Origin of the sequence: Methylobacterium oxalidis (genome assembly GCF_007992195.1) — a bacterium.
GTDB lineage: Bacteria > Pseudomonadota > Alphaproteobacteria > Rhizobiales > Beijerinckiaceae > Methylobacterium > Methylobacterium oxalidis.
In genome coordinates this window covers 1-55,962 of the sequence record NZ_BJZU01000029.1, presented here as the reverse complement: position 1 = coordinate 55,962, position 55,962 = coordinate 1, and the positions used below count along the sequence as shown (strand labels likewise).

At 67.3% G+C, this 55,962-nt stretch carries 53 protein-coding genes and 1 tRNA gene (1 of these 54 only partly in view); 35 read left to right on the top strand and 19 right to left on the bottom strand.

All coding sequences use genetic code 11. The annotated features are described in order from the left end of the window. From MOX02_RS09470 to MOX02_RS09460, 3 genes are all read left to right on the top strand, one after another. On the top strand, positions 1-2,304 hold the 3' portion of the coding sequence (locus MOX02_RS09470; RefSeq protein ID WP_147025544.1) for a putative bifunctional diguanylate cyclase/phosphodiesterase. 111 nt of this gene lie to the left of the window's left edge; the window shows 2,304 of its 2,415 coding nt (coding positions 112-2,415); its start codon lies off the left edge, out of view; it ends in the stop codon at positions 2,302-2,304. 198 nt (positions 2,305-2,502) lie between these two features. Beyond that, positions 2,503-4,338 carry an acyl-CoA thioesterase gene (locus MOX02_RS09465; RefSeq protein ID WP_147025543.1) on the top strand — a complete coding sequence of 612 codons (1,836 nt, stop codon included), beginning with the start codon at positions 2,503-2,505 and terminating at the stop codon, positions 4,336-4,338. 57 nt (positions 4,339-4,395) lie between these two features. Next, a complete protein-coding gene (locus tag MOX02_RS09460; RefSeq protein ID WP_147025542.1) occupies positions 4,396-4,584 on the top strand; it encodes a DUF1192 domain-containing protein in 189 nt (62 codons plus the stop codon). Here MOX02_RS09460 and rocD read toward each other — a convergent pair. Beyond that, entirely contained in the window at positions 4,574-5,797 is a 1,224-nt protein-coding gene (gene rocD / locus MOX02_RS09455; protein WP_147025541.1) for an ornithine--oxo-acid transaminase, read from the bottom strand. The genes MOX02_RS09460 and rocD overlap by 11 nt on opposite strands. A 77-nt stretch (positions 5,798-5,874) precedes the next feature. Beyond that, positions 5,875-6,174 (bottom strand): DUF6894 family protein, encoded by a 300-nt coding sequence (locus MOX02_RS09450; protein ID WP_147025540.1) that lies wholly within the window; start codon positions 6,172-6,174, stop codon positions 5,875-5,877. Between the two features lie 246 nt (positions 6,175-6,420). Between MOX02_RS09450 and MOX02_RS09445 the strand changes: the two genes are divergently transcribed. After that, positions 6,421-7,251, top strand: coding sequence for a 3-oxoadipate:acetyl-CoA acetyltransferase (locus MOX02_RS09445; RefSeq protein ID WP_147025539.1), 831 nt, complete (start codon positions 6,421-6,423; stop codon positions 7,249-7,251). 26 nt (positions 7,252-7,277) lie between these two features. Here MOX02_RS09445 and MOX02_RS09440 read toward each other — a convergent pair whose 3' ends face one another. Both MOX02_RS09440 and MOX02_RS09435 read right to left on the bottom strand, forming a co-directional pair. Then, positions 7,278-7,850: a PAS domain-containing protein gene (locus MOX02_RS09440; RefSeq protein ID WP_170267765.1), complete on the bottom strand. Its 573-nt coding sequence runs from the start codon at positions 7,848-7,850 to the stop codon at positions 7,278-7,280. A gap of 160 nt (positions 7,851-8,010) precedes the next feature. After that, on the bottom strand, positions 8,011-8,997 hold the full coding sequence (locus MOX02_RS09435) for an SDR family oxidoreductase (protein WP_147025537.1): 987 nt from the start codon (positions 8,995-8,997) through the stop codon (positions 8,011-8,013). Positions 8,998-9,347: 350 nt separating this feature from the next. Here MOX02_RS09435 and MOX02_RS09430 point away from each other — a divergent pair, with 350 nt between their 5' ends. Both MOX02_RS09430 and MOX02_RS32120 read left to right on the top strand, forming a co-directional pair. Beyond that, the gene (locus MOX02_RS09430) at positions 9,348-9,689 is read left to right on the top strand and encodes a DUF2171 domain-containing protein (protein WP_147025536.1); all 342 of its coding nucleotides are present in this window, start codon (positions 9,348-9,350) and stop codon (positions 9,687-9,689) included. Positions 9,690-9,735: 46 nt separating this feature from the next. After that, complete coding sequence (locus MOX02_RS32120) at positions 9,736-10,065, top strand: hypothetical protein (protein WP_238178980.1); 330 nt, start codon at positions 9,736-9,738, stop codon at positions 10,063-10,065. Here MOX02_RS32120 and MOX02_RS09420 read toward each other — a convergent pair. Then, positions 9,987-10,772 (bottom strand): SGNH/GDSL hydrolase family protein, encoded by a 786-nt coding sequence (locus tag MOX02_RS09420; RefSeq protein ID WP_147025535.1) that lies wholly within the window; start codon positions 10,770-10,772, stop codon positions 9,987-9,989. The two genes, MOX02_RS32120 and MOX02_RS09420, sit on opposite strands and share 79 nt — an antisense overlap. A 386-nt stretch (positions 10,773-11,158) precedes the next feature. On the opposite strand from MOX02_RS09420, the gene MOX02_RS09415 reads away from it, so the two are divergent. Beyond that, a complete protein-coding gene (locus MOX02_RS09415) occupies positions 11,159-12,205 on the top strand; it encodes an L-histidine N(alpha)-methyltransferase (RefSeq protein ID WP_147025534.1) in 1,047 nt (348 codons plus the stop codon). A 114-nt stretch (positions 12,206-12,319) separates the two neighbouring features. Further along, a complete protein-coding gene (locus tag MOX02_RS09410; protein ID WP_147025533.1) occupies positions 12,320-12,586 on the top strand; it encodes a hypothetical protein in 267 nt (88 codons plus the stop codon). A 34-nt stretch (positions 12,587-12,620) separates the two neighbouring features. On the opposite strand, the gene MOX02_RS09405 is transcribed toward MOX02_RS09410, so the two are convergent. Continuing rightward, on the bottom strand, positions 12,621-13,094 hold the full coding sequence (locus MOX02_RS09405) for a cupredoxin domain-containing protein (RefSeq protein ID WP_147025547.1): 474 nt from the start codon (positions 13,092-13,094) through the stop codon (positions 12,621-12,623). A 190-nt stretch (positions 13,095-13,284) separates the two neighbouring features. Here MOX02_RS09405 and MOX02_RS09400 point away from each other — a divergent pair, with 190 nt between their 5' ends. The 3 genes from MOX02_RS09400 to MOX02_RS09390 all read left to right on the top strand — a co-directional run bounded on the left by MOX02_RS09400 (position 13,285) and on the right by MOX02_RS09390 (position 18,368). After that, the gene (locus tag MOX02_RS09400; protein ID WP_147025532.1) at positions 13,285-15,207 is read left to right on the top strand and encodes a cytochrome C oxidase Cbb3; all 1,923 of its coding nucleotides are present in this window, start codon (positions 13,285-13,287) and stop codon (positions 15,205-15,207) included. Positions 15,208-15,446: 239 nt separating this feature from the next. Next, positions 15,447-16,628 carry an MSMEG_0565 family glycosyltransferase gene (locus MOX02_RS09395; RefSeq protein WP_147025531.1) on the top strand — a complete coding sequence of 394 codons (1,182 nt, stop codon included), beginning with the start codon at positions 15,447-15,449 and terminating at the stop codon, positions 16,626-16,628. 189 nt (positions 16,629-16,817) lie between these two features. After that, a complete protein-coding gene (locus MOX02_RS09390) occupies positions 16,818-18,368 on the top strand; it encodes a CYTH and CHAD domain-containing protein (RefSeq protein WP_147025530.1) in 1,551 nt (516 codons plus the stop codon). Positions 18,369-18,381: 13 nt separating this feature from the next. Here the strand turns inward: MOX02_RS09390 and rlmB are convergent, their stop codons facing one another. Further along, positions 18,382-19,230: a 23S rRNA (guanosine(2251)-2'-O)-methyltransferase RlmB gene (gene rlmB / locus MOX02_RS09385; protein ID WP_147025529.1), complete on the bottom strand. Its 849-nt coding sequence runs from the start codon at positions 19,228-19,230 to the stop codon at positions 18,382-18,384. Positions 19,231-19,392: 162 nt separating this feature from the next. Between rlmB and MOX02_RS09380 the strand changes: the two genes are divergently transcribed. The 11 genes from MOX02_RS09380 (at position 19,393) to MOX02_RS09330 (ending at position 26,919) form a co-directional block, all read left to right on the top strand. After that, a tRNA-Glu gene (locus MOX02_RS09380) sits at positions 19,393-19,468 on the top strand. A gap of 524 nt (positions 19,469-19,992) precedes the next feature. Next, a complete protein-coding gene (locus MOX02_RS31765) occupies positions 19,993-20,232 on the top strand; it encodes a hypothetical protein (RefSeq protein WP_174804896.1) in 240 nt (79 codons plus the stop codon). A gap of 41 nt (positions 20,233-20,273) precedes the next feature. Further along, positions 20,274-21,407 (top strand): hypothetical protein, encoded by a 1,134-nt coding sequence (locus MOX02_RS09370; RefSeq protein WP_147025528.1) that lies wholly within the window; start codon positions 20,274-20,276, stop codon positions 21,405-21,407. 113 nt (positions 21,408-21,520) lie between these two features. Beyond that, complete coding sequence (locus MOX02_RS09365; RefSeq protein WP_147025527.1) at positions 21,521-21,757, top strand: helix-turn-helix transcriptional regulator; 237 nt, start codon at positions 21,521-21,523, stop codon at positions 21,755-21,757. Between the two features lie 98 nt (positions 21,758-21,855). Then, the gene (locus MOX02_RS09360) at positions 21,856-22,632 is read left to right on the top strand and encodes a hypothetical protein (RefSeq protein ID WP_147025526.1); all 777 of its coding nucleotides are present in this window, start codon (positions 21,856-21,858) and stop codon (positions 22,630-22,632) included. 442 nt (positions 22,633-23,074) lie between these two features. After that, complete coding sequence (locus MOX02_RS09355; RefSeq protein WP_147025525.1) at positions 23,075-23,713, top strand: hypothetical protein; 639 nt, start codon at positions 23,075-23,077, stop codon at positions 23,711-23,713. A gap of 84 nt (positions 23,714-23,797) precedes the next feature. Next, the gene (locus MOX02_RS09350; protein ID WP_147025524.1) at positions 23,798-24,019 is read left to right on the top strand and encodes a hypothetical protein; all 222 of its coding nucleotides are present in this window, start codon (positions 23,798-23,800) and stop codon (positions 24,017-24,019) included. 284 nt (positions 24,020-24,303) lie between these two features. Next, on the top strand, positions 24,304-24,897 hold the full coding sequence (locus tag MOX02_RS09345; RefSeq protein WP_147025523.1) for a hypothetical protein: 594 nt from the start codon (positions 24,304-24,306) through the stop codon (positions 24,895-24,897). Positions 24,898-25,119: 222 nt separating this feature from the next. After that, positions 25,120-25,548 (top strand): hypothetical protein, encoded by a 429-nt coding sequence (locus tag MOX02_RS09340; RefSeq protein WP_147025522.1) that lies wholly within the window; start codon positions 25,120-25,122, stop codon positions 25,546-25,548. 133 nt (positions 25,549-25,681) lie between these two features. After that, positions 25,682-26,302 (top strand): hypothetical protein, encoded by a 621-nt coding sequence (locus MOX02_RS09335; RefSeq protein WP_147025521.1) that lies wholly within the window; start codon positions 25,682-25,684, stop codon positions 26,300-26,302. Between the two features lie 257 nt (positions 26,303-26,559). Continuing rightward, positions 26,560-26,919, top strand: a complete 360-nt coding sequence (locus MOX02_RS09330) for a hypothetical protein (protein ID WP_147025520.1) — start codon at positions 26,560-26,562, stop codon at positions 26,917-26,919. A 6-nt stretch (positions 26,920-26,925) separates the two neighbouring features. On the opposite strand, the gene MOX02_RS09325 is transcribed toward MOX02_RS09330, so the two are convergent. Continuing rightward, a complete protein-coding gene (locus tag MOX02_RS09325; RefSeq protein WP_147025519.1) occupies positions 26,926-27,402 on the bottom strand; it encodes a Ros/MucR family transcriptional regulator in 477 nt (158 codons plus the stop codon). 137 nt (positions 27,403-27,539) lie between these two features. Then, positions 27,540-28,184 (bottom strand): SOS response-associated peptidase, encoded by a 645-nt coding sequence (locus tag MOX02_RS09320; protein WP_147025518.1) that lies wholly within the window; start codon positions 28,182-28,184, stop codon positions 27,540-27,542. A gap of 138 nt (positions 28,185-28,322) precedes the next feature. On the opposite strand from MOX02_RS09320, the gene MOX02_RS31125 reads away from it, so the two are divergent. The 3 genes from MOX02_RS31125 to MOX02_RS09300 all read left to right on the top strand — a co-directional run bounded on the left by MOX02_RS31125 (position 28,323) and on the right by MOX02_RS09300 (position 31,993). Then, entirely contained in the window at positions 28,323-28,511 is a 189-nt protein-coding gene (locus MOX02_RS31125) for a hypothetical protein (RefSeq protein ID WP_170267763.1), read from the top strand. An 852-nt stretch (positions 28,512-29,363) separates the two neighbouring features. Continuing rightward, positions 29,364-31,631: a PAS domain S-box protein gene (locus tag MOX02_RS32115; protein ID WP_147025515.1), complete on the top strand. Its 2,268-nt coding sequence runs from the start codon at positions 29,364-29,366 to the stop codon at positions 31,629-31,631. Further along, complete coding sequence (locus MOX02_RS09300) at positions 31,628-31,993, top strand: response regulator (RefSeq protein WP_147025514.1); 366 nt, start codon at positions 31,628-31,630, stop codon at positions 31,991-31,993. Before MOX02_RS32115 ends, MOX02_RS09300 begins: the two co-directional genes overlap by 4 nt. A 20-nt stretch (positions 31,994-32,013) precedes the next feature. On the opposite strand, the gene MOX02_RS09295 is transcribed toward MOX02_RS09300, so the two are convergent. After that, a complete protein-coding gene (locus MOX02_RS09295) occupies positions 32,014-32,604 on the bottom strand; it encodes an HWE histidine kinase domain-containing protein (RefSeq protein ID WP_373866728.1) in 591 nt (196 codons plus the stop codon). 283 nt (positions 32,605-32,887) lie between these two features. Between MOX02_RS09295 and MOX02_RS09290 the strand changes: the two genes are divergently transcribed. The 4 genes from MOX02_RS09290 (at position 32,888) to MOX02_RS09275 (ending at position 38,823) form a co-directional block, all read left to right on the top strand. Next, positions 32,888-33,595, top strand: a complete 708-nt coding sequence (locus MOX02_RS09290) for a Crp/Fnr family transcriptional regulator (protein WP_306424503.1) — start codon at positions 32,888-32,890, stop codon at positions 33,593-33,595. A gap of 143 nt (positions 33,596-33,738) precedes the next feature. Then, a complete protein-coding gene (locus MOX02_RS09285) occupies positions 33,739-34,761 on the top strand; it encodes a chemotaxis protein CheB (protein WP_147025511.1) in 1,023 nt (340 codons plus the stop codon). 112 nt (positions 34,762-34,873) lie between these two features. Next, positions 34,874-38,380, top strand: a complete 3,507-nt coding sequence (locus MOX02_RS09280) for a CheR family methyltransferase (RefSeq protein WP_147025510.1) — start codon at positions 34,874-34,876, stop codon at positions 38,378-38,380. A gap of 68 nt (positions 38,381-38,448) precedes the next feature. Then, positions 38,449-38,823 carry a response regulator gene (locus MOX02_RS09275; protein WP_147025509.1) on the top strand — a complete coding sequence of 125 codons (375 nt, stop codon included), beginning with the start codon at positions 38,449-38,451 and terminating at the stop codon, positions 38,821-38,823. A gap of 248 nt (positions 38,824-39,071) precedes the next feature. On the opposite strand, the gene MOX02_RS09270 is transcribed toward MOX02_RS09275, so the two are convergent. Further along, a complete protein-coding gene (locus MOX02_RS09270) occupies positions 39,072-40,106 on the bottom strand; it encodes a chemotaxis protein CheB (RefSeq protein ID WP_147025508.1) in 1,035 nt (344 codons plus the stop codon). Positions 40,107-40,553: 447 nt separating this feature from the next. Between MOX02_RS09270 and MOX02_RS09265 the strand changes: the two genes are divergently transcribed. Continuing rightward, positions 40,554-40,910: a hypothetical protein gene (locus MOX02_RS09265; RefSeq protein ID WP_147025507.1), complete on the top strand. Its 357-nt coding sequence runs from the start codon at positions 40,554-40,556 to the stop codon at positions 40,908-40,910. Between the two features lie 155 nt (positions 40,911-41,065). On the opposite strand, the gene MOX02_RS09260 is transcribed toward MOX02_RS09265, so the two are convergent. The 4 genes from MOX02_RS09260 to MOX02_RS09245 form a co-directional block, all read right to left on the bottom strand. Further along, positions 41,066-42,781 (bottom strand): sensor histidine kinase, encoded by a 1,716-nt coding sequence (locus MOX02_RS09260; RefSeq protein WP_238178984.1) that lies wholly within the window; start codon positions 42,779-42,781, stop codon positions 41,066-41,068. Positions 42,782-42,983: 202 nt separating this feature from the next. Further along, positions 42,984-45,128, bottom strand: a complete 2,145-nt coding sequence (locus tag MOX02_RS09255) for a helicase-related protein (protein WP_147025505.1) — start codon at positions 45,126-45,128, stop codon at positions 42,984-42,986. Between the two features lie 466 nt (positions 45,129-45,594). Continuing rightward, positions 45,595-46,218, bottom strand: coding sequence for an NUDIX domain-containing protein (locus MOX02_RS09250; protein WP_147025504.1), 624 nt, complete (start codon positions 46,216-46,218; stop codon positions 45,595-45,597). Positions 46,219-46,347: 129 nt separating this feature from the next. Then, positions 46,348-47,313, bottom strand: coding sequence for a TIGR03885 family FMN-dependent LLM class oxidoreductase (locus tag MOX02_RS09245; RefSeq protein ID WP_147025503.1), 966 nt, complete (start codon positions 47,311-47,313; stop codon positions 46,348-46,350). A gap of 101 nt (positions 47,314-47,414) precedes the next feature. Here MOX02_RS09245 and MOX02_RS09240 point away from each other — a divergent pair, with 101 nt between their 5' ends. From MOX02_RS09240 to MOX02_RS09230, 3 genes are all read left to right on the top strand, one after another. After that, the gene (locus tag MOX02_RS09240) at positions 47,415-49,007 is read left to right on the top strand and encodes an alpha-amylase family glycosyl hydrolase (protein ID WP_147025502.1); all 1,593 of its coding nucleotides are present in this window, start codon (positions 47,415-47,417) and stop codon (positions 49,005-49,007) included. A gap of 26 nt (positions 49,008-49,033) precedes the next feature. After that, complete coding sequence (locus MOX02_RS09235; RefSeq protein ID WP_238178986.1) at positions 49,034-49,390, top strand: hypothetical protein; 357 nt, start codon at positions 49,034-49,036, stop codon at positions 49,388-49,390. 87 nt (positions 49,391-49,477) lie between these two features. Next, on the top strand, positions 49,478-50,404 hold the full coding sequence (locus tag MOX02_RS09230; protein ID WP_147025501.1) for an SMP-30/gluconolactonase/LRE family protein: 927 nt from the start codon (positions 49,478-49,480) through the stop codon (positions 50,402-50,404). Here MOX02_RS09230 and MOX02_RS09225 read toward each other — a convergent pair. After that, positions 50,366-50,617, bottom strand: coding sequence for a DUF2934 domain-containing protein (locus MOX02_RS09225; protein ID WP_147025500.1), 252 nt, complete (start codon positions 50,615-50,617; stop codon positions 50,366-50,368). The two genes, MOX02_RS09230 and MOX02_RS09225, sit on opposite strands and share 39 nt — an antisense overlap. A gap of 453 nt (positions 50,618-51,070) precedes the next feature. Here MOX02_RS09225 and MOX02_RS09220 point away from each other — a divergent pair, with 453 nt between their 5' ends. Together MOX02_RS09220 and MOX02_RS09215 are read left to right on the top strand one after the other, a co-directional pair. Next, on the top strand, positions 51,071-51,835 hold the full coding sequence (locus MOX02_RS09220; RefSeq protein ID WP_147025499.1) for a histidine phosphatase family protein: 765 nt from the start codon (positions 51,071-51,073) through the stop codon (positions 51,833-51,835). Beyond that, positions 51,832-52,728, top strand: a complete 897-nt coding sequence (locus tag MOX02_RS09215; RefSeq protein WP_147025498.1) for an NAD(P)H-hydrate dehydratase — start codon at positions 51,832-51,834, stop codon at positions 52,726-52,728. The genes MOX02_RS09220 and MOX02_RS09215 overlap by 4 nt, the downstream gene beginning before the upstream one ends. A gap of 862 nt (positions 52,729-53,590) precedes the next feature. Here the strand turns inward: MOX02_RS09215 and MOX02_RS09210 are convergent. From MOX02_RS09210 to MOX02_RS09200, 3 genes are all read right to left on the bottom strand, one after another. Further along, entirely contained in the window at positions 53,591-53,902 is a 312-nt protein-coding gene (locus MOX02_RS09210; RefSeq protein ID WP_147025497.1) for a hypothetical protein, read from the bottom strand. 51 nt (positions 53,903-53,953) lie between these two features. Continuing rightward, complete coding sequence (locus MOX02_RS09205; RefSeq protein ID WP_147025496.1) at positions 53,954-54,586, bottom strand: SGNH/GDSL hydrolase family protein; 633 nt, start codon at positions 54,584-54,586, stop codon at positions 53,954-53,956. A 141-nt stretch (positions 54,587-54,727) separates the two neighbouring features. After that, entirely contained in the window at positions 54,728-55,339 is a 612-nt protein-coding gene (locus MOX02_RS09200; RefSeq protein WP_147025495.1) for a cysteine hydrolase family protein, read from the bottom strand. Between the last annotated feature and the right edge of the window lie 623 nt (positions 55,340-55,962).

Here is a 55,962-nt window from a genome sequence, read left to right as displayed (position 1 = left end):
CTGCTCGTCGAGACTCTGAAGCTCGCCAAGTACTCGGCGCTCACCCACGCCGCCGTCGCGCTGACGGTGGTCGGCCTGTTCTGGGGCACGGCCCCGCGCGCCTACCTGATCGGCCTCCTCGTGGTGATCGGGATCGCGAGCTCCGCCGCCATCGCACTCGCCTGGCGGTTCCGCGGCCACTTCGCCGGCACGCCGAGCGAGGCCGAGATCGGGCGCGGCTACCGCGTCTCGGGGGCGATCGCGCTCACCATCGGCATGAGCTGGAGCACCATGCCGATGGTGCTCTTCCCGCCAGCCGACGCCGACCATCGGATGATCGTCGTGGCGATCGCGGCGGGGCTGATCTCGGACGCCTACACGCTGGGCCCGATCCTGTCGGTGTCGCTGCTCTTCGCGGTGCCCGTGGTGCTCGGCAGCTTCATCGCCCTGGCGACGAGCGGCGACACCGTGGCGGCGAGCATCGCCGTGCTCCTCGCGATCTACGCGGCCTTCGTGCTGTTCAGCGTCCGGCACATGAGCCTGCTGTCCTTCCAGCGCATCCTCGACCGCGTGCGCGTGAGTGACCAGAACCAGACCATCGGCCTGCTGCTGCGCGAGTTCGAGGCGAGCACCAGCGACTGGCTGTGGGAGACCGACCGCGACGGGCGCTTCGACCACGTCTCCGAGCGGGTCGCGCAGGTGGCTGGGCGCTCCGCGGCGGCCCTGCAGGGGCTGCCCTTCCGGGATCTCCTCGCCTGCGGGGAGGGGGGGCGCCAGGGCAGCGGTGCGGCGGAGGTCGTCGCGCACCTGCACGAGGGCACGCCCTTCCAGGACCTCGTCGTCGAGTTGCCCTTCCGCGAGGGCACGCGCTGGTGGAAGCTCAGCGGCAAGCCGGTCCTCGACAGGACCGGCCGCCTCGCCGGCTTCCGCGGCGTCGGCTCGGACGTCACCGCGAGCCGCATCTCGGAGGCGCGCATCGCCTTCCTGGCGAGCTACGACCCGCTCACGGGGCTCGCCAACCGCACGCTCTTCCACGATCTGGCGAGCGCCGAGTGCGACCGGGCGGCGGGAACCGGTGCGCCCTGCGCGCTGCTCTACCTCGACCTCGACGGGTTCAAGACCGTCAACGACTCCTTCGGGCACGGGGCGGGCGACCAGCTGCTGCGCAGCGTCGCCCAGCGCCTGCAGCCCTTCGCCGCCGAGGACACCTGGATCTTCCGGCTCGGCGGCGACGAGTTCGCCGTGCTGCACCGCTGCGCCGGAGCGTTCGAGGCCAGCGTCCTCGCCCGCTCGATCATCGCGGCGGTGAGCGCGCCCTACCGGATCGACGCGCTCGCGGCCGAGATCGGTGTCAGCGTCGGCATCGCGATGACCCCGCACGACGCCCTCGACCCCGAGAGCCTGCTGCGCAAGGCCGATCTCGCCCTCTACCGGGCCAAGGCGCGGGGCAAGGGCACCTTCCACCTGTTCGAGCGCGACCTCGAGATCACCCAGCGCACCCGCCGGGAGCTGGAGGCCGACCTCAAGCTCGCCCTTCAGCGCGACGAGTTCGAGCTGCACTACCAGCCGCTGACCTCCCTGCGGGACGGGCGCGTGGTCGGCTTCGAGGCGCTCCTGCGCTGGCGCAGCCCGACCCGGGGCTTCGTGACGCCAGCCGAGTTCATCCCCGTGGCCGAGGCGACCGGGATGATCGTGGCGATCGGCCGCTTCGCCCTCATGGCCGCCTGCCGCGAGGCGGCGCGCTGGCCGGGCCAGATCCGGGTCGCGGTCAACATCTCGCCGATCCAGTTCCGCACGAGCGAGTTCCTGCGCGACATCGCGGCGGCGCTGCAGGCGACGGGGCTGGAGCCGGGACGGCTTGAGATCGAGATCACCGAGTCGGTGTTCCTCGACAAGACCGCGATTACCATGGCGAACCTGCACGAGCTGCGCTCGCGCGGGATCCGCATCGCCCTCGACGATTTCGGGACGGGCTACTCGTCCCTGAGCTATCTCGCCAAGTTCCCCGTCGACAAGATCAAGATCGACCGCTCCTTCGTGCGCGACATCGACGGCGAGGACGGCAACCTCGCGGTGATCGAGGCGATCCTCGCCATCGCCCAGAAGCTCTCGATCGCCGTCACGGCGGAGGGCGTCGAGACGGCCGAGCAGGCGCAGGTTCTGCGGGTGCGCAATTGCAGTGACATACAGGGCTTCCTGATCAGCCCGGCGCGGCCGGCGGCCGAGATCCCAGGCCTGATCGAGCGGGTGCCGGAAGATTTCCACAGGCTCTTCCCGGCCCCGCCCCGCAGCGAGACCCAACCCCGGCTGGTCGCGGGGCGCTGAGCCGGAGGGATTAATCCTTTCGGGCACTTGTGCGGATTCCCCCGCTCCTCCGCGGGGCGACTCCCCGGGGCCCGATCCGTCCGGCGCGCACCGCGGCAAATCGCCCGGGCGATGCGCGCCCCGATCGGTGTGGCGGTACGGAAATGGACCTCGCCGCGGCGAGGGGCCATGATGGCGCCTGCACGGTCAGGTTGCCCCATGAGCTCAGCCGAGAGATCTCGTCTCCTCCGATCCCTCGCCTGGGCGCCGACGATCGGCCTGTCCTGGCTCTGGGGCCTCGGCTTCTTCTACGCGATCCACGTCACCGTGACGTACGGCTGGCTGGGCCTGGCCGCCTTCGCGCTGCCGAACGCGGCGGGGCTGTACCTGTTCGGGCACGTGCTCGGCGCGCCCGGTCGCAACCCGGCCGAGATCCTCAGGGCGGTCGAGGGCCGCTACACCGGGCTCCTGCTCGCCTGCCAGCTCGCCGCCCTCGCGCTCACGATCTACGGGCTGTGCGCCCACCTGCTCCTGCCCCTGTTCGGCAGCGGCGCGCTGCTCGGCGCCGTGCTGCTCATCCTCCTCGCGGCGGCCTCGGGCCACGCCGCCTCGATCGGGGCGCTGCGCCGGCTGCACGGCGCCTACCTCGTGGTCGGGGTCGGGGCGGCCCTCCTCGCGGCGCACGGCCTCGCCCGGGGCGCTCCCTCGGCGGCCGTCCCCCTCGCCGACTTCGACGAGCGCTTCTACGGGCTGATGCTGCCCTGCCTCATGGGTTTTCTGCTCGGTCCCTGGAGCGACGTGCAGCACTGGCAGCGGGTGGTGGCGATCCACCGGGAGGGCGGCTCGGTCCGCGCGGCCTACGGGGTCGGCGGCCTTCTGTTCCTCGGCCTCCTCGTCCTCAACGGAGCTCTCGCCGCGCTCGCGGGGCAGGGCATCCCGGTCCCGTCCGCGGACGGCATCCCGGAAGCGCAGCAGGCGGTGGCGCAGGGGCTGTCCCGCCTCGGCGACCCGACGATCACCGCGGCTTTCCTCGTCTGGGCCGCCATCGCGGCGGCCTCGACGATCGACAGCTTCTACTGCGCGACCCGCTGGCTTCTGATCTCGGTGACCCGGCGCAGCGAGAGCCCGCTCCTCGCCTTCCTGCCGGCGGGCCTCGTCGCCTCGCCGCTCTGGACCCTGATCGCCGCCGGCGCGATCGCCGCCGGGATGATCGCGGCGAATCTCTCGATGATGTACCTGATGCTGCCCTTCGCGACGCTGTTCGTGGGTGCGACGCTGTGCCTGGCCTGCGAGGCGCTGGGCGCGCGTCCGGCCTATGACGGGGTCCTGTGCGCGATGATCGGCGCCGCCTCGGCGCTCATCTTCCTCATCGGCTACGTCTCCCCCGCCGGGGGGCTGCTGGCGATCGCCCCCCTCGTCGGCGCGGTGGCGGCCCTGCCCGCGCTCGGCAACCTGTTCGCCGGCCGCAGGGCCGGGGAGGCGGCGCCGGCTTCCGCACCGGAGGCGGCCGGGATCCCGACCCTCGTCGTGCCCCGCGAGGACACGGTGGCCTCGCACGGGTTCGACGGCCCCTGGTTCGTGCTCCAGCTCCTGCCGACCTACGACGACACCAACTCGGTCGGGAACGTCTACTTCGCCAATTACTTCCGCTGGGTCGGCAAGGCGCGGGAGCTGTTCTTCCACGCCTGCATGCCGGATTTCGACCTCGCGACGACGAACTTCTACATCCTGACCCGCTCCTTCAACCACGACTTCCGGCGGGAGGCGCGGGAGTTCGAGCCGATCTACGTCCGCATCCGGATCGCGAGCTACAATCGCAAATTCGTGACGCTCGCCCACGAGATCCACAGCCGGACGCAGGGCCTCCTGGGCCGCGGCGAGCAGTCCCTGATGTTCGTGGACACGGTGCGCTACCGGCCCCTCGACATCCCGGCCGCCGTCATGACGAGCTTCCTCCCGCATTTCGTGAAGGATCTCCCCCAGGACATCGCCAGGGACGTCTCTCGCCCGCGGGGCGGGGCGCTCGGCGGACTCGCGGAGGCGCGGCCGGTTTGACCGGAGCCGGCGCGGCCCCAGATAGGGACGCTGATCGGTTCGGACGGGGGTCGGACGATGGACGACGAGATGTTTCCGGTGCGCCGCGCGGCGGCCCACGAGATCGGGCAGAAGCTCGACGACTTCTCGGTCGAGGAGCTCGGCGAGCGCATCGCGCTCCTGCGGCGGGAGATCGAGCGCCTGGAGGCGGCCCGCGACGCGAAGCAGGCCGCGAAGTCGGCCGCCGGCTCGGTCTTCAAGTTCTGAGCGCGGGACCGGAGTCCCGCAGGGTCGCCTCGATCCGCTCCATGGCCCAGTCGATCTCCTCGCGGGTGATCACGAGGGGCGGCGTCAGGCGCACCGTGTGCTCGTGCGTGTCCTTGGCGAGCACGCCGCGGGCCTTCAGCCCCTCGACGACGGGTCGGGCGCCGCCCGCGTCGGAATGGAACTCCAGCGCCAGCATCAGGCCCCGTCCGCGCGCCTCGCGGATGCGGTCGCTGCGCAGGGCCGCGAGCCGCTCGAGGAAATAGGCGCCGTTCACCGCCGCGTTCTCGATCATGCCTTCCTCGACCAGGACCCGCAGCGCCGCCCGTGCCACCGCGCAGGCGAGGGGGTTGCCGCCGAAGGTGCTGCCGTGCTGCCCCGGCTTCAGGACGCCCAGCACCTCGGTGGTCGAGAGCACCGCCGAGATCGGGTAGAAGCCGCCGCCGAGCGCCTTGCCCACCAGGGTCACGTCGGCCACGATCCCCTCGTGCTCCTCCGCCAGGAGCCGCCCCGTGCGGCCGAGCCCGGTCTGGATCTCGTCGAGGATCAGGATGACCCGGTTGCGGGTGCAGATCTCGCGCACCGCCGCGAGGTAGCCGGCGGGCGGGATGATGACGCCGGCCTCACCCTGGATCGGCTCCACGAGGAAGGCCACGGTGTTCGGGCTGATCGCGGCCTCGAGCGCCCGCGCGTCGCCGAAAGGCACCACCGTGAAACCGGGCAGGAACGGGCCGAAGCCGCCGCGGGCATCGGGATCCGTCGAGAAGGAGACGACACCGAGGGTGCGGCCGTGAAAGTTGCCCGCGCAGACCACGATCTCGGCCGCGCCCTCGGGCACGCCCTTCACCTCGTAGCCCCACTTGCGCACCGCCTTGATGGCGGTCTCGACGGCCTCGGCGCCGCTGTTCATCGGCAGCACCTTGTGGGAGCCGGTCAGCGCGGCGAGCTCCTCATAGAACGGGCCGAGCTGGTCGTTGCGGAAGGCCCGCGAGGTGATGGCGAGGCGCCCGGCCTGCGCGGTCAGCGCCGCGAGGATGGCCGGATGGCAGTGACCCTGGTTCACCGCCGAGTAGGCCGAGAGGCAGTCGAGGTAGCGCCGGCCGTCGGTATCGGTGACCCAGACGCCCCGGCCCTCGGTCAGCACCACGTCGAGGGGCTTGTAGTTGTGCGCGCCGAGCCGGGTCTCGATCTCGATGAAGTCCGGACGATAGGACACGCCGATCTCCCCGTGGCTCTCGCGACGCCTCGGGGCGCTCCCGCGCCGGCCCGGCGGGAGGCTCCCCGCGCGACGCGTCAGGACAAGTGCCGCGCCCGCTTGCTCTGCGTCCTGCCGGCAGACGGCGCGGGCGCCGCTGCGCCGTCGGGCTCCAGCTCCGTGAAGGGCACGGTGAACAGGAAGCGGTGCGCCTCGTCGGCCACCGTGAAGCGATACCCGCTGAAGAGGGGGTTGCCCGCACCCTCCTCCGGCGTCACGAAGCGGGCGCCGTGGCGGGCCTCCATGAGGGCGGCCGAGGCGTCGGCGCAGTCGAGGCCCTCGTGGTCGAGGCACACGACCCCCGACGGGGTCCGGACGTCGAAATAGAATCTCGGCATGGCACCATCCGCTGCCCGCCCCCGGCGGCGCGGGCCGTTCTTGTGCCGCGCGCCCATGCCGGAGTGTGGCGCGAAACCGCGCCCCTGTCACGGGGCCGCCGCCTCGCCGCGCCGCCCGCGCGGCGATTTCCGGTGACGAACCGGCCCGGTCCTCATGCCGGAGCGCGAGCCCGAGGGTTGGCGTTGTCCGCCTGCCGCGGCTAGTGCGGCCCGGGGGCAGGCGTGACCAGCGAGGACCGTGAGATCATGATGAAGCCCGTCGTCGTCGCCGTCGCCATCACCGGCTCGGTGCCCCGCAAGTCGGACAATCCGGCCCTGCCCGTCACGGTCGCCGAGCAGATCGCGTCGACCCATGAGGCCTTCGAGGCCGGCGCGACGCTGGCCCACATCCACGTGCGCGACGACGACGAGAGCCCGTCCTCCGATCCCGACAGGTTCGCCGCCGTGCAGGAGGGCCTGCGCCGGCATTGCCCCGGCATGATCGTGCAGTTCTCCACCGGCGGGCGCGGGCGCGACCCGGCCGCCCGCGGCCTGCCGCTGATGCACCGGCCGGACATGGCCTCCCTCTCGACGGGCTCGGTGAACTTCCCCACCATCGTCTACGAGAACCACGCGAGCCTCGTCACCGACCTCGCCGGCCGGATGCGGGCATTCGGCGTGCGCCCGGAGATCGAGATCTTCGACCTGTCGCACCTGCACGGCGCGAAGCGCCTCGCGGAGGCGGGGCTCGTCGACGAGCGGCCGCACGTGCAGTTCGTGATGGGCGTGCAGAACGCGATGCCCGCCGAGGAGCACCTCCTCGACATCCTGCTCGCCGAGCTGCGGCGGGTGCTGCCGCGGGCGACCTGGACGGCCGCCGGGATCGGCCGCAACCAGGCGGCGGTGATGGACTGGGCGCTCGCCCGCGGGGCGGATGCCGTGCGCACGGGGCTGGAGGACAACATCCGGATCACCAAGACGCGGCTCGCGGCGAGCAACGCCGAGCTCGTGCGGCTCGCGGTCGAGGCGATCGAGCGCCACGGTCGCCGCCCGGCCACACCCGCCGAGGCCCGCGCCGCCCTCTCGCTGCCCGCCTGAGGCGCGGCAGCGGCCCTGGTTCCGTCTCAGTGCAGGAAGCTGCGCTCGCGGCGGACCATTTCCTGGGCGATGCGCAGGAGGAGGCGGTCGATCACCGGCCGCAGCGCCGTGGCGCCGAGCCGATCGATCGAGCGGCGGCAGGCTATGGCCTGGGCGGCCGCCTGCTCCAGCGGCCCGGCGGCACCGGCCTCCTCGCGGTCGCTCTCGCCGGGATCGAGGAGGAGACCGTGCCCGTGCCCGGGCGCGCCGCCATCGCCGCGGAAGATCCGGCCGCGGTCCAGGAGCGCGCGCACACCCCCGTCCGGCAGGAGGATGCGGTACGGCACGACGAACGGGCCGCCGCTCCGGCAAGCCTCGGTGAAGCGGGCGAGCACCCTCTCCCGATCGTCGGGGTGCAGACGTGCGCGCGCCCGGTGCGGGCTCAGCGATCGTCCGGCCAGGTCGGGGGCGCCCCCGAGGAGGCTGGCAGCGCCCGCGTCGAGCACGCAGCGATCCCCGTTCTCGAACCACGACCACGTGCCGACGACCCCCGAAGCGGCGAGCACCCGGCACAGGTGCTGGTAGGAGCCGAAGGGGACGGGCGGGGCGTCGGCGGTCACGGTCGGCTCCCGAAGTGGGCGGCCGCGCCAAGACAAGCAGCGCAACCCGCGATGCGGATCCGCTGCCTCGCCTCAACTTCAGAATGATGTATTCGGCCGGCCGAGACCTGTTACGGACAAGCTGTCGGGTTGGTTTCGCATCGACCGCAACTTTTCTGCTTCAGCGCCCGGCGCGAGCCGCCGCGCTCCCGAGTGCGACGAGCGTCGCACCGCCGAGGATAGCGAGGCCCGTCAGGCTGAGCGTGCGGGCGGAGGGAACGCCGTGCCGCGCCCGCCAGCCGCCGGCGATGCGGGGCGCGTCGTCGAGGGGGCGGCGGATGGCGCCGTAGCTGTGGCGGGCGGGCTTGGCCCGGTCGAGCATCCGGTGGATCGCCGCGCCGGTGAGGTGCTCGGTCGGACCGGGGGCGAGGGCGTAGGCAACCTGCGCCGCCCGGGCCGGCCAGCCGACCGCGACCTCGTCGCGGGGATGGCGGACGAGGCGCACGAAGGTCTCGGCGACCTCTTCCGGGGCGTAGACGAGGGGCCCGGTGTCGATCTGGCGCCCGGACACGTTGGCGCCGTGCTCCAGGCCCGGCGTGTCCACCATGGCCGGGAAGACCGAGCAGACATGGATGCCGGGGTGGCGTCGGACTTCCTGGCGCAGGCTCGCCGTGAAGGCACGCAGCCCGAACTTGCTCGCCGAATAGGCCGCCGCGAAGGGCGCCGGCGCCCAGCCGCCGAGCGAGATGTTGGTGATGAGCGTGCCGTGTCCCTGGCGCAGGAAGCGGGGCAGGGCGGCGTAGGCGCCGTACATGCCGCCGAGCAGGTTGATCTCGACGGTGCGGCGATGAAGGTCGAGGGGCGCGTCCTGGTAGGGCCCGAACACGCCGGTGCCGGCATTGTTGATCCAGACGTCGATCCGCCCGAACGCCTCCTCGGCGCGCCGCGCGAGCCGTTCGACGGCCTGCGGGTCGGTGACGTCGGTGGAGACCGCGACGGCGTCCGCCCCGCGCGCCCGGCAGGCTGCGGCGATCGAGTCCAGGGCCTCCGGCCTGCGCGCGGCGAGTGCGAGGCGAGCGCCCCGGTCCGCGAAGGCGAGCGCCGCCGCCCGCCCGATGCCGCTCGACGCTCCGGTGATGACGACGATTTGGTCGTGCAAGTCTCTCATGCGCACGGTCCCGTGGCGATGCGCCAACAGATCGACCTCATGAGATGGCCCCTTCCTGAAGATCTTCCACGCATTTCCGGAGGAGCAACCGTGGTCGATCTCAGCCTGTTCCGGAGCTTCGGAAGGTCGAAAGCCCAGGATACTGCCATGCCGTACCGAGCTTGACTGTCGGTCCGCTCCGTCGACGACGGATCGACTCGTCGAGCAGCCAAGCTGAAACCGCCACTAGCCTGCGACGTTGGTCAGACGCACGGCACCACCCCGCCGGACGGCCTCGTCGCGAGGTCGGCCGCGCAGGTCCGACCCTCCGCCGACAGGCTCGGCAACCCCGCTCCCCAGGAGTCCCATCGATGACGCGCGTGCCGCGCCACGTCCCCGCTGACTTCGCCGCCGCCCGGACGCTCTGCGCGGCGGCGATCCTGCCGGCGGCAGCCCGGACCCTACCGGAGGCCGGGGCGGCGCGTATCCGGGAACGGATGGACGTGGTCGGTGTCGACGGGCGCCATGTCGGCACGGTCGAGCGGGTCGCTGGCGGCCGGATCGGGGACGACCCGGACGCGCAGGGACACGCCCCCGCGCTCCCTGTCACCTGGGCCGGCGCCGTCGGCGGCGGCGTGCACCTTACCGAGACGGCCGAGCAGGCGTTCGCGCAGTGTGAGGCGCGGGAGCCACCGGCCGCGCGGTCGCGCTGAGCCGGTGCGGGCCGCTTTATCCGATCACCAACCGAGGAGAGACGAGATGGCGAAGGCCGACAGGCACAACATGGGTCCGGGCGCGCAGGGCAAGGGCACGGGCACCGGGGCGATGACGGAACTGCCGGAGGGAATCCTTCCGGAGAACAGCGTGCTCAGCAACCGCGACAAGTCCCGCCACAGCGACGAGCGTGGCCTCGACGGGCGCTACGTCCAGACCGAGCAGTACCACGACCACGCGGGCGCCCGGCGCAATTTCGACAGGACCGCAACGGCTGAGGCCCAAGCGCGAAACGATTACTCCGCGGCGGCGACCTTCACGGGACCGGCGTCGCGGATGATCTCGTCGGCCGCCGCCCGCGCGAGGAGGGCGTAGCCCCGGTCGGCCATGTGGAGGCCGTCGGCGGCGAACAGCTCCTTGCGGGTCAGGCGCGCCTCGTCGATCCAGCTGCGCATCAGCTCCGAGCGCCGGATCACGGGCACGTCCATCTCGGCACCGATCTCGCGCACCGCGTCGCGGAAGCGGTAGGAGCCCGGTGTCGCGTCGAACTTCGGGCACCACTGGGGCTCCATCAGCACCACGTCGATGCCGGCCTCCCGCATGGCACGCAGGCCCGTCACGGTCGCCTCGCGGAAATGGTCGAGGTCCACCCCGCGAAGCGGGTCGTTGCTGCCCGTCTGCCAGATCACGAGATGCGGCTTGGCGGCGATCACGTCGCGGTCGAGCCGGCGCATCATGTCGTCCACGTGCTCGCCGCCGACGCCGCGGTTCACCACCGTCACCCCGCCGGCGAGATGCGGCAGGACGCGGTTGAGATCGGCCTGGAGGCGGGCCGGGTAGGAGGCCGCCGGGCTGCTCGCGCCGATGCCCTCCGTCGAGGAGGAGCCGAAGGCCACGATCCGCAGGGGGCCACCGGAGGTGAGCTGCTCCCGGACGTGGGGCAGATCGACGGACGGCGAGACCTCGAAGCCGAGGATCGCGAGGTCGAAGCCCTCTGGCAGGAGGTCGGCGTAGGCGAGCACGGCGGTCGGCAGGGCGCTCAGGCCGATCAGAACGGCGGCGCCCCGCAGGAGAGCGCGCATCGGACGCACACGGGACCGGAGGGAGGAGGCGATTCGGGAGATCATCGGGGCAGCGGGCTTCGGCGTCTTCACATTAGAGGTCGTACAGGCCAAACTGGAAGAACCCGCTCGTCTCATCACTTGAATGCGGCGGAAGTCCGTAACACAAAATTCATCATTCGTCTGCCCCCTGGCTTGGGGCGGCGAGAGCCCGCCTGCCGCTCATCTCTGTGCTTCCGCCTCATGTCAGCAAGCGTACGGGGCGAAAAATCCGAATTCTCCAGAGGAAAACACCTCGTTTCGCATCAAGACTTTAACGAGTGTTAGATACCCCTCGTCTCGGGTTGATACAGTCCCGCGCCTTCGGATCCCTGCCGGAGACCTGAATTCCAGCGCGGAACCACCCCATGCGTCACGAGTTCGAATCGCCCGTCCCCGCCGAGCCGGTCTGGTTGAACCGCTGGGCTCCCCGCTCCGGCGAGGCCGTCGAGGCCCCGCACTGCATCGTCGAGTCCCAGGCCGGCGGCGACGACACCGCGGATCCGGCAGACACCGATTCGGCGGAGGCGGATGCATCCTTCCTGAAGACCATCTCGCAGGGTCTGTCGCGACCCGAGAAGAGCCTGCCTCCGGCATGCCTCCAGGACGAGGCCGGCGCCGACCTGATGGCGCGGGCCGATGCGGGCCCCGACCGCTACGCCGCCGGCCGCGAGGCCGCGCTCCTCGCGCGGGTCTCGGAGGAGGTCGCGACCCTGGTCGGGCCGGAGGCCAGGATCCTCCTGTTCGGGAGCGCCCCGGCACAGGTCCTCGACGCGTTGCTCGAAGCCCTCGAACGCCCGCACCCGCCGGAGATCCTCTCCCTCGACAGCGAGGCGCCGCCGGCCGTGGGCGGCCCTCTGGCGGAGAACCGGCTCGGCACCTGCCTCGGTGCCACCGTCGGCAACCTCGCCCCGGCCGAACTCGCCGACTTCCTGGAACGGGCCCGCGCGATCCTCGGCCGCGGCTGGCTCCTCGTCGGTACGGATCCGAACGGCGACACCGAGAGCCTGCTGCGAGCGCACGCGGACGACGGCGGGCTGATGGCCGCCTTCCACCTCAACGTCCTCCATCGCCTCGTCCGCGCCAACGGGGAAGCGGCCTCCGGCCAGGCCGCACCGGACGGGGAAGAGGCCAACGCTCCCCTCACGCCGGAGGACTTCCGGCACGAGGCTCGGGTGCTGCTCGACCCGTTCCGGGTGGAGACCCACCTCGTGGCCGAGCGGGCGGGCTCGCTCCGGGTCGGAACCGAGACGGTGGATTTCGCCCAGGGCGAGAGCGTCCGCACGGGCTGCGCCTACCGCTACGCGCCGGGCATCTTCCAGGAGATGGCCGCGGATGCGGGTTGGGAGCCCGTGCGCTGCTGGCTCGATCCGGACGGCCTGTTCAGCCTGCATCTTCTGCGCGGCGAAGCGTAGCGGCTGGCCGGATCCTTGCTACGAGGCTGACGCGCCGTCCCTCCCGGACGGCGGACGCGCCGCGCGCCAGCGCGCGGGTCTGGCGTGACGATTCCAGCAGCGAAGGACCCCGGGATGCCCGACGAGGAGGGATCGTTCCTGTCCTACAGCCTCTTCGCCAAGGAGCCGGATTGCGGTCTCTGCTGCGCCGTCCGCCAGGACCAACCCCTGCCCGGCTTCGTGGAGGGATGGTCCTACGCGGGCACGATCGCGGACATGCGCGAGGCGCCGCCGGATTTCCGGCCACGCGCCGCGCAGGCCGCGACGAGCCTGACGGGCTATTACCTGTTCCTCAGCCTGCGGCCCCGGCGCGGTGCGGGCGGGACCCCGGCTGAGGCATGAGGCCCCGCGCCGCCTCCGCCGGGCGCGAGGACGCTCAGCCGGCCGAGGGGGCGAGGATGAGCTTGCCCCGGAAGGGCGCATCCTGGTTCTGCACGCTCGTGCAGGCGTAGGGGTACTCGCCGGCCGCGAGCGTCCTGAGCTTGAGGGTGCCCTTGCCGCCCTGCTTCACGAGGTAACCCTCGTTGCTCATCACGTGGACGAGGTCGCCGTCGGCGTGGAGCACGTTGCGGTTCTCGAACTGGCCGGGTGCCGTCAGCGTCACCGGCCGGTCGGCCCGGTTGACCACCTTCAGCTCGACATTCGTCTGCGCCGGCAGGCGCAGCTCGGCCGGGCTGCAGCGCGGCTTGTCGCCGTCGAGATCGACCGTGAGCTCGACGGGCGGCATCGCGTCGCCGGTCTTCGAGGGCGGCGAGGGCTTCTCCTCGGCGAGCGCCAGCGTCGCGGCGAGGAGGACCGGGGCGGCGAGGGCGGCCGGAAACAGGCCGGCCCGGCGGCTGAAGCGTGGCATCATGGGTGGATCGCGCCTCCATGGGATGGCGTCCCGGCTGCGGGACGCGCCTGACCGGACCTACCGGCGTCGCGGCCGCGAGTTCCGGGCGCGGCAGGTCGTCGCTGGCGCCCCGCGCGGCGCCCTGAACCTTCTCCGGTCAGGAGCGGTTGTGCCGGGCGATCCCTCAAACCCGGAGTATCCCGCATTCATGGGCTGGCCCCGCCGAACCCTTGCCGCCGTCGGAATCCTGATCTGCGCCGGGGGGCTCGCCGCGGCCCTCGGCCGCTTCAGCCACGCCCCGATGCCGAGCGAGGCCGACCTCGCCAACCCGGGACGGAACGCGCCGGAAGGGGCCTACGACGTGCTCGGCCGCGCCGCCGCCTCGCCGGAGCCCGGCGCGGTGCGGATCGACGCCGCGCTGGTCCGGCGCGGACGCGAGGCCTTCTACCGCGAGACCTTCGGCAACGAGGTCTTCCTCACCGACGTGATGGGCATGCTCGACGGGGCGCTGAGCCTCTACGAGGTCTCGCGCGCGCTCACCCTGCTCGCGGGCCGCGGCACCGCGAATCTCGAGGTGCGCGTCGCCAGGCCCGTGACGGTCGGCGACCGGACCTACCGGGTGGGCGAGCTGATCCCGACCGGGCTCGACGTGGAGAAGGGCAGCCTGTTCCCGCTCGGCATCCGAACCTTCTACGACCGCGGCCACGTGCGCATGGGCATCACCTGCGCGCTCTGCCATTCGGCGGTCGACCCGGCGAGCGGCCGGGTGGTGGAGGGCGCGCCGAACCGCGACCTCAACGTCGGTCTGATGATGGCGCTCGCGGCCAACACCACCGCCTACTACATGCACGGCTCGACACCCTCCCTCGACCCGTTCCGGACCGACCCCGGCCGCACCGTCGCGACGCGGTCGGGCACGCGCGAGCGCCTGCCCGATCCGGAGGCGCTGGAGGCCGCCGCCAAGGTGCAGGCGGCGAGCTGGCCACCCGGCAGCTTCGATTCCTCGCCAGACCTCGTGACGAACCCGACCTCGATCCCGTCGAGCTTCACCGCGCACGGGCATCCCTACGGCTGGAGCGGGCATGCCGGCATCGGCCCGTTCCGGGGCCTCTCGGCGCTCAACAACAACGTCCACGCGCTGAACTCCGACACCACCGCCCAGGCCGACGCCGCCCCCTTCCTGTTCGGCCTCGACCCGGAGGTCTATCTCGGCACACTCCTGCAACGGGCCCCGTCCCCGAGCTTCCGCTTCGACCCGCAGGGCGGCCGCACGCCCTCGCAGGTGCTGAGGGCGGCCGACCCGACACCGGACGCGCCCGGCCTCAACAGCTACGCCGTGCTCCCGAGCGCTCCGAACGCCAACTCCGTGACCACGAACGGCCTCGTCGCGACGAGCCCCGGCGAGCCCGTCGGCTACGCCAACGACGCCATGTCGGCCTTCCAGAACGCCCTGCGGGCGCCGCCGAGGCCCGCTGCGGCGGACACGCTCGCCAGGGGCCGGCAGGTCTTCGAGCGGGCGGGCTGCGCGGGTTGCCACGACGGACCGGCCTACACGAACAACCGGGTGGTTCCCGCTCCCGAGATCGGTACCGAGCCGAGCCGGGCCCGCGCCTTCGCCCGGACGGAGGCGACGCTGCGACCGCCGGATCTCTACGCCGCCGGCACTCCCTTCCCGGTGCCACCGGGCACGGCGACGCTGCCCGTTCCGCTGGCGGGCGAGGCCCTTGCCCAGATGCAGCTCGCCTGGGCGCACGCCGGCACGCCGGGCGGCTACAAGGTTCCGAACCTGATCGGGCTCGCCGAATCCGCTCCCTATCTCCACGACGGCGGCGTCGCCGTCGGCCCGGGACCGGCGCACGAGCCCGGCATCGGCCCGCTTCTCGATCCGGCCGTCCAGGCCGACCCGGCCGAGAGCCTGCGCGCCCTCGTCGACCGGGACCTGCGGGCGCGCGTGGTGGCGGCCAACCGCGGCAGCCCGCGCGCGGTGACGGCCCGCGTCACCGGCGAGGGCCACGCCTACTGGGCCGACGCCGAGGCCGGCGTGTCGCCGCCCGAGCAGGCCGCCCTCGTGCAGTATTTGCTCTCGCTCGATGCGCCGCGGGAGGCGCGGGAGGACGCCGCGCGGCGGTGAGAGGCGGGCCCGGCCTCGCGGACCGGTCCGCGTCGATCTCGAACCGAGCCGGCCGGACCACGGCGGCCCTCGTCTGCCGTCGGCCGAGACTGCGTCCGAGCGTCCGGCCACGCGGTGCCCGAGATCGAACCGGCACGAACGATGCGTCGTCGCCCGAACGACCCGCGCGGCCCCTCTCGCCGCCTCGGGTCCGGGCTCTCCGGCCAGCTCCTCCGGCCGGGAAGGGAATCGACGCAGCCATGCCGGGCGGACCTGCGCGCATCGCGATCCTGGCGACCTCGACGAGCCCTCGCGGCAGCGTCGCCCACGCTCTCGCGGTCGGCGAGGCCCTGTGCGACCTCGGGCACGAGGCGGTGGTCCACGCCCCCGACCCGACCGGCCGCGGCTTCTACCGGAACGCCCGCTGCCCCGTCGTCTCCGTGGCGGCCCGCAGGGTCGGCGGTTCGACGGCCGATCTCGTGCGCGCCCGCATCGAGGATTACCTGCGCCACTTCGCGACGCCGGCCGCCTGCGATTTCGACGTGTTCCACGCCCAGTGCGGCATCGGCGGCAACGCGCTCGCGACCCTGGGCCGGCGCCGTCTCGTGCACGCCTTCGTGCGCACCGTCCATCACCTCGAGAGCTTCGCCGACCCGCAGCTCGCCTACTGGCAGGACCGGGCGATCTACGACGCGAGCCGCCTGCTCTGCGCCGGCCGGTCGGCGGCGGACGCTCTGGCCCGCGACCACGGCGTCGCCGCGCTGGTGGTCGGCAACGGCGTCGACCAGACCCTGTTCCGTCCGCAGGCGGAGCCGGGGGACGAGACCCTGCGCCTGCGCTGGGGCCTCAGTCCCGGACCGGTCGTGCTCTGCGTCGGCGGCTTCGAGGAGCGGCGCAATTCCCTCGCGGTGATCGAGGCCTTCCTGCGCCTGCGGGCGGAGCGTCCGCGGGCGCAACTCCTCGTGGTGGGCGGCGGCTCGATCCTCGATCATGCCGGCTACCAGGCCCGCTGCCGCGCCGCCCTCGACCAGGCGGGGCTGGAGGTCGGGATCGGCCGTGCGGTGATCCAGCCGGGCCTCGTGCCGCAGGACGAGATGCCGGGCTTCTACCGGCTCGCCGACATCCTCGCCGCGCCGGCCCTGCGAGGCGGGTTCGGCCCGAGCGTCCTCGAGGCCATGGCCTGCGGCACGCCCGTGGTCGGCGCGGCGCGCGCACCCTTCACCGAGGTTCTGGCCGGGAGCGACGCCTGCCTCGTCGACCCGGAGGATGCGGGCAAGATCGCCGACGCCTTCCGCGCCGCCCTCGAACCCGGGGAGCGCGCGCGCCTCGCCGCGGCCGGCCGCAAGGTCGCTGCCCTGCACGGCTGGGCGGCCTGCGCCAGCCGGCACCTCTCCGCCTACGCCGCCTGCTCGCGCCGCAACCGCGCCACCGCCGACGCCTGAGCCGCCCCGGCCTCTGCGGCGGGCACGGTCATCCGGCCGTCTGGTCCTCGGAGCGCGAGGTGTGCAGCGCGCACCGCGTGCGCGGCGTGCCCAAGCATGACAGAATGCCCCGACGACCGGCACCGCTCGCGTTGCCCGGTCCTCGCCGACGAGGGGTCGGACAGGGCAGACCGAGGAGAGTGACCGGGCATGAGCACACCGCGCGAGACCGAGCTGAAGCTGGAATGCGACCGGCTTGACCTCGCCGCTCTCGGGTCTCACCCGCTCCTCCAGGGAGACGGCGAGCCTGCGGCCCTCCGCTCCACCTACTTCGACACGCCGGACGAGGATCTCCGCGCGGCCGGCCTGACGCTCCGCGTGCGCCGCAAGGCCGAGGCGCGGATCCAGACCGTGAAGGCCGACGCGGGAACGGGCGCCGCCGGCCTGTTCGACCGGCCGGAATGGGAGACCACGATCTCGGGCGACGAGCCCGATCCGGCGGCCTTTGCCGACACGCCGGTGTGGGAGGTCCTCGGGAGCGCGAAGGACGCGACCCTCGCGCCGTGCTTCAGCACGGTGGTGATGCGCACCGAGCGGCTCGTCTCCCACGGCGACGCGCGGATCCGCGCGACCCTCGACGAGGGCCGCGTCGAGACGCCCGCGGGCGACGCACCCCTGTGCGAGCTGGAGCTGGAACTCGAATCCGGCACGCCCGGCGACCTGTTCGCCCTCGCCCAGGCGCTGTCCGAGACGGTGCCCTTGCGGCTCGGTGCCCTCTCGAAGAGCGAGCGCGGCTTCGCCCTGCGCGACGGCCGTCTTTCGACCCCCAGCAAGGCCGGGCCCGTGGTGCTGCCCGCGCATGCGAGCGCGGCCGATGCCTTCCGCCGGATCGTGATGGCCTGCTTGCGCCACCTGCGCCTCAACGAGGCGGTGTTCCTGGCAAGCCGCGACCCGGAGGCGCTCCACCAGATCCGCGTGTCCCTGCGGCGGCTGCGCTCGGCCTTCAGCCTGTTCAAGCCGGTCCTCGCGCACGATCCCCGCGCCGAGAGCCTCAGCCAGGCGATCAAGAGCGCGGCTGAGCCCTTCGGCCGGGCGCGCAACCTCGACGTCTTCCTGGAGACGACCCTCCCCGACGAGATGGCACGCCGCCCCGGCGAGCCCGGCCTGCCGGAACTCGCCGAGCGGCTCGCGGCCGATCGCGACCGGGCCCACGCGGAGGTCGCCGAGGTTCTGACCTCGACCGCGTGGCGGGGCCTCCTCCTCGACCTGCTGAGCTGGCTCGAGACCGGACCCTGGCGGACGGGCACGGGGGCCGACGCCGCCCGCGACGCGCCGGCCCGGGACTTCGCCGCCGACGTGCTGGAGCGCTTCCGCAAGCGGATCCGCAAGCGCGGGCGCCACCTCGCCAAGCTCGACCCGGAGGCGCGCCACCGGGTGCGCATCGCGGGCAAGAAGCTGCGCTACGGGGCCGATTTCTTCGCCTCGCTGTTCCCCGACAAGACGGCGCGCAAGCGCCACAAGGCCTTCACGGCCGCCCTCTCGGACCTGCAGGACCATCTCGGCGCGCTGAACGACCTCGCGACGGCGCACACCGTGATGGCGGGCCTCGCCGAGGGGCCGCCCGGCACGGCGGCGAGCGGGCCGGCCCTGTTCGCCGCGGGGCTCACCGCGGCCGACAACGAGGCGCAGACCGGGACCCTGCTCGCCGCCGCCGAGGAGACGCACGCGGATCTCCTCGACGTGAAGCCGTTCTGGCGCTGAGATCCTTCGCCCGTCAGCTCTGCGCGGGACGGCTGAGGGCGTAGAGCGTGATCGCGGCGGCGTTCGAGACGTTGAGGCTGCGGATCTCCCCCGTGAAGGCGATGCGGGCGAGCACGTCGCAGCACTCGCGGGTGCGCTGGCGCAGCCCCTTGCCCTCGGCTCCCAGCACGACGACGGCGGGGCGCCGGGGCCCGACCGCGTCGAGCTCGGTCTCCGCCTCGGAATCGAGCCCGATCCGGGTGAAGCCGCGCTCGCCGAGCTCGATCAGAGCCTCCGCGAGGTTGCGCACGGTGATCAACGGCACGTGCTCCAGGCCGCCGGAGGCCGATTTCGCCAGCACGCCGGTGGCGCTCGGCGAGTGGCGCAGGGTGGTCACGATCCCGGCCACCCCGAAGGCCGCGGCGGTACGCACGATGGCACCGACATTGTGAGGATCGGTGATCTGGTCGAGGGCGAGCAGGAGCGCGTCCTCGGGCAAGGCGTCGAGACCGGGCGCGGGCAGAGGATCCACCTCGAGGTAGAGACCCTGGTGCACGGCGTCCGGACCCAGCAGCGCGTTGATGGCGTTCGGGCGCACGATCTCCGGGACGATCGGCAGCGTTCCCAGCGCCTCGGCGAGGCGCGCCGCGCCGTTCTCGGTGGCGAGCAGCCGGTGAAGCCGTCGCCCCGAATTGCCGAGCGCCTGCACGACGGGGTGCCACCCGTACAGCACGACGGGATCGTCCGGACCGCCCCGAGGCCCCCCGGGGCCGCCGCGCCGGTCGCCGGACCGATCGCTCGGCCGGAAGCCGCCGGGGCGGCCCCGTCCGGCGCCGGGCGGCGCGGAGCGCGGGCCGCTGGGTCGATCGTGTCGGGTCGTCATGCTGCACAGATCCTCTCGCGGAAGCGGTCGCGCGCGGCCCGCCCCGCGCCGATGTGGGACCCGCGACAAACCGGTCGCGCGCCCGCCCGTCAAGCCGCGCGACCGCGCGCGGCCCGTTGCCCTCCCAGGCCAAGCCGATTATAGAACGCCTCGCTCGCGCAAGCGCCCTTCGTCTAGCGGTCCAGGACGTCGCCCTTTCACGGCGAAAACACGGGTTCGATTCCCGTAGGGCGCGCCAATCATTTCAAGTACTTAGCTTGGAATGTCTGGCGCAGTGTCCAGTTTGTGTCCCGTGGACGGGACCGGATCGTGTCACATTCCTTTGGACCGTGTCGGCCAGATCGCAGCGGTAGGCTGTTAGGCAAGGCTGCTTCATTTTTCCGAAGCTCTGAGCAATCCTACAGCCGCTGCATCACTCATATCGCCGTGAGCCTTTGTCCCCAATGAGCACCACGCTCCTTACCGAGCGCGGAAGTGACTGGCTTCCTGCTCGGGTTTCAGTCTGCCCGACTCAGAGGAGGGGAGCCGCCTAGCCCTGTATCTGATCCCGACGGCCTCGCGCACGAGTGAGGTGCTGGGTGCGCGCTGGGACGAGATCAACCTCGCTGAGAAGCTCTGGACAGCGCCAGCGGCACGCATCAAGGCCAAGCGTGATCACCGCGTGCCGCCGAGCAAGCGCAGCCTTGAAATCTTTGCTCGGGCTCGAGAACTCGCCGCCAGTAGGCAGCTCATCTTTCCTGATCGTTCAGGCGATAGGCCTCTGTGGAACATCCTGTTCCTGATGATGCACGCCGCGTCGGTCTGGCAGCCACAGCCCACGGTTTTCGCTCGTCATTCCGCGACTGGGCGGCCGAGCGCACAAGCTTACCGCGCGAGGTTGCTGAAATGGCGCTCGCGCACGCCGTCGAGAACCGGGTCGAGGCTGCCTACGCCCGCAGCGATCTCCTGGAACGGCGGCGCGAATTGATGGAGCGTTGGGCCAACTACCTGGACGATGTCTGAATTCGTACCATGTGAGCGTTTTGGCAATGCCGGAGCAGCAAATGACGCAATCCAGCCCGGGACGGGATATCGCGGCTCGTCAACAAAGCGCAGACGGCCTGACGGTCACGACTTACCCCTGGAGGAAAGGCCACTACGAGGTCGTCTCCTCGGAAGACAGCTTCGTCAAAATTGCTCACCACCGTTTCGATCTCACGCAGGTCTGTCGCATCCTCCTCCATGAAAATCGATCATTCAGGGGACATAAGGACGCGCTGGCCGCGGCCTTATGCGGTTGGATGCTTGATCCCAAGGGATGGGCCCCCCGTAGACGACTGGTTGCGCTGTCCATCGGAACGACGCTGGCCCGGGCGGAGCAGGCGGCCAAAAGACAGTCAGGCAGCCAAAACAGTACGGAGCGCCCGTACCCAAGATTGACCCGGTTGTCGCCAGCATTCTTCGATGAGCTGTACGACCCAATCGGCGGGCTTAGAACTATTTTACGGACTCTAGCATGGGATTTGGTTTACCAAGAGTTCGGAATCCAGCGAGACAAGCTGTATGATACAACGATGATCGCCGCCATTGACCACTGTCATTACCGCTTAACCGCATCTAATTCAATACTCGACCGTCTTAGCGTCAAGAGATCTTGTGAGGTTTACGTACTCGTAGAAATGGCAATAAGCGGCTGTCAGGGCCCAAACGTCGCCAACCTGAAAGACCATTATCTCGGCAGATTCGAGAAAAGCATTCCCTTCCTGTATGCAGCGAGCACCATCAAACTGACAGAAAAGCAAACTCTGCTGAATGCCATTGCAGGTGCCAATTCGGCAGCCATCCTTCGGCCAGGCATACTGCGCGAACTCTTCGGCAGAACACTATTCTATACGCAGAACGTTTATGCCAAAAATGACAAGACAAAGAACCGAGTGGCCTTTGCTCGTGAAATTTCAACCGCGCTTCGCGGCGTGGAGCCACGCACGTTCGATCCTCCGGATCGCGTGTGTGCGTGTACCAAGATCATCGAGCACGGCTACACAAGGGCGGGCTACGATGCCTGCCACGATGATGCGGGCAAGCTACGCTGGAACAGCCCGGCGTTCTGGTCGGCCTTGGATCTCCCGGTCCCGGCATACAAGAGACGCTCGCGCAAAGGCAGCAATCGAGAGCAGAAATCCTTGCCTTCTGAGTGATTTACCGGGAATTCCGAGGAGAAAAACTATTTCCATTTAGAATCCTGACCCACCTTCCATAAGCGGTCATTTCTTCGGACGGCCACGCAGCCCGTGGTCGTCAGGAGACAGTCATGAACGCTAACGACAATACCCCCTCGGGCCAGACGCCGCCCACCACGCCCCCGACGTTGCCGGCGACCGGTCTCATGCGCCTCTCGCGCGTGCTCGAGCTCATCCCGATCAGCCGCTCCTCGTTCTACGCGGGCCAAGCCAAGGGTATCTACCCGCCCTCTGTGGCCATCGGCCCGCGCGCCCGCGCTTACCGCGTCGAGGACATCCGCGCCCTCATCGAGAAGGGCGTGGCCTAGAGCGCGACGGCAGCGCGGGCTTGTTCGAGTCGCATCCTGCGCTGCCCCCATCGACGGCTGTGTGTGTAACACACAACACAAACTCATGGAGAGCTACATTGGCAAAGATTTTCGGTGACATCGAGACTGCCTACAAAGAGATGCGCGACAATCCCGTCGCCTTCACCGACGACATGAACAGCGAAATCGGCAAAAATGAGCGTGGAGCACACCGCGTCAAGCAGCAGGCCATCGCTTTGGGGGTCGGCATCATCCGCGAAGTCTGTGCCGACTTCGAGCAGTTCGAGGAATTGCGCAGCGCAGAGTGCCTGCAGAAGAACAAGCGTGTTCAAGAGGCGACTGCGGCCAATTTTCAGAAAGTCGCCAGCATCGCTGCCGCCACCCGCATCTTCCACAACACCGACGCTACCAAAAACCGGGTTCGCGTGTACGGCTATGTTATGAACTACTTTGTGCGCAAGAACATCCCGGTCCCGCGCATTCCTGCCAAGATCAAGGGGATGAACGGGATCGAGGGCGTCTACAAGCGCGTCAAGGCGAAGAAGGACGAGAAGGCTTCGCTGCGGAACAGCTCCAAGCCCGCCGAGGTAGGCAGCAGCAACGACCGGTCATCGAAGTCGGCCAAGTTGCCGACGGTTGAAGCGATTCTGAAGTCCTACCTGCTGATCAAGATGTCGCCGGAGGAGTTGGACGAGTACCGGGAAGATCCGATCAACGATGGCGAGCGGCGCGGCCTGGAAATTGTGAACCGTGGACTTGAGCCGAATGGCCTCCAGGCCTGGGAGTACGTCTCCGACCTTGAGGTGGAGGCTCCGTTCGCGTCCGACGAGGACAACGACAACGACGCCGAAGGCGAAGATGAGGACGCGGCCTGATCGGGTCTGAAGGGTAACAATGCTGGGCGACCACATGTCGCCCAGCCTATTTTGTGATCAAAAACCTTCAAAGGGCCGATTGACGGCAGAATCTCGCGATCAGATCTGCGCTCTCGAATGCACGGCCAAAACACTTGTACATACGAGCAATACGGCTTGTGTACATGTAAGTGTACATACGAGTAATATGACTGCAATGAGCAATGTTTGGTACTTGGTAAAGCACTGCCATCTCCACATTGATATGGTGATAGCCGTGATACCAAGTTCAGCATTCGCTCGCTTTTCCATGCGTGAGCACGCTCAAGCCGCTCGCCTCATGGAGGGATTGAGGGGTTACCATCAGCGGGAGTACACGAAGCCCGAGCGGGAGGTACGCCGCCTGCGGCGCAGCCGAGCCGGCGAACTCGGCGCCCACAACCCCTATGCCCGAGAGTTTTGGATGCGGTCGATGGGGGCGGGGCTGTGCCGCTGTGTGGGCGCCTGCGCCCCGAACTGGGAACCGCGTGTCCCCGTCTTCTTCATCACGCTCATCGACGAAGGACAGATCGTCTACCCGACCGATGCCAACACCGAGGGCTTCCGGCGGTCCACCCCCCACTTCCCGGACATTCATCGCACCTACCGGCGCGCGCTGCGAGGCTTCGATTACATCGGGATGCTCGACCCTGCCCTCTACGTCTCCACCCAGAAGGTCGAGTGCGTTTCGCGCTTCATCCTCTGGCACGCCCACGCCCTCGTCTGGAACACGTCGGCGGCTGCGCTCGATCAATGGGCGTCTGAAGCCCGGTGGTCGATGCGGGCCTATCTGCCTTATGCCAGCGGCATCGACTGGCGACCGATCCGGCCGCCGGATCTCCGGCAACTCATCTGGTACACGGGCAAGACGCCCCGGCAGCAATATCAGCTGTGGCGACGCGAGAAAGGCTCGTTGCAGCAATATGCGCGGCCGATCAATGGCGTGAATGCAGTTCGGCTCTACGCGACGATGCGTAATCTCACGCTGCCGGAGTTGACTTTCGCGGGAGGAGCCGGACGCCAGATCATCCGACGCACTCTCCGCCGGGCATCGGCGTGGTAAGCGAAATTTCGCAACGAAAAACGAGCCCGAATCTCATCTCGGTAAATACCTCTCGCTGGCAAGTGGCTGTCCAGCGGAGTCACGATGATGAAGATGAAGTTCCACGGTTCATATCCGCACCTGCAGAAGTGCGTGTATGCTTGTAATACGTTCGGTGATTGGTACTGGCTCAGCGTGGGCCGGCTCTTCCAGTTTCGCTCAATCGATGGCGAGATTTTGAACTGGTGGCCGAGCACCGGCACGGTGTCTTTCCAGGGCCGCCCTGGTCCTCTCAAAGCTCGCTTCTGCGCGATGTTTGCGAACTGAGCGGAGCTTGTGATCGGCAGCTGCTTTGATGGTAGCTGCCGATGATCTCTCGGCGGTGCAAGCCGCCGCCGACAACATCCTCACCGGCACTTCTGCAGACGCGCCCGACGATGTGGCAAATCTTCCCGCTGCAGATCGCCTCAACCACATAGGTCTCCATTGGTGAAACTGCGCGCCGATGGTCCACATCGAAGAATTGACCACAAAAAGTGACAAGATCTTTCTCAGCAACCGCGCGAATCAGTAAAGCAGTATCGCCACATCAACATAGGATGATTGCTCAAATGGAAATCAAACTCTACAATCGCCCAGCAGCTTCTCGCGATCCTGAGTGGCCCAAGGCAGCTGGGGGTAGGATCCTCTACTCACGTCTGTCGGCAGAGCAGGCAGCAGTACTGCTCGAACACTCTTACGAGCTGTTCGTCAAGTTCGTCGACAGCGTCGGCATGAAAATGCTGACTGTGCCGAACACTGACCAGGAACGGCAGGAGGCCTTGAACTCGATTCAAGCCTACGCGTACGGCTGTGGTCTCTGCGAGGCCATGCGTCCGCGCACAGACGCGCTACGAGCCCAGCTGGCGCTTGCCGTGCCCGAGCTCGTGTTCGCGCGGTTCGACCGCATTCAACCAAATGAGTTCCTGGCTTCGCTCGAGCCAAGCGCGTTGGAACGGTGGCACGACATCTGCCGTCGGCGGGCTACGGGGTCCGGCACCGAAATCGTTCGCTCGTTCGAGGTCGCGCTCGATATGGTCAAGGAGCGGATGAAGGCCGAAGCGCCGATCCACGTCTCGCTCGACGCGTTCTTCGAGGGCGAACCCCTCATTCCGCCGAGCACCTCATCGTCGCGCCCGGCCGGTCGCTCTTCACAGCGGAAATGAGTCCTTGAACCCGGCACGGACAGGTCGGCGCAATTCCTCTTAGCACTCAGGTGAGCAGTCTCGGCGGCGAGGCCCCGCAACAGCGCCTCTGGATCCGTTGGAGCGCCCATGCGGCGAGTTACACGCGCCGAGGCTGCACACCACCGCCCGCAGGTAGAGAAGTGGGCATCCGGTAAATACGACGCCGCATCGATCAAGATGCGCTGACACGAGGAGCATGCGATGATTTTCATACCACCACTGCCTGATGATCAGCGGCTGCAACGCCTGATCGCCCGCGTGAACGCGAGCGGCAACGCGCTTGCCCCCAGGTCGCCAGAGGAGCGCTATGTCCGCTCCTTCGATCAGGACGTCATTCGCGACTTGCGCGAACTGCAATTCGAACGAGAGGTCAATCAGGCCTTCGCCCGCGCCACGTCAACCCAGATCTTGGCGAGCAGGCGCGATGATACGTGCGTACCGGAGAAAGACGCCATGGGCATTCTAGTCCATGTCGCCGTCACCAGCTTGGTGGAGCGGGTCGGGCACGACCGGGCGGCAGACGCGCTCGCTCTACTCGCGAAGGATCTGCGCTGCTTCAAGCAGGGCGTTCTGCGCGACGCGGTACTGAACATCATCGACGAAGCCGTACACAACGCCATCAAGTGCTAGAGCAGTACATGTGTGATGCTCTCAGGTCTAACACGGCACATTGCCGAGAACATCCCCGCAGAACCTCCTCGCTCGGCTTCGCATTGTGGCGAATAATCCGAAGCCAACATTAATCTAAAACGGAGAAATGTCGATGGCACTGAAATATGTATTCGACGTAGATGCTCATACGATGCAGTGTCTATTCACATTCGGTTATGCCCCGGGACGGTTTCTGGAGACCTTCTGCTACTCGCGGCCTCTGAACGAGGGGGGCGGTTGGCGCTATCTCGGCAATAGCGTTGGAGTGGTGATCGCTCTCGTCGACCCCGCTCTTAGCCGCACGGAAGCCGCGCAACGGTTGCGCATTCTGCACGACGAAGTCCGCGACAACGGCATACGCGAGCATGAGTTCAAGCGCGAGGATCGGTATAACTGGATTGAATCCAAATCGAGCGATCAAATCAGCAACCAAAAACTGATATATACGCAGGATTGGCTTGCCCGTCCCGCCGCTATGTTTGTGAAGAGCTGGGGCAACCGGATAATGGTCGAGCACAACCCGCTTTACTGGTGTGCGTTCTGGCCTAACCAGATCGAACTAAGATCGGTGTTAACGGCATACGAGGTCGCGCTGGCAATCGGCCGAGGTACGCCGGCCACCACAGTGATGCGTCGCCTACGCCGCTTCATCCGCCACGTCGAACGGTTCGGCTTGGAGGAGTGCAACACCCCTCCGTTCGGCCCTCGCGATCTCGGTTACAGTGATCATTGACGTCTTCAACGGTGTGCGGGGCACTTGCTGCGGTCTCATACACGAGCTGCGTCAGGTGCCCCGCTCCAGACCTCCGAAGGTCCGCTTATGAGCGCCACGGCCGCAACCTTGAGCGGCAATGAAAATCACCTGCCGAATCGCAGTGCTCGACGGCCCAATCCTAGAGCCGAAATAGCCCCTGTCGGTTGGAACGTTCTCAGCCGAGCGTTGCCATTCCGTTCTAGCCAAGCTTGGCCGTTTTGGACGATAAGGCGGGCATGCGGCTGATGCTCTGCCTCCCCATCGTGCTTCTGGCTTGTTCGCCTTCGGCGGCGGACACGAAGGCAGCGGCTGTTCTGAGCAGCCTTGAGGCGCGCTGGCACGGCTGCGTGCGCGACGTCTACGCCCGCGAGCGATCCGTTCAGCGCAAAGCGGCGTCCCAGCTCAGCGCACTCGATGAGTGCAAAGAGCACGAGGACGCCTACGTGGCTGCGATCCTGGAAGTGCGGGCAGCCGAGGGGAAGGCAGCGCGACGCGAGGGCCGAACCCTCACGGCGAGAGCAAAGGCGTGGGCCACCTCCGTCCTCGGCTACGTCGTCGATCCGGTGTCGTCATGGCTCGGCGCCGTGACGCACTGAGACGCGTCAGGCAGCCTTGCGGCGTCCGCGGCCCTTTGGAGCTTCCGCGGCCTCTTCCTCGGTAGCGCGAGCGCCTGGGCGACCGAGGCCAATCGCCTTGGCGAGTTCGGAACGCTGCGCGGCGTAGCTGGCCGCGACCATTGGATAGTCGTTGGGCAGGCCATAACGCTGGCGGTAGCTGTGCGGATCAAGCCCGTGCCCGGCCAGATGCCGCTTGAGCGTCTTGTACGGCCGGCCATCGATGAACGAGATCAGCGCGTCCGGCGTGACCGACTTGCGGATCTGCGAAGGCGTGGCCTTCTCGACCTCTTCGGCAGCGGCCTGAGACGTGCCGCTCGCGAGGCCGTTCAGCGCCGCGTGCACGCTGGCGAGAAGGGCCGGTAGCTCAGCGACCGGCAGGGAGTTCTTGGACACATACGCCGAGACGATGTCGGCTGCGAGTTCAACGAAGTCGGGGCTCTGCCCCTCAGTATTTTCTGTCACGCTGTAAGTCCATGGTTTGCGCACCCTCACGCGGCGTAGATCACCATATGTGTGAGCAAATCAAGGGCTGGCGTACAGAAACAATCAGAAAGGCTTGTTTCCGGGGCGGACTGATCGTGCAGTCCTACGTTCGCCGCTCAACCTTCATCCTTGCGGGCACCACGCGCGACGACCTTCATCATCTCATCAGGCAGCGGTCGCTGCAGCTTCAACGCCTCTTCGGCCGGCGCTTCGAGCCAAACGCGCCACTCCTCCCCGGTGGTCAGCAGCACCGGCATCGCCTTCGGGTGCACAGGGCCGACCACGCCATTCGCTTCGGTCGTCAGGAAGCTGTAGAGCCGGTGCTCCTCCTCGACCGGCTCGTCGCGCTTCGGGCCGCGTACGCCGGTCCATGGCCGCCAGATGCCGGCGAACGCAAGCAGCGGCCGCTCGTCGGAGAGAGCAAACCACACAGGCGTCTTCCTCGGCTTGGTGTCGGCGTACTCGCTGAACGCGCTCACCGGCACGAGGCAGCGGTACTCCGGCTTCAGCCACGGCCGCCAGTAGGGCGAGGCGACGTTGCGCACGTTCGTCACCGGCTGCGTGCCGACCTTGGGTGGGGGTGGGAAGCCCCAGCGCATCATGCTGAGCTCGCGACCCTCGCCGCGCTGGCGCACGACCGGCGCCATTTGGTCGGGAAAGATCCCGGGCAGCGGCGGCAGGTTGCCCGTCTGATCGTGCGTGATGCCGAAGGCGCGGCGGATGGCGTCCTGGCCCTTGTTGAGGCTGTAGAGATTGCACATGCCCGATCGTCCCAGGGGGATCGGGCCTGTTCAAGTGCGGGAGCGCGGAGAGCCCGATCTGTCCCCACCCTCCACATCGAGTTGGGCGCGGCAGGCGCGGCCGTACTGGTTCGGCCGCCGAGCCCCGATGGCGTGCTGATGGCGGCAGGACTGGGTGAGTTGCAGCCAGACCTCGTAGAGGTCGGCATGCTCGCCGAAACGCTGGCGCAGGCGTTCGACCGCGTAGACGCCGCGTCGCCGGCACGGCACGCATTCCACGATGAGACGCCGACCAGCGACGTCGCAGAGGCGCTCTGTCATTATGAGCTGAGCTGCCCACGCACGTAGCCATGGGAGATGTGGCCCTCCTGCCGCCGCAGGAGGCGCTCGGCCAATTCAAGATCCGCCAGAGCATCCTCAACGGCCCACACGAGGGCAGCCCACGTATCGGCTTGCGCTGCCAACCAGTAGGCGAAGGCGGCGCGCTCCGCTTCAGAGGGCCGGACCTCTTCGGGTTCTGAATTCGCCATCGCGCCGCCCACTCAAGAACAAAGATCGAACAAACAGGATGCGTGATGGTGCTTCAACCGCTACGAGAGAGCCCATCCATCTGAGATGTGCACTGCTGTGGATGGGCCCCGAAAAGCGCAGTGACGGTCAGGGCTTAGGCATGCCGCTGAAGGCCGCTGCTCCTAAGGCAAAAGCAAATTCGGGTACGTTGCTGCGGCTGACAGCAGCCCGAGGACGAGAGTCCTCTAGGAGAATTCGTGCGTGGCGCAGCTTTCCTAAAGAAGAAACAGACTCGTTCCATCCGTTGAGAGCGTCCGCCTTATGGCGGCTCGACACCGCAGATCCGGTTTGAGCGACCGAAGTTGGCCGATAGCGGTTCGTCCGCTTTGGAGCTCAAGCAGTGGGTAGGCAGACGTTCCGCTTCGGCCTGTGCCGTCCTGGGGCAGGCCTTCGCGAGAGACGCTCCAACCGGATCTGAACGTCACCGCTTGCTCCGTTCCACAATGCAGAGCCACGTGGGCAGGAGGCAAGTTGCGTGGTGGAAGGCTCCATCTCGGGCAAGGCTTGTAGGAACGGACATGGACCCCGGACAAGCTCGTGCGTTCACATGGGTACTTGAGGGGCGGTGCAGGCTCTGAGTCGTTGTTCCTCGTTAAGGAGCCTGTGATCGCTCACTGCCGGGGAATTGCGATGCCGGATCGCGAGCAGATGATGAAGCGCCAGCAGGTGCTGGCCGACTTCGGCGAGTTCTCCCTGTGCAGCGAGGATCTCGACGAGGTGCTCACCGAAGCCTGCAGACTGGTTGGCGAGGCACTCGGCACCCGTCGCGCCAAGATCCTGGAAATCCAGCAGGACGGGCAATGCCTGCTCGTGCGCGCTGGCGTCGGCTGGGATCCAGACATCGTCGGGCAGCTGCGCCTACCGATGAGCGAGCGATCCTCGGAGACATTCGCAATCAAGGAAGGCAAGCCCGTCATCACGCAGGACATCCGCCAGGAAGAGCGCTTCGAGGTCCCCAAGTTCATGAAGAAGGCTGGCGTGATGGCACTCGCCAACGTGCCAATCTTTGTGCCCGGCCGGAAGGCTTACGGTCTGCTGCAGGTGGACGCGACCGAGCCGCGCGAGTTCGGCAACGAGGACGTCGAGTTCCTGCGCACCTACACCACCATTCTGGGTCCTGTGATTGACCGTCTGCGGAAGGTGGGCACCCTACGCTCCAGCGAGGAGCGCTTCCGCCTCGTGGTGGAGAACGCCCGCGACTACGCGATCTTCACGACCGATCCCGAGGACCGGATCACCGATTGGTACCCTGGTGCAGAGTTCGTTTTCGGCTGGAAGGCCCGAGAGGTCATTGGCCAGCCCGCTGCCATCACGTTCACGCCCGAGGACCGAGAGGCGGGGGAGGACTCCGAGGAGACCGCGAATGCAGCCCGCGAGGGCTCGGCGCCAAACGTGCGCTGGCACCTGCGCAAGGACGGCACGCGCGTGTTCATCGAGGGGATGACCACGGCACTGCATCATCCCGACGGCTCGCTACGCGGCTTCCTCAAGATCGGCCAGGACGTCACGAAGCGCAGAGCGGCTGACAGGGCACTGCGTGAGAGCGAGGAGCGCTTCCGGGCCTTCGTCACGGCAAGTTCGGACGTGGTCTACCGGATGAGTTCGGACTGGTCCGAGATGCAGGAACTCGAAGGCCGCGGCTTCCTGTATAACACGCCCGAGCCGAACCGTGCCTGGATGGACCACTACATCCATCCCGACGATCAGCCGGTGGTACAGGCGGCCATCAATCAGGCGATCCGCACCAAGACCATGTTCGAGCTGGAGCACCGGGTGCGCCGAGCCGACGGCAGCCTTGGCTGGACCGATTCTCGCGCAGTGCCGCTCTTGGACGAGCAGGGTGAGATCACGGCTTGGTTCGGCGCCGCCAGCGACGTGACTGACCGCAAGCTGGTCGAGGAGGCGCTGCGCGAGAGCGAGGCGCGCTTCCGCGCTATAGCCGACGTCGTTCCGGAGTGCCTCTGGCGCAGCGACCCGGAAGGACGCGTGACCTGGTTCAACGAGCGCTGGTTTGCCTACACCGGCCAGTCGCCTGAGGAGGCGCAGGAACACGGCTGGCTCGACACGCTGCACCCGGACGATCGCGAGCGCTGCATGACCCGCTTCCGCGCCGCGATGAGCGAGGGCAAGACCTACAGTGGCGAGTACCGCATCCGGGCAGCCGACGGGCAGTACCGCTGGTTCCTGGCTCGTGCGGAGCCCCTCCGCGATGGTGCGGGACGCACGATCCAGATCTTTGGAGCGGCCACAGACATCCACGACCTGCGCGAGCTTCAGGAGCAGCAGAGCGTCATCGTCGCCGAGTTGCAGCACCGCACCCGCAACCTGATCACGGTCGTGCGCGCCATCGCGCAGCAGACCCTGGCGGCGAGTTCCTCACTGCAGGTGTTCCGCAGCCAGTTCAACGACCGACTGTCTGCCCTCTCGCGGGTGCAGGGCCTGCTCTCGCGCGCCGACCAGGAGCCGATTACCATCCGGGCACTGATCCAGACAGAACTCGACGCCCTCGGAGCTGACCATCGGGAGCGCATCGTGCTGGAGGGACCGGCTGTCACCCTGCGCAAGGGCAGCGTGCAGACCCTCGCATTGGCGGTGCATGAACTCGCCACCAACGCTCAGAAGTACGGCGCGCTCAGCACCGAGCCGGGGCAGCTCACAGTGAGGTGGCGCGTTCATGTGCCGGAAGGTGAAGGCCGGCGCTTGGCTCTGGACTGGTATGAGCAGGGCATCAGGCTGCCGGAGGAGGAGCCAGCCCGGCGCGGCTACGGGCGCGAACTGATCGAGCGAGCGTTGCCTTACGTGCTGCAGGCCAGGACCCGCTACGAACTCGGCGAGACGGAGCTGCGTTGCTCCATCGACCTGCCGCTCACCGCACGAACCAAGAAGGCCAGCCCGTGATCTCCGCCACGAACCCACTGGCTGGCTGCCGCGTGCTGCTGGTCGAGGACGAGTACTTCATCGCCGACGATCTGCGCCGCCAGTTCGAGGAGAGCGGGGCCGAGGTGCTGGGTCCGGTGCCCCGCGTCGAGGAAGCGCTCGAGCTGATCGCGGCCACGCCTCAGATCGATGCCGCGGTGCTCGATGTGAACCTGCAGGACGAGATGGTCTACCCTGTGGCCGATGCTTTGCGGGCGCGCGGTGTGCCCTTCATCTTCTCGACCGGCTACGAGAAGACGACGATCCCGGAGCGGTACGCCGGCGTGAAGCATTGCGAGAAGCCCCTTGAGGCCGCTCAGGTCGCCAAGGCGCTGTTCGCCTGACCCCCACTCGTCGGGCAGCCTCAGGCGGTTCCCTCGTCGACGATGACCCGGTCCGACAGCGGCACCTCGATCGTGCAGCGCAGACCTTCCGGCTCGAAGCTCAGCTTGGCGTGTGCCTTCAGCTCGTAGGGCAGCATGCGCTCGAATAGCGCCATGCCGAAGCCCTTGCGCTTCGGTGGAGTGACGGATGGACCGTGCTGCTCGCGCCAGGTGATCACCAGATGCGGCTCGGGCTCGTCCGCATGCTTCCAGGACACGCTGATGCGGCCCTCGTCGCGCGTCAGCGCGCCGAACTTGATGGCGTTCGTGGCCAGCTCGTGAAAGGCCAGGCCCAGCGTGGCCGCCGCTCCGGGTTGCAGCAGGATGCGCGGGCCCGAGAGGCTGACCTGCTCGCCTTCCTTGGCATGGTAGGACAACAGCTCGTCGGAAATCAGCGAGTGCAGATCGAGCCTGGCGCGCGGATCGCTCGACAGGGCGCCCTGCGCCCGTGCCAGCGCGGTGAGCCGCCCGTCGAGGTGCATCGCGTACTCCTCGACGCTCTCGCTCGTCTCGGCCGAGCGGCGCGCGACCGAGCGGATCACCGCCAGCAGGTTGCGCGTCTGGTGCTGCAGCTCGGTGCAGCGCGCCTCCGCCTCGTCGGCTCTGGCGGCTTCTGCCTGCAGGCGCTGCCGCAGATCGGTGTCTTCGGTGCTCAGCGTCGCCTCCGAAAAGGGAGCATCTGACGGATACCCGGGGTGGGGCGGCTTGTTCCCTCGCTCAATGGCTCACAGGCACGCAAGCACCGGTGGGCAAAACAAACTATTTGCCGTCTCGCGAGTTGCCCGACCGAGGCGTGCAATCCGACGCGGGCAGGGGAGCAGCATGTCGTCCTCCGATCACTCGCTGAGGGTGCTCGTGCGCAAGCTGGAGAGCATCGGCCCGCTCTCGGCCGAGGAGCGGCAGGCTGTCGAGAGCCTGCCCGTGAAGACGCGAGTGCTGGAGCCGGGGCACGACATCGTGAACGATGGAGACCAGCCGTCACACAGCTGCCTCGTTCTCTCGGGCTGGGTCTGCCGCTACAAGATGCTCAGCTTGGGCCGGCGGCAGGTCCTGTCGTTCCATGTGGCCGGTGACATCCCGGACCTGCAGAGCCTGCACCTGCCGCTGATGGACTACAGCCTCGCGCCGCTGACCCGCTCGGCCGTGGCCTTCATCGCGCACGAGAGCTTACGTGAGCTGACCGCAACCTTCCCGGGCCTTGCAGCGGTTCTCACGCGCGATCTGCTCATCGACGCCGCTGCCTACCGGGCGTGGCTGACGGGCCTTGGCCGCCGCTCGGCCTACGAGCGTCTGGCTCACCTGTTCTGCGAGCTGTACCTGCGGCAGCAGGCGGTCGGGTTGGCTGAGGCTCATCGCTGCCCGCTGCCGATCACGCAGATGGACCTTGGCGACGCGCTGGGCCTGTCGAACGTGCACGTCAACCGGGTGCTGAAGGAGATGCGCGGCAGCGGGCTGGTCACACTGCGCGCCGGCACGCTGGTGATCGAGAAGTGGCCCGAACTCGCCCAGGCCGCGGAGTTCGATCCAAGTTATTTGCATCTTCGCAGCGGACATGCCGTGTGATGCGAGTGCCTATCGGACGCAGTGCTTCGCGCCTGCAACAGCGTCCAAGCAGAGCAAGCCTCTCAGGACCACCGATCAGCCTCTGCACCACCTGAGCAGTCTGGCGCGTTGGCTTGCTGTAGGACGCGTCAGGACGGCACAGCATGAGCAATCGCGACATCATCGTCATCGGCGGCTCGTCCGGTGCGACAGCTCCTCTGAAGACGATCCTGGGCGCGTTGCCGCCCGACCTGCCCGCGGCCGTGTTCATCGTGCTCCACATCCCGGCCCGCAGCCTCGGCCTGCTCGCAACCGTGACGTCCGCGGCGGCTCACCTGCCGGTCCAGGCGGCCGCGGAAGGCATGACGATCCGCCCCGGCAACATCTACCTCGGCGTGCCAGACCACCACCTGATCCTGACGGAAGGCCGGATCAGGCTCGGGCGCGGGCCGCGCGAGAACATGGCTCGTCCCTCGATTGACCCACTCTTTCGCTCGGCGGCTGCCGCCTATGGCTCGCGCGTCATCGGCGTGCTTCTGAGTGGCCTCCTGAACGACGGGACGTCCGGCCTAGAGGCGATCAAGCGCTGCGGCGGTCTCACACTGGTGCAGGATCCGGCCGACGCCATCGCCGATGAGATGCCCCGCAGTGCTCTTGCAGCCTTGGAGGTTGACCTCTCCCTTCCAGCTGCCCGCCTCGGCGACATCCTCTCGGAGCTGGTGCGCGATCCCCCCGGCCCGCGCTTGCCGGTCCCACCCGAGATCCGGCTCGAGGTGGACATCGCGGCTGGTGAGCGGGTCGACAGTGACGTGACGCGCCGCCTCGCCGATCCCGCCGCGCTCTCCTGCCCGCAATGCGGCGGTGTTCTCTCCACGATGCGGAACGCCAAGCCGCTGCGCTTCCGCTGCCAGGTCGGCCATGCCTACACCGCCGAGGTGGTCGCCAAGGAGCAGGAGAATGCGGTCGACGAGGCCTTGCGAGTGGCGCTGCGCATCGTCGAGGAGCGCGCGGAACTCGTCAGGCGCATGGCCGAGGACGGCCGCAATGCCGGGCGGCGGGCGATCGGTGAGATGTATGAGGAGCGCGCGGCCGAGTACCGCCGCTATGCGGACACGATCCGGAAGGCGGTCCTGCTCTCGCTGCCCTCACCTGAACCAGCGGGCAACGAGGGCGCGCAGGAAGAGTGACGGTTGCGCTCATCTGGCTTACCTGCGGAAAGAACTGGCCAGGTTCTCGCCGTCGGTTCAGGACGTGCGTTGGAAGGGGCGCAGCAGCCAGCCCTAGCAGGATGAGGTCACGGTGAAGTCACCGAAGCGGGCGGCATCGCAGGGTGACAAACCCGTCATCGTCGCTCTCTGCGCGTCCGCCGCGAGCACGCGATCGCTCGTGCAGGTCCTGAAGCACGTCTCGCCACAACCTGACGCAGCCCTCGTTATCGTCCTGCAGCACCGCGAGGCTCTCGACCTCAACACCTTCAGCCGTGCTCTGGCGGAGGCCGGACACGAACTGGGACGGATCGAGAATGGTGCCCCGCTCAAGGCGGGACGCACATACCTGCTCGATCCGGATCTGATCGTGAGCGTGGAGGGCGGTCGCTTCCAAGTCCGGCCCGCAGAGCAGAGGGCTGGTGAGCGAGGCACGATCGACAGCCTCCTGATCTCGCTTGCCGGCAGTGAGGACGGGCACAGCATCGCCGTGGCTTTTGCCGGCACAGGAGCTGACGGCACGCTCGGCTTCAAGGCGGTCAAAGAGGCAGGCGGGCTCACGCTTGCTGAGGAAACCGAGGAGGCCAGATCCGGCGCGCTTGCGGCCAGCAACAGTCCTGTCGCGCTCGCAGATGCCGTGCTGTCCCCCGATCAGCTCGCCGAGCGGATCATAGCCGGCATCCAGCAACTCTCCTCCAGCGGGGCCACCGCTCACGACCTGGATGCCGCTGAAGTGTCAACGGCGCTCTCCAGCATTGCCGCGGTGCTGCGCAAGAGGACCGGTCACGACTTCCACGGCTACAAGCCCGGAACCTTCCTGCGCCGGGTACAGCGCCGGATGCAGGTTGCCCAGAAGAGCGACCTCGGGGCGTACCTGGAGTACCTGCGCGCACAGCCCGAGGAGGCTCAGGAGCTCTTCAACGACCTTCTGATCGGCGTCACTCAGTTCTTCCGCGATGCCAAGGAGTTCGAGCTCTTGGAGCGCGATGTCGTTCCGCAGCTCTTCGCTGGCAGGGGCCGGGATGACCACCTTCGTGTCTGGGTGATCGGCTGCTCGACGGGCGAGGAAGCCTTCTCCCTCGGCATCCTGCTGCGCGAGCACATGGCCACGCTCGAGGAGGTGCCGCACGTTCAGATCTTCGCCACCGACCTCGATGGCCGTGCACTCGCTGCAGCGCGGGCCGGGCGCTACGCCGAGACCATCGCTCGCGACGTGAGCCCGGAACGGCTGGCGCGCTGGTTCGTGCGGGAGGGCAACACCTACTGCATCGTCAAGGAACTGCGCGAGATGTGCATCTTCTCGCAGCACAGCATCGTCAAGGACCCGCCCTTCTCACGCCTCGACCTCGTCTCCTGCCGCAACCTGCTGATCTATCTCGACGCCGAGTTGCAGGGGCAGGTCATTCCCGTCTTCCACTTCGCGCTCCGGCCGGGCGGCATGCTGTTCCTCGGCAATTCCGAGAACATCTCGCGTCACCCCGATCTGTTCGCGCCGATCGAGAGCCGCTCGCGCATCTTCCGCCGCCTGGAGACCAGCACGCGGGTCCTGCCCGACATTTCGTTCAACGTCAGGTCGCTGCACCCCGAGATCCAACCGGTCCGACACGGACGGCCTCAAGCCGTCGGGGCCTCTCTGACCCAGCGTGCCGAGCGCTTCGTGGAGCGCTACGCGCCGGCCTACGTGATCGTGGATGAAGGGTACGACGTGCTGCACTTCTCAGCCCGGACCGGGCGCTACCTCGATCCGGTCGGCGGAGCGGCATCGCTGAACCTTCTGCAGCTCGTCCATCCCGACCTGCGCTTCGACCTGCGCACCGCACTCGTTCGGGCCGCAGAGGAGGAGCGCACCGTCCAGGTCGCAAACCGGCGCGTGGGCCAGAACGGGCACAGCCTGACAATCGACCTTGTGATTGAACCCGTGACAGATGGGCCGGGCCGCGCGCGGAGTTTCGTCGTGCTGTTCAAGGATGCGGGCGCGGTGCCGGCGCCGGGTGAGAGCGCCGTCGCAGCCTCGTCTCCCGATCAAGAGGACCGCATTCAGCAGCTCGAGGCGGAGTTGCGCGAGACCAAGGATCGCCTACAGGCCGTCACCGAGGAGGCCGAGAGCACGAACGAGGAGTTGAAGGCCTCGAACGAGGAGTACCAGTCGCTGAACGAGGAGCTGCAATCGGCCAACGAGGAGCTGCAGACCTCGAAGGAGGAGGTGCAATCCGTCAACGAGGAGCTGACCACCGTCAACGGTGAGCTCAGCCTGAGAGTGCATGAGCTCGGCCGGACGAACAGCGACCTCAAGAACTTCCTCGAGAGCACCCAGATCGCCACCGTCTTCCTCGACAACGACTTGCGGGTGATGCGCTACACACCGGCCGCGACCGAGCTGTTCCACTTGGTCGAGGCGGACGTCGGCCGCCCCATCACCCACATCAAGTCGAGGATCGCCTACGACGAGTTGCAGGACGACGCGCGGCGGGTCGCGCGCACCCTCAACAGCATCGAGCGCGAGATCGAGGGCTCTGCAAGGGGCGCGCGCTACATGGTCCGGGTGCTGCCCTACCGCAGCATCGACAACTTCATCGCAGGCGTCGTCATCACCTTCGTCGATGTCACCGCACGCAAACAGGCCGAGGCGGCACTCCGCGAGAGCGAGGAGCGCTTCCGGAAGTTCGCTGATGCCTCCTCGGACGTGCTCTGGATCCGGAACGTGCAGACGCTGCAGTTCGAGTATGCCGGCTCGGCGTTCGAGGCGCTCTTCGGCACGCCCTTCCAGTCCATCGGCGGGCAGAGCCTGCGCGCCTGGCTCAGGCTGATCTTGCCACGGGACAGGAAGCCCGTGATCAGAGCCTTCCGCCGGGTCCGCTCCGGTGAGAGCACGTCGCACGCCTTCCGCATCCGGCGCCCGCGCGACGGTCAGGTGCGCTGGATCGCCAGCACGGACTTCCCGCTGTTTGACGACCAGCATCGCGTGCAGCGGGTCGGCGGCATCTTCTCCGACGTGACGGAAGCCAAGCTCGGGGCGGAGCGCCAGGAGGTGCTCGTCAAGGAACTGCAGCATCGCTCGCGCAACCTGCTCGGCGTGGTCACTTCCCTGGCGAGCCGCACCATCGGCCGGGGTGGGCCTGTGGAGAGCTTCACCACACGGCTGAAGGCGCTGAGCCGGGCACAAGCCCTGCTCAGCCAGTCCGGCAGCGACAGCGTCGAGGTTGGCGCTCTCGTGCGCGCGGAGCTGGCCGCGCACATCGACAGCGCGCCTGCTCGCATCACCTACGCAGGTCCGAAGGTTCTTCTCACCTCGCAGCAGGTGCAGAACTTCGCGCTCGCCCTGCATGAGCTGACCACGAACGCGGTCAAGTACGGCGCGCTGAAGGACGGATCCGGCCAGCTCGCCGTCACCTGGGAGCGGATCCGGCCGAATGGGAGTGAGGAGCACTTGGCCTTGAGCTGGAATGAGAGCGGGGTGCCCGTGCCTTCGGAGAGCCTCACGCGGCGCGGCTACGGGCGCGAGCTGATTGAGCAGGCTCTTTCCTATGCACTCGGGGGCCGAACCGAGTTTGTACTGGGCAGCGACGGCGTACGCTGCCGGATCGAGCTGCCGCTTGCCTAACCTGCGGCAACGCACGTGTTCGGAGGTGCAGGTAAGTTGGGGATGTACATCCACGATCCTCAGCCTACATGCCCAATCTCGCTACCAATCTTGCCGGCCGCCGCGTGCTCGTGGTCGAGGACGAGTACTTCATCGCGATGGACATGGAGCACAGCCTCCGAGAGGCAGGCGCTGACGTAGTCGGACCAGTGCCGGACGCCGAGCAGGCGCTCGCGCTGATCGAGGCGGCTCCGCTCGATGCGGCGGTGCTCGACGTGAACCTCAGGGGCCAGGCCGTCTACGCGGTCGCTGACCGCCTGCGTGATCGCGGCGTGCCTTACCTGTTTGCCACGGGCGAGGTGCAGATCGCAGACCACTCGGACTATCGCTCGCGTCCGAAGCTGGAGAAGCCGATCCTCGATACCGAGCTGGTGCGGGCCGTCGGCAAGCTCATGCCAAGCTGACTGGTCCAGCGCTTCTCATGACGTCCTCAGCGAGCTGCAGGTGGGCAAGCGGATGAAGAGGAATATGGGCTGTTTGTGACAGATAGCCTTCTGGTTGAGCGGGTTGGCGGGACGGCTGCTTGCGCCAGGCCTACGCTGCAGAAGTAGCGCAGTATGGATCTCATCCACTGGCACGCCGGGCTCCGCACGCAGAAGCGGCCGCGGCTGGAGCACCTCGTGAGTTTTGATCCGACCTGCTTGAGGGCTTCTTACAACTCTTCGGATTGATCCTGCAGCGTGTCTGCGCCCACAATTTTCTGCGTAACCTGCTCCTGCAGAGCCGACGCTCGCTGCTCCATCTCGCGAGCTGACCGCGAGAGCTGCGCTGCCTCGTCCACCTTGCCCGCCACTTCAAGCTGCGCGGCCATGTCGTCGAGAAGCATCACACCTTCCTCCAGCGCGCGCTGCGCGTTCCAGAGCGCCTCTTCCGCCGTCTCGGTGATGCCAGACAGGAGGGCATCGGCCGTGAAGCCGTGACCCGTATGACAGCGGAACCGGGTGTGCGGTCCCTCCGTGATCTTCACCAGCGCACCGTGACACTCGGGACAGGTGAGCGCCGTCAGCTCCCCGTAGCGCATGATGCCTCTCTGGAACGCGTTCTCTGAGGCAGCCACAGCAACCTCCGCTTCCATCCGCTCGACAAGGTCCTCGGACGGCTCCCTTGCCTTCCCAGGGCTCTGCTTGACCAACCGCCCCACCAGCGGACCGATCTCGCGAACCGGCAGTATGTGGTCGATCTCGACCTGCTCCAAGGCATTGCGCGGCATGTCGTCGAAGGTCGCCTCGCGCGGATCCTGCACGATGGTGGTGCCGCCGAGCTGCTTGATGCTCCACAGGCCCGATGTGCCGTCGTTCAGCAGCCCGGACAGCACGATGCCGATCACCCGCTCTCTGTGCGTGTAGGCGGCCGAGCGGAAGAGGGCATCAATCGAGGGACGGAAGCGGTTCTCCTTCGGCCCATGCTTCACGCCGACACGCTCACGCTCGACCAGCAGGTGGAGATCGGGCGAGGACACGTAGATCTGCCCGGCGCGAATCTTCTGGCCGTCCCGGGACTGTCCAACCGGGAGCGGGCTGCAGCGGTTGAGGATCCTGTCGAGGTGGCTGCGGGCATAGGGATCGAGGTGCAGGACGATGAACACGGCGGCGTCCAGACCGGCCGGCAACCCAGCAACGAACTCCTGCAAGGCAGGCACGCCGCCGGCGGAGGCGCCGACCACAACGATCCTGAGCTCCGCTGTCATGGCCGCAGCACCTCCCTCACGTCCGAGCTGGGCGCTGCCCTAGACGCTCGGATTAACGTGTGTGAAGGCGAACAGTGCCGCTCCTGTGGGTTGCGAAGCGCAGCTCGCTCCATAACGCCCGGCCACCGAGACGCGCCGCAGATGTGGACGCTGGCTCGGTTTCGCTAGGCAAGTCCTACTGGAACGTGAAGGATCAGGCTCGAGGCGGTGCAGCGGCGTTGACGCATCGCAGGTCAGCTGAAAGGCTTGCATGAGGCAGGCAACGGCGGCTCGCCGTCGTGCGGCATCCCGTCGGGCGCTCCAATCCCGCCATGCCCCTGAGCGCGTTCCGCTATGCTGGAGCCGATCACATGCCGCTGCTTCCAGCCATGCCGGAGCTGATCTCTGAGCTCGCAAGAAGCGTTGTTCTCCGACAGGAAGCGTCGCCCCGAACCAAGGGAGAGGAGCATGGGTGGCGGATACAAGCTCGACCGTCCTTTCACCTTTTCTTGTCCGGAATGCATGGGGGCGATGCAACGCACCGCGACTGGCGGGCTGGTGCAGTACCGCTGCCATATCGGTCACGTTCTCACGGGAGAGGCGATGCGGGAGGCGCAGGAAGTGGTTTTGGAAATGCGGCTCGGGTCAGTGCTCTCGCTCCTGAACGAACGTGCGGAGCTGTGCCGGCAACTGGCGGAGGATGCTCTGGCCGAGGAGCAAGATCCGACCATCCTTGAAGCGGCCCGCAACGAGGCCCTGCAGCGAGCCGAGACGATCCGGTCTCTGTTGGAGAGCGAGTGGGTGCAGCTGGGTCGTGACGCGTAGCGGCTCCATAACGACCAGCCGGCGAATGACCGCTTCGGAGAGGCCACCGACGGTCGTTGAACGACGACAATGGGCGCGCAGCCGACCGCCCGCTCTCAGTGTTGGTCCGTTGGCTGGATGCGGTGCTTGATGCGGTGCTTACTGCACCTGCTGCTTCATCCGGTTCGGTCGAGCGACTGAACTGCTACCACTCCGGGCGCAGCCTGCTCGATGGGCACGTCGAGGTGCAAGCGCACTCCACTCGCACAGAACTCGATGTCGATCTCACCGTCCAATTCGCGCTTGATGGCTCCCGTAATCAAGCGGGTGCCAAATCCCTGCCGCCGTGGCGGTGAAACGTGCGGACCTGCGCGCTCCTGCCACGTCAGATACAGGCGCTTCCCGCTGTCTGAACGCATCGCAACGCTCCAAACGATGCTGACCTGCCCCGAAGGTACGGATAGGGCACCATACTTGGCTGCGTTGGTCGTCATTTCATGTGCCAACATGCCGATCGCCAGGACATAACGGGGCGCGAGAATGACAGGCGGCCCTACTAGGACCACTTGGTCTACGCTGCTGCGGTACGGACCGAGCTCGCTCTCGAGAACCTCGCGCAACGACGCACCGCTCCAGTCATCACGCGTCAGAAGGTCGTGTGTCTTCGACAAGGCGAGCAGGCGAGCCTCGAACTGCGCGACGTCCTCCTCACCGCCTCGTGACTGCCGGGCCAGGGCCTGAACAGTCGCCAGCGTGTTCTTCACGCGGTGATTCAGCTCATGCAGCATCGTCGTCTGCTGATCCTGCAAGCTGCGGCTGCGGGCAAGTTCCGCCCGGAGATCGTCCTGGCTGGCCTGAACCGATTTGGCCATCGCATCGAACGCTTCGCCGAGCTGGCCAAACTCGGAATGGCCCGCAATGCCGGTGCGCGCCCGCAAGTCGCCCGCGCGCCATGCGGCGACTGTCCGCAGAAGCCGGTCCAAGGGCCAACGGATGAAGGCACGTCCCCCGACCAGTGCCCCCGCAACAGAGAGCGCTGCTCCGATCAGGATCAGCACGATGCCGCGATGTGTGGCAGCATCGACGTCCGCAAAGGCTAAGGCCCGGTCCCGCCCGACGACGACGGTGAGGCCCTCCAGGACACCCTTGGGATGCACAACCCCGACCACCCGCTCACGACCGTCTAGCCCCGTCACGGTCCGAGCAGCATCCTGATCGCGGGCAAGGCGCGCGAGCCGTTCCGGTGGCAGAGGGCGGCCGACCCAGACCTCCTGATCCGGGCGGCGCACGAGAACAACGCCGTTACGGTCGGTCAGCGTCAGGGAGGTGCTCTTCTGAGGGACCAGATGACGAAGCCGCTCCGATAGCCAGGACAGGTCTATGCTGGCGACAAGCACGCCCACGGGTCGCGCGTCATCATCTCGCAGGGGCTGGGCGAAGTGCACGGACTCGCGTTCCGTCGCCACCCCGCGCGCAAATCCGCCCATCGCGAATTCTCCTGCTGCGAGGGCGCGTTGGTGATAATCGCGGTCGGAGACCGAGTAAGCGCCCGGTGCCGATCCAAGGCTGTTGCAGAGAAGGCTGCCGTTCGGCTCAGTAACCGCAAGGAGAATGACCTGCGGCAGCTTGTCGATGATGCGTTGGAGGTACTCGGTGCAGGCCTGAGGGTCGCGTTGCCGAACCGCAGGCGTCTCAGCGACGATGTCGAGTGTCTGGCGGACGCTCTCGGAAAGCTGATCAAGATCCCCAGAAACAACGCGGGCGGTCGCGAGAGCATCGGCTCGGACCGCTTCATCTCTGTCAGCCCGCAGCGCGTATTCGTTGTACCCTTGTATCGCAAGCGCAGGGGTGAGGGCGAGTGCCACCAAAGCCAGGACGCGGCTCGTCAGCAATTTGGCCTCCCCACAGCCTTCGCCTTTCGAGCCTGAACGCAGTTCTACGCTTCTTGAGCTGTCAATCTGCGCGACTTCACTGTCGGAAGCAAGGCGCATTAGTCAGAAGCAGCGATATTGCAAACGCGATCATCAGGAGGACGTTAAGGATCTGCAGCTGGCCGTTCGAACTTGCTGGGTGGGTCACAGCCGCCCATGACAGTCAGCGGCCTCCCGCAGCCCGGCGCGTCCGGCGCTCAACCTTGCGCGTGGCCGTCTCCCGAAGGTGCTGCTCGATCGCTTCATTGGCGCGACCGCGCATGTTCCGGATCGCCTGGACATCGTCGAAGGTCTCGGGAAAGCGACGGGACAGCCACAGATAGGCGCTCGCCAGCTTCACCGTGCGTTCCTGGTAGTCGAGCTCCCCTCGTAAATTCGCTCTGAGCGTAGGCACCGTCTGACCCGCAGCCCGCATCTGTGTCCACCGCTCCAGCACGCTCATCGCGACCTCGTCGCGCCGATCGACCGGGCAGACTGAGAAGACGAACTTCTCGTTGATCGGCAGACGGGCGCGGTCGACCAGCCGCGCGACTTCCAGGATCTCCTCCAGGGCGGAGGGCTGGAACGGCGATCCCGCGTAGAAGGTGGCGCGGGCAAAGTGCGCGAGCACGTCGGAGAGCCTGTGCGTCTGCATCTCCTCGGCTACCGAGCTGATCGCGATCAGATCGGGCCGGACAAAGTACCGGGTGTCGGCTGCCGGTGCCGTCGGAGCTCCTCCGAGCGCCGTCCGCAGGGGTTCAACCGCAGCCTCCTCGGAGGCGGCGACGTAGCCTACCTCCTGGTGGCCGTAGCGTCCCGCCCGGCCCGCGATCTGCCGGATCTCCGAGTTGGTGAGTGCCCGCTCCTCGATGCCGTCGAACTTGCGCACCGCCGAGAACACGATCCGCTTCAACGGACCGAGGTTCAGGCCCATGCCGATGGCGTCCGTGGTCACCAGCACGTTTGCCTCACCCGACCGGAAGCGGGCCGCTTCTGCCCGCCGAACCTCTGGCGAGAGCGCGCCGTAGATCGTGGCCACGCTGTGACCGCGTGCCACCAGGATCTCGCGGTTCTCGTGCACGGCCCTGCGCGAGAAGGCGACCACGGCATCGCCCGGCTCCACCTTCTCCAGCGGCACGGGTTCGTCGAGCAGCACGAGCGGCGATTTGCGCGCGAAGGTGATCACATCCAGCGACTCGTTGGCGGCCTCGGCCGCGCGCCGGACATAGGCCAGCGCATCGTCCGAGCCGCAGACGATGACGGTCTTGGCCGGAATGCCGAAGAGCGCGTTCGTCCAGGCCCAGCCACGGTCGGGATCCGAGAGCATCTGGATCTCGTCGATCACCGCCACATCGACCGGGCGCATCAGATCGGCGGTCTCGATGGTGCGCGCGGTGTGGGTCGGGTTTGCCTCGCCCAGAACCTCCTCGCCCGTGACCATGCCGGCCTTGAGCCCACGCTCCAAGAGGGTCTCGTAGTTCTCGAGCGCCAGGAGGCGCAGAGGCGCCAGATAGGTGCCGGTGTCCGCCGCGGTCAGCACCTTGAGCGCCGCGTAGGTCTTGCCCGAGTTCGTCGGCCCCATGTGGAACAGGATGCGCCGGTTCATTCGGCGCGCGGCCGTGAACTTCTCGATGTAGGCCCCGAAGCCGACCTGATCGCGAAGCCGCCGAAGCCGCGAGTCTTCGCGCGCCACGGCCTTGGCCCGCTTGCGCACAGGAGCCAGGGCGCTGCTCAGGGAGCGGTCGAGGTTCTCCCCGATGTTGAACTGCCGCGAGCGCAGGGAGCGGTCGAGATGAGCGATGTAGGCGGAGGCATCGGCCCCGACCTCGCGCAGATCGAGGCGGATCTGCTCACGGAGCCGCTCGACGGGCTTGCGCAGCGATCGGCTCGTCTGCGCCCCGATCTCGCTCACCGCCGCTCGTAGTTCCTCCAGACGCCAAGCCGGATCGTTGCGGTGGGCCATGCCCTTGAGGATGTTGAGGGCAGCAGCATCCGGCGGGACGTCGATCCGCAGATCCAGCCGTCCGTCATCAAGAAGCGGGACGGTCACCCGCACGCTCCAGGTGATGCCGTGATCTTTCGACACGACAGCCTTGAGAGCCGGCAGCGCCTTGCGGAGCGTCTCGACCCCCGTCTCGGCGAAGGCGCGATTGGCCTTCATGGCGCGGAGCGCGCGCGCCACCCGCGCGTCCTGCACGTAGCCGCCGAACTCCGGCAGATCGAGATGCGTGCGCAGGGCTTCGAGGTCGATGGATTTGGGAGGAACTCCGAGGCGGGCGACCGCCTCGATCAGAATCTCGATTGTGGAGGAAACGCGCTTCCGTGCCACGGACTATCTCCTCGCCCTACTCTCCGGTCAGGGCGCTGCATGAGCCCGGATTGAGCGAGGCTCCGCCGGGATTGAACTGCGGATCCGCAGCCATCTTACGGCGGACCGATGGATGTGCTCCGACCAACCCCAAGGTGCTGAGCGCGTTCCCGGCGGAGAGCCCTGGGTGTTCGCTCGGAGCAGATCACAATCTTGAATGCCGCTGCCGAGAAGACGGGCCCTCTCGTGACCAGGCCGCAAGCGGCGGTTCTGCTTTTCGCATTTGAGCCGCAGAAGCGGACGTGCCTTGTGGCTCAGGCAGCTGCATCGGGATTGATCCTCTCCAGCCCGTCCAGTGCTTGCGTGTAGGTCCAATGACGAGTGCCTTCCGAGCAATAGCGCTTTGCGCCCGCAACAGCGTCCAATTGGAGCAAACCCCTCAGGAACACCGATCATCCTCGACGGCTCAGACTCGGCATCCAACGGCTCAAGGTTCGAAGAGATCGGGCCGCCGGAGCAGCAAGGCTTGCACGAGGGCAAGCGTCTTGAGGTCATCGATCCGGCCCCCCGTCGCAGCGGTGCCCAATTGGACGAGCGAAACCTCCTCGACGGTGATCTGCTCACCTTCGTGGGCGAGGCCACCACCCTCAGTGACGCGATCGCCAGCCGTGAAGGGAGCGAGATAGAGCCAGAGCCGCTCCGTGGAGACGCCCGGGATCGAGTAGGCTCGCCCGACAAGATCGAGCTCTGCGAGGCGCAGGCCTGTCTCTTCCAGAACCTCGCGCAGAGCAGCGGCGCGAGGATCCTCGCCATCAAGGCCACCAGCCGGCGCCTCGGCAAGGTCGGGACGATCGTTCCAGAACATCGGCCCGGCCCGGACCTGACGGACCAGGACCGCCACGCGGCGGTTTGGGTCGTAGGGCAGAACGGCGACGGCCTCGCCGTGATCCTCGAGCGCGTGCTCAACGGAGCTGCCGTCGGGCAAGGTGAGTGTTGCGATCCCGAAGGTATTCCAACCCTGGTGGAGCGCCTGGAAGCGAAATCGATCGGGTGTGCTCACGCCCTCCGCTGGCAGGCTGGATGCAGCACCCTTCGATTTGAGCTCAGGCATGCGCGTCTCCGCCATCGTCTCTGCGCGGCAGCTACTTCGTCGGGACCGCTGCGGTTGCGGGCCAACGGCCTGAACTGCAGACCGCGAGCCCTCCTTCGCCTCGCGCATGCGCGGCAGCCACCCTGCTGGTCACCGGGCGCGAAGCTGAGGCAGAACCTTTGCTCCGAACGCCTCGATGAAGCTGTGCTGGTTGCGTCCGACTTGATGAAGCTGCAGCTCCTCAAATCCCAGCTCGATGTACTCCACCAGCCATGCCGCGTGCTGGCTTGGGTCGGAAGAGATGAGCACCGACTCGCGCATGTCCTCCGGCCTCACAAAGCGGGTCGCCGTGTCGAAGTCCGCCGGCGAGCGCAGCTCCCAATTCACGTCGCCCCCGAGTGCGTTCGTGCGCCACTGCTCGTGCGCACCCTGCAGCGCCTCCGCTTCGCTCGGTGCCCAGTTCAGTCCGACCTGTAGCAGCAGCGGCTTGCCCTCACCCCCGCCGCGCCGGAAGGCGTCCACCACCTTTCGCAGTTGATCCGGCTTGGCGCTCACCGTCAGCAAGCCGTCGGCCCAACTGCCGATTGCTTCCGCTGTTGCCTCCGTCACGGCGGCTCCCAGCAGCAGTGGTGGCGTTGCGGGCCGCGAGTAGAGCCTGCCCTCGACGAGCGTCACGCGTCCGCGATGCGTGACCGTCTCGCCCCTGAACAAAGCCCGGATGATGTCCGCGCAATCGCGCAGCCGTGCATTGCGCTCCGCCTTCTCAGGCCAGGGCAGGCCGGTGATGTCTTCGTTCAAGCGTTGGCCGCTGCCGAGCGCCAGCCAGAGGCGGCCAGCAAACATCTCGCACAGGGTCGCGGCGGCCTGTGCCAGGATGGCAGGATGGTAGCGGTAGCCAGGAGCGGAGATCACGCCGAAGGGTAGGTTCGTGGCCTGCAGCGCCGCTCCGAGCCAGGACCACGCAAATCCGGATTGTCCCTGCGCCTCGCCCCAGGGCCGGAAGTGGTCGGAGGACATAGCGCAGTCGAAGCCCGCCGCCTCGGCAAACTGAACGAGGCGCAATAGCTCTGACGGGGGGAACTGCTCGTGAGACGCGTGGAATCCAATGCGAGCCATCGACGTGCATCCCCTGGTCTGAGGCTGAACCAAGGGCCTGAACCGCAGGTTCCTTGACCGAGCTTGAGCCGGTGGAGAGCCTCCGGTGCGAAGGAGGCTGCATGCGCTCAAGGGATCTCGCGTGGTGGCAGACGGGCGTCATCTACCAGATCTATCCGCGTTCCTTTCAGGACACGAATGGCGACGGGATCGGTGATCTTGCCGGCATCACGGCGCGGCTCGACCATCTGGTCGATCTCGGTGTCGACGCGATCTGGATCTCGCCGATCTATGCCTCGCCGATGGCCGATTTCGGCTACGATGTCTCAGACTACTGCGGCATCGACCCGGCCTTCGGCACCCTGGCCGACTTCGACGCGCTTATTGCGGCCGCCCATGCGCGAGAGCTGCGGGTCATCCTCGACTACGTGCCCAACCACAGCTCAGATCAGCACCCCTGGTTCGTGGAGAGCCGCTCGAGCCGTGGCAGCTCGAAGCGGGACTGGTTTGTCTGGCGCGACCCCAAGCCCGATGGATCGCCCCCGAACAACTGGCTGAGCGAGTTCGGTGGCCCGGCCTGGACCTTCGATGAGGCAACAGGCCAGTACTACTACCACGCCTACCTCAAGGAGCAGCCGGATCTGAACTGGCGCAATCCGGAGGTTCAGAGCGCCATGTTGGATGCGCTGCGGTTCTGGCTCAAGCGCGGCGTGGATGGCTTCCGGGTCGATGCCATTCACCACCTGTTTGAGGACGAGCAGTTACGGGACAACCCGCCGAACCCCGACTGGCAGGCGGGCATGTCGCCGGCCCGATCGGTGATCCGTGCCCACACGATGGATCAGCCGGAGGTGCACGACGCGATCGCCGCCATGCGGCGCGTGTCCGATGCCTATGCGGATCGTGTCCTGATCGGGGAGGCCTACCTGCCGATCGACCGGCTCATGGCCTACTATGGGCAGGACCTGTCCGGCTTCCACCTGCCGTTCAACTTCCACCTCCTCTCGACACCCTGGAACCCGACGGCAATCGCCTCGCTGATCGAAGCCTACGAGGCTGCGCTGCCGCCGGGTGGCTGGCCGAACTGGGTTCTGGGCAACCACGACCGTTCGCGCCTCGTCAGCCGGCTCGGTGCGGAGCAGGCCCGGATTGCCGCCCTGCTGCTGCTGACACTGCGTGGAACACCAACGATCTATCAGGGTGAGGAGATCGGGATGGCGGACGTGCCGATCCCGCCCGATTGCGTGCAGGACCCCTGGGAGAAGAACGTGCCGGGTCTGGGCCTTGGACGCGATCCGGTGCGCACGCCGATCCCGTGGAGCCAGGAACGGAACTGGGGCTTCACCGAGGGCGAGCCTTGGTTGCCTGTCGAGAGCGCGCTGCCCGGCCTCAACGTGGCCGCACAATCTCAGGATTCCACCTCGCTCCTGTCGTTCTACCGCACACTCCTCCGACTGCGGCGTGCCGAGCCAGCGCTGTCGGCCGGGGACATCACGATCGTCGAAGCGAGCGATAGTGTTCTGGCCTACGAGCGGAGCGACACGGATCGCCGCCTGCTTGTGGCGCTGAACTTTCGCAGTGAGGCCGCTACGGTCCGGGTGGGCAACGCAACCCGGATCTTGGCGTCCAGCTACCCTGATCTGGCAGGTACGCCCCTGCAGGCACCCAGCCTTGAACTTCGCCGCAACGAAGGGATCGTGATTGAGCTGGCCTAAGATTTGTGCTGGCTACAGCCGACAAATTGATCCGCCTGAGCGGCTCATCCTCCAACATGTTCCTGAAAATTTACAAGGAAAGCATCATGAATACAGCCAACCTTCAGCTGGAGGGCCTCTACGCCGCTATCGCCGGCCTCATGAACGCTCTGCGCGACAAGAACCTCCTCAGCCAGGAAGAGATCGACCAAGCCCTCGAGGGCGTTGAGACCGCCATGGTAGCGGACCCGGGACGGCCCGCGCAGCTCTCCGCTGCTCATGTCGATGCGATCTGCTTCCCGGCGCGCTTCCTCAGGCTTGCCAATCAGACCAGTGAGCGGGGTGAGGCGCTCTCCTTCGCTCAGCTCGCCGCGGAGGTTGGTCGCTCGAAGCCGCCCCGCTGAGGCAAATTCGATGGGGATCGCCCCTCATATGCGCGCCCAAGGAGCCCTCGTCGGCAAAGGCTTGCGGTAGCAAAGGAGTGACGGATCGTGCCCATTCTGCTTCGCAAGGCAGGACAGCCGCAGCCGGTCGGGAACGTGTCGCCTCCAATTGCCTTCGATCCACGCTTCACTGATGTCGTTGCGAAGGGAGCGCAGTTGTGGTCGCTCTACGATCAGGCGGTGTTCAGCGAGGGGCCAGTGTGGTGGCCCGCACGCGAGATCCTGGTCTGGTCGGATGTGGAGGGGCGCCGCGTGCTCGGGTGGCATCCTGACGGCCGGGTCGAGGTCGTGGTCGATGCCACCCCATTCACCAACGGCCACACGATCGATGCGGCCGGCAATCTGATCCATTGCGAGCACGGTAGCCGGGCCTTGAGCTGCACGACGCCTGATGGGCGAACGAGTGTGCTTGTGCGGGACTACGATGGCCGCCGCTTCAACTCGCCCAATGACGTGACCTGCGCACTGGACGGAGCACTCTGGTTCACCGATCCGGCCTTCGGCCTGCACTCGCCCCGGCAAGGTGCCCTCGACGAGCCTGAACTCGACCACAGGAGCGTTTACCGGTTCGATCCCCGAACTGGACAGGTCGAGCGCATGGCGGACTTCGAGCAGCCAAACGGACTGGCATTCTCACCCGACGGCAGCACACTCTACGTCTCCGACACCTCGCAGGCTCTTAGCGGCACGCGGCACGAGATCCAGGCGTTCAACGTGACGGAAGGCGGCAGGCTGAGCGCACGTCGGCTGTTCGCGGTGATCGAGCCAGGCGTGCCGGATGGCTTCCGCGTTGACCGGCGCGGCTGGATCTGGACGAGTTCGGGAACGGGTGTGCAGGTGTTTTCAGACCGAGCGGAGAAGCTCGGATTGATCCCGACGCCCCAGGCCGCCACGAACTGCGCCTTCGGCCCTGGGGAGCGGCGGCTGTTCATCACGTCACAGCAGCACCTCTACGCCCTCGATCTCGGCGGGTGACCGAACCGGTCGCTGAGGTTCAGGGGTGGTTGGTCCCGTCCCACTGTCGTCAGCACGCGTTCCTGAATGGCTCCTGCTGCGCTCGGCCTTGAGTTCCCGCTCAGCCATGAGCCAGAACTCGATCTCGAACCCGTCCAGCCGGTGGTTGCGCTCCCAGAGATCATAGGCGCGCTCGCGGATCTGCTCGAAGGTGATCTCGGGTGCCGGTTCCATGTGCTCGCGCTGGTCTTGAGCCGATTTTGCTGGCGTCGTGGCACGTGATGAACTGCAACGACCTCGCCTTCGGATGGGATAGGAGGCTGGCGCATCGCACGAGGCGCACTCGACCTCATTCACACACAGCAATCAGCTCAGGCAGAGGGCCGCCCCGGCGCAGGCGCGATAGTGCCCAGTCGACGAATGACCGCCTTGAAGGTGCTGTCGGGGCAGCCTGCCGGGCAGATATGGGCGCAAAGCTGCCGGCTAGGTTTGGCCGAGAGAAGAACGACGGCCTTCGGGTAGATTGCCAAGGAAGCGGACGTTGGTTCGAAGGAGTATTCCTCCTTGTCGGCTCGTTGAGGCCCCAGACGGGGCGCCTCGACCGTCATTCGGCGGCAACGTCGGCTCTGGCGGCGAACCTGCGCTCGCCGCGAACGTTACCGCTCGCGTCGCGAGAGGACACCCTGGATGCAGCAACGCTGGCCCAGCCGGATCTGGATCGTCCGTCATGGCGAGAGTGCCGGCAACGTCGCCAGGAATGCCGCACACGGCGCCGGGCTTTCACGCATCGACATCGCCGAACGCGACGTCGATGTGCCTCTCAGCTCTCGCGGCGAAGAGCAGGCCGTGGCACTCGGGCGCTGGTTCGCTGCAATGCCGTCCGCCGAGCGCCCTGAGGTCGTGCTGACATCGCCTTACCGGCGTGCGCAGAGCACGGCTGCGCTGATCCGAGACGCTGGCGGGCTCGCCGACCGCGCGTCCGAGTTCGTCGTCGACGAGCGTCTGCGGGAGAAGGAACTCGGGATCCTCGACCGCCTCACGCATGCGGGTGTCGCGGAGCTGTACCCCGAGCAGGCTGCCATGCGCGCTCGCCTCGGCAAGTTCTATCACCGGCCTCCCTCCGGAGAGAGCTGGTGCGACGTCATCCTCCGGCTGCGTAGTGCTCTCGACACCATCTCGTTGCACCATGACGGGCAACGGGTGCTGTTGGTCGCACATCAGGTCGTGGTGCTCTGTTTGCGCTACTTGCTTGAGAACATGAGCGAGACGCAGATCCTCGAAATCGACGCTCAGGCTGAGGTCGCGAACTGCTCCGTGACGGAATATGCCTCGGCACCAGGGGAAGACCTCAACGGAGGGCTCAAGCTCGTCCGCTACAACTTCGTCGCGCCGGTCGCACAGGGCGGTGTCGCTGTGACGGCCGAGCCGGACGCGAACGTGTTAGACCGATGACTGAGAACCACCTCACCCTGGAAAGCCTTCGGGCCTTGCCGCTCCCGATGCCGGACGAGGGCAGCAAGGATCAGCGCGGCACCGTGCTGGTGCTCGGTGGTTCCGTCGAAGTGCCCGGGGCCGCCCTCCTCGCCGGCGTCGCCGCACTTCGGGCCGGTGCGGGTCGCCTCAGGATCGCGACGGTTCAGAGCGTCGCAAAATCCATGGCTCTCGCGGTGCCGGAGGCCAGGGTCATCGGGCTGGCTGAAACAGAGGAGGGGGAGATCGATCCGGCTCAGGCCGAGGAGCGCGTATCCGCGCTCGCGGAGCGCAGCGAAGCAGTGCTGGTCGGGCCTGGTCTGAGCGCCGGCAAGGCTGCGGATGCCCTCTGTTTCTCCGTCCTGCCAGGCCAGCCGTCGACCTCCTTCGTGCTCGATGCAGGAGCCCTCTGCGGTCTCGCTGCCCGCTCCGAGGCGGTTCTCACATGCGGTGGCCGAGCCGTGATTACGCCCCATGCCGGCGAGATGGCACAGCTTCTCGGAATCGACCGGGACGCTGTCGAGGCGGATCCGCTGGCGGCGGCGCTCAGAGCGGCGGACCTGGTGGGCTGCGTCGTGATCATGAAGGGCGCGAAGACCTGGATCGTGAGCCCCGCGGGCGAACGGTGGTTGTATGACGGGGGTGGCGTTGGGCTGGCGACCTCCGGTTCTGGCGACGCCCTGTCGGGCATTCTCGCGGGCCTCCTCGCGCGCGGGGCCGAAGCGATGACGGCCGCGCTTTGGGGTGTTTTTCTGCACGGCGAAGCTGGACGGCGGCTGGCCGATCGCGTGGGGCCGGTCGGCTTCCTAGCGCGGGAGATTGCCGGTGAGGTGCCTGCCATCCTCCACGAAGCAGGACCGCAGCGGTCGCCATGAGTTGAGGGCTATGCAGCCTGCGGAAGCGGCCTGCGGCTGCGCAGCAAGCCCAGGAGCCGACGGACAGGGGGAGTACAGCCGCGCAGGTGGGTGCGCGTCGGCTGCGAGAGCTAGGAACATCGCTGAAACCGGGCGGTTCTCCCAACCCTGGACGAGGAGCGCGAACATGACGAGTTCACAGCCCACCAAACCCGGAGATGAAGCCCAACCCGGAACACCTGGCACAGGCGAGAACCTGTGCCCGCGCTGCGCGGGTTCTGGTCAGTTCGAGGCGAAGACTTGCCCAGAGTGCAAAGGAACTGGGAAGGTCATAACCGGCATCGGCGGGGGATGATCGCCGCCCCGAGAGAGTTGAAGCTGCGGTCGCCAGGCCCGTAAGTAACTGATTTGGCCGGCTTCGCATGTCCCGGCTGCTCGGTGTGACCTGCTCGTCTGCTGTTGGTCAAGCCGTGCATGTGGGCGCTGCAATGTCCGAGCGAGTCTCGGCACGACGTTTGGCTTGTGGATGAATTCTGCGCCATCCGGCAGTGGATCGGCACTCTGGTCCGCCCCCCCGAATGTCAGCACGAGAGCGAGCTCAGGCCGAAGGCTTCGCGTTCTGTGCGCCGGCTGTTCGGCTCGCTCCATCGATCTCGCCGTGAACGCGCATCGGTGACGAGCGCCGAGGCCTCCAAGGCTTGAGGCACTTGCAGGTTTCGATTCTTGGTGTCGGCTTCGTAACCGACAACTCAGCCTCTCTCAGCAGACCCGGCGTTGCCGACTGTTAAGTCCGGCTCTTCTTCCACCAGGACCACCATCGCGCTTCACGCAGGCCGTCAGACAGGGGAGCGTCGAGGACCGCACTCAGTTCTCCCTGCGCTTATCAGAGCAGCCAGATCTCCTGAGCACGGACGACAATGCTGTCCTGTTTGAAGCGGTTTTCCAGGGCACGCCGGTACCGGTCCCACCACGAAGCGTCGAGCTCTGGCGTCATGACCTCGAACACCACGATGTCGTCGCGTGCCGTCTCGCCGTTCTCCTCCCAGAGACCCTCCGCCGGACCGCGGGTGAAGGCCGTCATGCCTCCGAACTGTTCGGTGAGTTCCGAACGGACCCGAACGTACTCGGAGCGGGAGAAGGGCTCGCCGTTGTTGTCGGAGAGAGGCAGGAGGAGCTGAATCAGGTGCTGGGACATTGTGCGAATTCAAAAAAGAGGTGTTTGTCGAAAATGCATCATTGCCATCTCCTAGCGCACGAAGACCAAGCTGCCCTGCTGCTCGGGACGGGCCTGCAGAAAGACTGCGACAGCCCTTGCGATCTTCCGCCCGCCCTCGACGGACGGCTCGATGGGGTTGGCGAAATCGTCGTCCTCGCCGCAGAGCACGCGCAGGTCGATCAGCGGCAAGCCGCGCGTGAAGGCCTCGCGCGTGATGACGTCGTTGAGCAGCGCGAGGGCCGCTCCGGTCAGACGTCGCCGCTGCGGGTCGGGATAGCGCGGATCGTAGATCGTGCAGATGGCCGCCGCCCGCCCCGTCGCCTGAACCGCGTCCAGCATGGCGCTGTACTCAGCCTGGAAGCGGTCCCGCACCTCGACCAGGAGAGCCAATGCCTCGGCCACGGATCTGGCAGTCCGCTCAAGGACCGCAGACGCCCGCAGCGCGTCGTTGCCGCCGACACTGACCACCAGATGGCTTGCGTCTTCCGGGCATCGGGCGAGCTGATCCCCCACGTCCGCGATGACGTTGCCGTCGACGGCAATGAGGCTCGCCTGCCAACCAGCTGGTAGCACCGCCCGCAGTTGCTGAACGACATCTGCCCCTCCACCGACATAGGCGGCATTGTCGAAGACGGAATCACCGAGAAGCACGACGTGCGGCATGGATCTGCCCTGTGCGGTGAGCCTCGCGGACTGGGCGCAGGAAGGGAACAGGAGAACCCCTACCGCGAGTAGGTCGCGCCGGCATACGTGGCCGCTCGGTACGCGCATCGGCATGCGACCGCTTCCCGGTACGGCGCTTCATCACACCCAGTTTTGGAGCAGGGTGTCGGTCGTGACGGTCTCCACCTGCTGGCCGTAGCGGCTGTGATAGAGGGTGAGCATCGCGTCGTGTGCCTCGTCCGACGAGCTGCAGAGCCCGTCCGTGACGATGACGATGCGGTAGCCGCGGTCGACGGCACCGAGCACGGTGCTGAGAACGCAGACATCCGTCTCACCGCCCGTGACCACGAGCGTGTCGATGCCCCGTGCCCGCAGGCGTTCATGAAGGCCTGTCTCGACCCAGGGTGAGTAGACATGCTTGTCGACGGTCTCGGCGGGAGGAACGAACCGAGCGAGTTCCGGCACCAGCTCGATCCGATCCGGGCCGAGTCGCTCGATCGTCATGGAGGCCCAGCGCTCGTAGTAGCGCTTCCACGTGCCCTCGCCGTGGCCATACGCTTGTGCCGGGATGAAGCGCGTGAACACGGTCTGGCGAGGTTGGGCCTCGACGATCTGCTCCACCTTGGGCAGGACACACGGCATCCACGGCGTGCACCAGTCTGTGTGCTCGGCAAACATCCGCTGCATGTCGACGCAGAGATGCACGCAGCCGTCGCCCAATGCTCCGAAACGAAGCTCGTCATCGCCTGCCATGTGGCGGCCATCCCCAGGTGTCGACATGTCCTTGGAACGTTCAACCGGCTCACCAGGAGCAAGTTCCGCGATAAACATGGATTAAAGCAGGCAAGTCTCGAATCAACAGTTGCTGAACAAAGTACTCGTATCAGCACTGCAGACGAATGCTAGAAGATATGTTCGGGCTCGTTCTCTGATTTGGTCGAGCCAAGTTTCAATTGCGGGAAAAATTGCTGAGATAGGAAGCCTGTAAGGGCACCGTTCACCTGTGCCGGTTCCTCGTGGTGCAGCCAGTGCGTCGCTCCTGGCAACCACTCGATCCGGCCGTTCTCGCACAGCTTAAGGCTCTCGGTCGCTAAATGCGGGCTGAGAGCCGGATCCTTCTTGACCCTGCCGTTAGGAGCGGTGCGATCATGCGTCAGCCACGGGCCGGTAGCTGCTATCCTAGCAGGCGAGATGCAACCGATCGGTTGCCGCGCTTCTTCTCAGTAGCCGAGATCTCACTTTTTGGTGAGCTTCACAGGCGAAGAGCCGCGGTTACGGATCAGGGGCCGGCTCGTCCTCAAGCAGCGTGATCGAGGTCGCGACCGGGCCGTCCATTGGTCCCACGTGGGCTACGAAGCGTGCACGCGACCAGAGTT

What these genes read in the sequence shown, in the direction of transcription:
- MOX02_RS09345 (WP_147025523.1), top strand. Translation starts at nt 24,304, where the DNA reads ATGGAAATCAAACTCTACAATCGCCCAGCAGCTTCTCGCGATCCTGAG.
- MOX02_RS09350 (WP_147025524.1), top strand. Translation starts at nt 23,798, where the DNA reads ATGATGAAGATGAAGTTCCACGGTTCATATCCGCACCTGCAGAAGTGC.
- MOX02_RS09355 (WP_147025525.1), top strand. Translation starts at nt 23,075, where the DNA reads ATGCGGTCGATGGGGGCGGGGCTGTGCCGCTGTGTGGGCGCCTGCGCC.
- MOX02_RS32115 (WP_147025515.1), top strand. Translation starts at nt 29,364, where the DNA reads ATGCCGGATCGCGAGCAGATGATGAAGCGCCAGCAGGTGCTGGCCGAC.
- MOX02_RS09465 (WP_147025543.1), top strand. Translation starts at nt 2,503, where the DNA reads ATGAGCTCAGCCGAGAGATCTCGTCTCCTCCGATCCCTCGCCTGGGCG.
- MOX02_RS09420 (WP_147025535.1), bottom strand. Translation starts at nt 10,772, where the DNA reads ATGCGCGCTCTCCTGCGGGGCGCCGCCGTTCTGATCGGCCTGAGCGCC.
- MOX02_RS09415 (WP_147025534.1), top strand. Translation starts at nt 11,159, where the DNA reads ATGCGTCACGAGTTCGAATCGCCCGTCCCCGCCGAGCCGGTCTGGTTG.
- MOX02_RS09320 (WP_147025518.1), bottom strand. Translation starts at nt 28,184, where the DNA reads ATGTGCAATCTCTACAGCCTCAACAAGGGCCAGGACGCCATCCGCCGC.
- MOX02_RS09395 (WP_147025531.1), top strand. Translation starts at nt 15,447, where the DNA reads ATGCCGGGCGGACCTGCGCGCATCGCGATCCTGGCGACCTCGACGAGC.
- MOX02_RS09340 (WP_147025522.1), top strand. Translation starts at nt 25,120, where the DNA reads ATGATTTTCATACCACCACTGCCTGATGATCAGCGGCTGCAACGCCTG.
- MOX02_RS09435 (WP_147025537.1), bottom strand. Translation starts at nt 8,997, where the DNA reads ATGAGAGACTTGCACGACCAAATCGTCGTCATCACCGGAGCGTCGAGC.
- MOX02_RS09240 (WP_147025502.1), top strand. Translation starts at nt 47,415, where the DNA reads ATGCGCTCAAGGGATCTCGCGTGGTGGCAGACGGGCGTCATCTACCAG.
- MOX02_RS09460 (WP_147025542.1), top strand. Translation starts at nt 4,396, where the DNA reads ATGGACGACGAGATGTTTCCGGTGCGCCGCGCGGCGGCCCACGAGATC.
- MOX02_RS09270 (WP_147025508.1), bottom strand. Translation starts at nt 40,106, where the DNA reads ATGACAGCGGAGCTCAGGATCGTTGTGGTCGGCGCCTCCGCCGGCGGC.
- MOX02_RS09330 (WP_147025520.1), top strand. Translation starts at nt 26,560, where the DNA reads ATGCGGCTGATGCTCTGCCTCCCCATCGTGCTTCTGGCTTGTTCGCCT.
- MOX02_RS09285 (WP_147025511.1), top strand. Translation starts at nt 33,739, where the DNA reads ATGAGCAATCGCGACATCATCGTCATCGGCGGCTCGTCCGGTGCGACA.
- MOX02_RS09430 (WP_147025536.1), top strand. Translation starts at nt 9,348, where the DNA reads ATGACGCGCGTGCCGCGCCACGTCCCCGCTGACTTCGCCGCCGCCCGG.
- rlmB (WP_147025529.1), bottom strand. Translation starts at nt 19,230, where the DNA reads ATGACGACCCGACACGATCGACCCAGCGGCCCGCGCTCCGCGCCGCCC.
- MOX02_RS09445 (WP_147025539.1), top strand. Translation starts at nt 6,421, where the DNA reads ATGATGAAGCCCGTCGTCGTCGCCGTCGCCATCACCGGCTCGGTGCCC.
- MOX02_RS09450 (WP_147025540.1), bottom strand. Translation starts at nt 6,174, where the DNA reads ATGCCGAGATTCTATTTCGACGTCCGGACCCCGTCGGGGGTCGTGTGC.
- MOX02_RS09410 (WP_147025533.1), top strand. Translation starts at nt 12,320, where the DNA reads ATGCCCGACGAGGAGGGATCGTTCCTGTCCTACAGCCTCTTCGCCAAG.
- MOX02_RS09335 (WP_147025521.1), top strand. Translation starts at nt 25,682, where the DNA reads ATGGCACTGAAATATGTATTCGACGTAGATGCTCATACGATGCAGTGT.
- MOX02_RS09405 (WP_147025547.1), bottom strand. Translation starts at nt 13,094, where the DNA reads ATGCCACGCTTCAGCCGCCGGGCCGGCCTGTTTCCGGCCGCCCTCGCC.
- MOX02_RS09210 (WP_147025497.1), bottom strand. Translation starts at nt 53,902, where the DNA reads ATGTCCCAGCACCTGATTCAGCTCCTCCTGCCTCTCTCCGACAACAAC.
- MOX02_RS09400 (WP_147025532.1), top strand. Translation starts at nt 13,285, where the DNA reads ATGGGCTGGCCCCGCCGAACCCTTGCCGCCGTCGGAATCCTGATCTGC.
- MOX02_RS32120 (WP_238178980.1), top strand. Translation starts at nt 9,736, where the DNA reads ATGGCGAAGGCCGACAGGCACAACATGGGTCCGGGCGCGCAGGGCAAG.
- MOX02_RS09205 (WP_147025496.1), bottom strand. Translation starts at nt 54,586, where the DNA reads ATGCCGCACGTCGTGCTTCTCGGTGATTCCGTCTTCGACAATGCCGCC.
- MOX02_RS31125 (WP_170267763.1), top strand. Translation starts at nt 28,323, where the DNA reads ATGGCGGCAGGACTGGGTGAGTTGCAGCCAGACCTCGTAGAGGTCGGC.
- MOX02_RS09245 (WP_147025503.1), bottom strand. Translation starts at nt 47,313, where the DNA reads ATGGCTCGCATTGGATTCCACGCGTCTCACGAGCAGTTCCCCCCGTCA.
- MOX02_RS09275 (WP_147025509.1), top strand. Translation starts at nt 38,449, where the DNA reads ATGCCCAATCTCGCTACCAATCTTGCCGGCCGCCGCGTGCTCGTGGTC.
- MOX02_RS09370 (WP_147025528.1), top strand. Translation starts at nt 20,274, where the DNA reads ATGACGCAATCCAGCCCGGGACGGGATATCGCGGCTCGTCAACAAAGC.
- MOX02_RS09390 (WP_147025530.1), top strand. Translation starts at nt 16,818, where the DNA reads ATGAGCACACCGCGCGAGACCGAGCTGAAGCTGGAATGCGACCGGCTT.
- MOX02_RS09225 (WP_147025500.1), bottom strand. Translation starts at nt 50,617, where the DNA reads ATGGAACCGGCACCCGAGATCACCTTCGAGCAGATCCGCGAGCGCGCC.
- MOX02_RS09365 (WP_147025527.1), top strand. Translation starts at nt 21,521, where the DNA reads ATGAACGCTAACGACAATACCCCCTCGGGCCAGACGCCGCCCACCACG.
- MOX02_RS09265 (WP_147025507.1), top strand. Translation starts at nt 40,554, where the DNA reads ATGGGTGGCGGATACAAGCTCGACCGTCCTTTCACCTTTTCTTGTCCG.
- MOX02_RS09215 (WP_147025498.1), top strand. Translation starts at nt 51,832, where the DNA reads ATGACTGAGAACCACCTCACCCTGGAAAGCCTTCGGGCCTTGCCGCTC.
- MOX02_RS09220 (WP_147025499.1), top strand. Translation starts at nt 51,071, where the DNA reads ATGCAGCAACGCTGGCCCAGCCGGATCTGGATCGTCCGTCATGGCGAG.
- MOX02_RS09250 (WP_147025504.1), bottom strand. Translation starts at nt 46,218, where the DNA reads ATGCCTGAGCTCAAATCGAAGGGTGCTGCATCCAGCCTGCCAGCGGAG.
- MOX02_RS09200 (WP_147025495.1), bottom strand. Translation starts at nt 55,339, where the DNA reads ATGGCAGGCGATGACGAGCTTCGTTTCGGAGCATTGGGCGACGGCTGC.